Genomic DNA, 57671 nt, shown 5'->3' on the forward strand with positions numbered 1-57671 from the left:
TCGGGACATGGTTCACTCCATCGCCAGGTCGGTATCGCCCAGCCACAGGTACAGATCGGGATTTTCGTCGTACAGCACGCTGTTGTCTTCCATCGAGGCCAGCACCGGTGCCGGCACGGCGGGCGACAGGGGGCTGTGGCCGCTGAACTGCAGGCCGATCCCCAGCGCCACCACCAGAGAACAGGCGCTGGCCAGCCACCAGCGCCAGCGCCCGTGACGGGCTGCGCTGGCGCCGTGGCGGGCCTGGCGCAACTGTGCCAGCGTGGCCGGCGACAGCGCCTGCAGCGACTGCGCGTGCAGGTTGCGCAGCATGTCATCGGAGGGCAGGGAGCGGTTCACGGGTGGGTCTCCAGGTAGTCCTGCAGCGCCTGGCGGGCGCGTGCCAGATGGGTTTTTACCGCGCCTTCGCTGCAGCCCATGGCGCGGGCAGTGGTGGCTCCGTCCAGGTCCTGCAGCACCCGCAGGGTGAAGGCCTCGCGCTGGCGTGCGGGCAGGGTACGCAGGGCCTGCACCAGTTGCTGGTACTGCTGGCGCTGTTCGTGCGCCTGCGCCGGGTCCGGGCCGGGGTCGGCCCAGTCGATCCCGCCTCCGTCGGCGTCCTGGTTGTCGCGCCAGAACGGCAGGCGGAAACGGCGCCGGCGCTGCAGGTCGATCACGCGGCGGCGCAGGATGCTCCAGAACAGGGGCGCCCATTCGGCCGCCGGCTTGTCGGCGTAGTCCAGCATGCGCATCAGCGCGTCCTGAACCGCGTCCATGGCGTCTTCGCGCTGGCGCAGGCCGGCCTCGGCGAAACGGAACGCGCGCGGGCCGACGCTGGCCAGGAACGCCTCCAGCGATGCTGGCAGGGCATCGGTGTCGGCGCTCGGGGGGACGGGGCTGCTCACCAGCACAGGGTACGGTTCCTCGCTCGGGGTCACCATCGACAACGCGTGAGCGTCACCGCGGTTGACGCCGGGTGCGCGCCGGGTTCAGCCCGTGGTTATGATGGGCCGACGAAGACAGAGCGGGAGCGTTGCCAGTGAGTGACGGGTTCGTAGCGCTGTACATCTTCATGCTGGCGGCCATCGCCGGCCACGTGATCATTTCGCGGGTGCCGGTGATCCTGCATACCCCGCTGATGTCGGGTTCCAACTTCATCCACGGCATCGTGCTGATCGGCGCGATGGTGGTGCTGGGGCACGCGCAGACGCCGCTGGAAAAGGCGCTGGGCTTCCTTGCCGTGGTGCTCGGTGCCGGCAATGCCGCCGGTGGCTACGTGGTCACCGCGCGCATGCTGGAGATGTTCAAGCCGAGCGCGCCCAAGGGCGGCAGGGACGAACCGAAGGAGCCACAGGCTTGAACATCAGCACCGTCGAACTGCTCGACTGGCTGGTCAAGGCCAGCTACCTCGTCGCCGCCACGCTGTTCCTGCTGGGCCTGCAGCGCATGGCTTCGCCGCTGACCGCGCGCAGCGGCATCCGCTGGGCCGGGCTGGGCATGCTGCTGGCCACGGTGGCGACCTTCTTCCTGCCTGAACTGCACAACGTGCCGCTGATCCTGGTGGCACTGCTGCTGGGCGCGGGCCTGGCCTGGTGGTCGGCCGGCAAGGTGGCCATCACCGACATGCCGCAGATGGTGGCGTTGTACAACGGCATGGGCGGTGGTTCGGCCGCGGCGATCGGTGCGGTGGAGCTGCTGCGCTATGCCTTCCTTGCCAACCGCGATACCCGCCATTGGAGCGAGCAGGCGCTGGCCGATCTGGCCGCGCGCCAGCCGTCGGGCATGGTGCTGCTGCTGGCGGTGGTCGGCGCGGCGATCGGTGCGGTCTCGCTTTCCGGTTCGGTGATCGCCTGGGCCAAACTGGACGGACGACTGGACAAGCGCGTGACCTGGCCCGGCCAGCAGGTGATGAACCTGATGGTGGCACTGGCAGTGGCGGTGCTGGCGATCATCGCGGCCAGCACGCTCAACACCTCGGCAATCGTCGCCTTCTTCGTGCTGGCGCTGGCACTGGGCGTGCTGATGACGTTGCCGATCGGTGGCGCCGACATGCCGGTGGTGATCTCGCTGTACAACGCATTCACCGGCCTGGCGGTGTCCTTCGAAGGTTATGTGCTCGGCAATGAGGCGCTGATCATCGCCGGCATGATGGTCGGCGCGGCGGGCATCCTGCTGACCCGGTTGATGGCCAAGGCGATGAACCGGCCGATCCGTAACGTGCTGTTCTCCAACTTCGGCGGCGGTGCCGGAGGCGAGGCACAGGCGATCACCGGCGCGCAGAAGCCCATCGAAGCGTCGGACGTCGCGGCGATGATGGCCTTTGCCGAGCGCGTGGTGATCGTGCCCGGCTACGGCATGGCGGTGGCACAGGCCCAGCACAAGATCTGGGAACTGGCGCAGCGGCTGGGCCAGCGTGGCGTGAAAGTGAAGTTCGCGATCCACCCGGTGGCCGGGCGCATGCCCGGGCACATGAACGTGCTGCTGGCCGAGGCCGGCGTGCCCTACGATCTGATCGCCGACATGGACGACATCAACCCCGAGTTCGCCAATACCGACGTGGTGCTGGTGATCGGTGCCAACGACGTGGTCAATCCGGTGGCGCGGACCGACCCGGCCAGCCCGATCTACGGCATGCCGGTGCTGGACGTGGTCAACGCGCGCAACGTGGTGGTGATCAAGCGTGGCAAGGGCACCGGTTTTGCGGGCATCGAGAATGCGCTGTTCTACGCCGACAACACCCGCATGCTCTATGGCGACGGCGCCGAAGCGGCGGCCTCGCTGGTGAGCGAACTGAAGGCGCTCGACGGCGGGCATTGAGGACGGGGGGCGGATCCCTTTCCGAAGGAAAGGGCTCTGACCCCTTTGCCGGCCAGCGGCCGGCACTACCGAATCCACGGATCTCTACGCGCTCAGCGCGCCAGCCAGGCACCTACGGCCACGGCCACGGCCAGCCACAGCCATTCCACCGCGCCATTGGCCAGGCTGATCAGGGTCCAGGCCAGGTGCGGGCCCATCCGCGTGGTGGCATCCCACAGGTCCAGGCCGATCGAGCCGCCCATCCAGGCGCTGGCGATGGCCCAGTTGGCCACGGCGGCCACCAGCAGGGTGCCGAGCACGACCAGGGCGACGCGCAGCCGGCCTGGGCCCAGCGTGCCCAGGCGCAGCATGAACACCAGTTCCAGGGCGGCCAGCACCGCCATCCAGCCGACCTGCCGGCCGGTCATCAGCGCCAGGACCATCCAGGCGAGGGGAGCGACAAACAGGCCCAGCAGCAGCATGAGGGGCCAGAGCCAGGTCACGGTCCTGGCACGCGCGGCATTGGAGGACATCGAAGCTCCCAGAAGATCACCCACAGGATACTGTGGTTTGCCGCAGTGCACCGGCGGTGCGGGGGCGGCTGGGCTAGAATGCCGTCTTGCGTGGCCTCGGCCACGGCCCCATATCGGTCCCCATGTATTCCCGTAGCAGCGAACCTGTCCACTTCGAACGCGATTGCGAGGCCGTGATGGTCCCGCAGGGCGATACCGTGACCCTGCCTGCCGGCAGCTATGGGTACATCACCCAGGCGCTGGGCGGCAGTTATTCGGTGTTCGTCGAGGGCAACCTGTTCCGCATCGCCGGCAAGGACGGCGATGCCATCGGCAAGGAGGCACCGGCGCCGCTCGAGCTGCCGGCCGACGCCACCGATGAACAGGTGGAGCAGCTGGTGTGGCAGCAGCTGCGCACCTGCTTCGATCCGGAAATTCCGGTCAACATCGTGGAACTGGGCCTGGTCTATGAAGTCGAGATCAAGCACCTGGATGAGGGCAAGCGCGAGATCGACGTGAAGATGACCCTGACCGCCCCGGGCTGCGGCATGGGCGAGATCCTGGTCGACGACGTGCGCAGCAAGCTTGAAATGATCCCGACGGTGGCCGAGGCCGACGTCGACCTGGTGTTCGACCCGCCGTGGAACCAGCACATGATGTCCGAGGCGGCCCGGCTAGAGACCGGCATGCTTTGACCCAGGGCCCGCAGTGACGCGGGCCCGGCACTACCCGCAACCAGAACAGGAATCCTCCGGTGTCCCAGTCCATCCCCAGCTTCGCCGTCACCCGTTCGGACCACCCGCGCAGCGCTGAAGAGCGCGCCAAGATCCTGGAGAAGCCGGGCTTCGGCCTGCACTTCACCGATCACATGGTGGAAGTGCGCTGGGACAAGGATGCCGGCTGGCACAATGCCAATGTGCGCGCCTACGGCCCGCTGCAGCTGGACCCGGCCGCCGCCGTGCTGCATTACGGCCAGGAAATCTTCGAAGGCATCAAGGCCTACCGCCACGCCGACGGTTCGATCTGGACCTTCCGCCCGGATGCCAACGGCCGTCGCCTGCAGCGTTCGGCGCAGCGCCTGGCGTTGCCGGAACTGCCGGTGGAGATCTTCGTCGAATCGCTGAAGCAGCTGATCGCCGTCGACAGTGACTGGGTGCCTTCGGCCGATGAGTCGAGCCTGTATTTCCGTCCGTTCATGATCGGCGACGAGGCCTTCCTCGGCGTGCGCGGCGCGCACAAGGCCGGCTACTACGTCATCGCCAGCCCGGCCGGCCCGTACTTCGCCAAGGGCGTTGCCCCGGTGTCGATCTGGCTGTCCACCGAGTACGCGCGTGCGGCCAAGGGCGGCACCGGTGCTGCCAAGTGCGGTGGCAACTACGCCGCCTCGCTGCTCCCGCAGCAGAAGGCGCAGGCGCAGGGCTGCTCGCAGGTACTGTTCCTCGACCCGGTCGAAGGCAAGTACCTGGAAGAACTGGGCGGCATGAACGTGTTCCTGGTCTACAAGGACGGCACGCTGGTCACCCCGGAACTGTCGGGCAGCATCCTCGAGGGCATCACCCGCGAGAGCATCCTGCAGCTGGCCCGCGACCGTGGCATGAAGGTCGAAGAGCGCAAGGTCAGCATCGACGAGTGGAAGGACGGCGTCGCCTCCGGTGCGATCAGCGAAGTGTTTGCCTGTGGCACCGCCGCGGTGGTCACCCCGATCGGCCAGCTGAAGGGCGAGGGCTTCTCGGTGGGCGACATCAACGCGCCGGCCGGCGAAGTCACCATGTCGCTGCGCAAGGAACTGACCGATATCCAGTATGGCCGCCTGCCGGACCGCCACAACTGGCTGGTCAAGCTGGGCTGATCGCCCACATCGAATCGTAGAGCCGAGCCCGCGCCCGGCTGCGCTTCTGGAAAGCCCGTCCCCGCGACGGGCTTTCTGCGTTTCGGGCCAAGGGGTCAGATCCCTTTCCGCGTGAAAAGGCATCTGACCCCGGATCGGTGGACGCCGATGTCGGCAAAGTCATTCCAGGACACGTGACGACCCAGTCAGGTCTGTGCAGAACACGAGAAAGTTCCTTCACCTTCACAAACCCTCGACCCGAAAAGTCTCAGAACGAACATTTCATCTTGCTGAAAAGACGCTGAAAATCTTGTGGTGTCCGGTTTCGGCCATTAGCGTCATCTGCACGGCGGATCGTTAGGGGGATCCGCTGACTCGCCGGACTTCGAACCTCGCCAACGCAAGCCAGCCCAGGGTTCGGGCCGGTGCTTCTGCCGATTCCGGCATTCACACCACAAGAAAGGGAAATACGATGTCCCAGGTAACGCAACCGCGTGTGCGTCGAGTGTGGGTGGTCCTTGGTGCGTCCGTTCTGTCATCGCTGCTGCTGGCCACGCCTGCGCTGGCCGGTGACGTCCAGCTCAGCGGCCTGCAGTCCGCGCCGACGCACCAGCGCTTCATCGTGAAGTACCGCGACGGTAGTGCGCCAGTGGCCAACACCACCGCACTGGCCTCTTCGCTGAAGAGTGCCGCCGCCGGCCTGGCCAGCAGCCAGGGCCGCGCGCTGGGCCTGCAGGAGGTCCGCAAGCTGGCCGTTGGCCCGACCCTGGTCAGGACCGATCGGCCGCTTGACCAGGCCGAATCCGAGCTGCTGATGCGCAAGCTCGCCGCCGACCCGAACGTGGAATACGTCGAAGTCGACCAGATCATGCGTGCGACGCTGACCCCGAATGACACCCGCTTCAGCGAGCAGTGGGGCTTCGGTACCTCCAACGCGTCGATCAACGTGCAGCCGGCCTGGGACAAGGCTACCGGCACCGGCGTGGTGGTGGCCGTGATCGATACCGGCATCACCAACCATCCCGATCTCAACGCCAACATCCTGCCTGGCTATGACTTCATCAGCGATGCCGCGATGGCGCGCGATGGCGGTGGCCGCGACAACAACCCGAATGACGAGGGCGACTGGTACGGCGCCAACGAGTGCGGCTCGGGCATCCCGGCCTCCAACTCCAGCTGGCACGGTACCCACGTCGCCGGCACTGTGGCGGCGGTGACCAACAACAGCACCGGCGTGGCCGGTACTGCGTTCAATGCCAAGGTCGTCCCGGTGCGCGTGCTGGGCAAGTGCGGCGGTTACACCTCCGACATCGCCGACGCGATCGTGTGGGCCTCTGGCGGCACCGTCAGTGGCGTGCCGGCCAACGCCAATCCGGCCGAAGTCATCAACATGTCGCTGGGTGGTGGCGGCAGCTGCTCCACCACCTACCAGAACGCCATCAACGGCGCGGTCAGCCGTGGCACCACCGTGGTGGTCGCCGCCGGCAACAGCAACACCAACGTGTCCTCGTCGGTGCCGGCCAACTGCCCGAACGTGATTGCCGTGGCGGCCACAACCTCGGCCGGTGCGCGTGCCAGCTTCTCCAACTACGGCACCGGCATCGACATCTCAGCACCGGGCCAGAGCATCCTGTCCACCCTCAACACCGGCACCACCACGCCTGGCAGCGCCAGCTACGCGTCGTACAACGGCACCTCGATGGCGGCGCCGCACGTGGCCGGCGTGGTTGCGCTGATGCAGTCGGTCGCGCCAAGCCCGCTGAGCCCGGCGCAGGTCGAAAGCATCATCAAGAGCACTGCACGCCCGCTGCCGGGCGCCTGCTCGGGTGGCTGCGGCGCCGGCATCGTCGACGCCAACGCGGCCGTGGCTGCGGCGATCAACGGCGGTGGCAACCCGAACCCGGGTGGCAACGTGCTGCAGAACAACGTGCCGGTGACCGGCCTGGGCGCCGCAACCGGTGCCGAGCTGAACTACACCGTCGCCGTTCCGGCCGGTAGCAGCCAGCTGCGCGTGACGATCAGTGGCGGCAGCGGCGATGCCGACCTGTACGTGCGCCAGGGCAGTGCCCCGACCGATACCAGCTACACCTGCCGTCCGTACCTGAGTGGCAACAGCGAGACCTGCACCATCAACAGCCCTGCCGCCGGCACATGGTATGTGCGGGTGAAGGCCTACAGCACCTTCTCGGGCGTGACCCTCAACGCCCAGTACTGAGCCCAAGTCCCTCTCCAAGGGCACGCCCTGGCTTCGGCCGGGGCGTTTTCGCTTCTGCAGAGCCGAGTCCATGCTCGGCTGCTCCGGCTGCCGACCGTTGTGCCACGCTGGCACGCGGTTGCCGAGCATGGCCCGGCACTACAAGGACAGTGCTCTGGCAGGTGCCGACCTTGGTCGGCACGCGGTTCCTCAGACCGACTCGAAGCGGTTCGCAGCCACGTTCTTGCGCACGTGCTGCGGGTCGAAGATCCGCCCGTTCATCGCGATGTACACGCCGCTCGGCAGCGACTGCACCGCACCGATCGCACAGCCGATGTTGAACTCGGCATCCGAGCCGCGGAAGCGTGCCGGGCTCAGTGCGCCGGTCATCACGATGGTCTTGTCGGGGATTGTCGCCAGCACCTTGCCGGTGTGCACCATCGAGTCGGTGCCGTGGGTCACCAGGACGTGCCGGGTCGGCTGCGCGGCGATGGTGGCGCGGATCAGTTCGCGGTCCTCATCGTTGATGTGCAGCGAATCCTTGCGCAGGATCGGAATCACGTTGAAGCGGAACGTCACGCCCAGCTCGCGCAGGATCATGCCGATCTGCGGATCGCCGATCTGGTAGTCCGACTTGTCGTCGAAGTAGATCTTGTCGATCGTGCCACCGGTGGTGACGACCAGGAGCTCTTCCATCATGTGCATGCGCGAAACCAGGACAGGTACTGCGGCGCGGGGCCAGGAATGCAGATGATACGACCCAGCGGGCGCAGCGTCAGCGTTGCTTGCCGAAGCGGGCGCGCAGGCCGGGCAGGCTGGCGCTGAAGATCACCAGGAGGGCCAGCGCGATCTCGATCAGCGCCAGCCAGCGCGTTTCCGGGTGGCTCCAGGCGCTCATCACGCCGTGGCTGAACCAGCCCAGCGCCAGTACCGAGGCCCAGAATCCGGCCTTGCGCCAGCCCAGGCGCACGGCGATGGCCAGCGCCAGCGGCGGCGCGGTGAACACCAGCTGGGTCGCCAGCCAGTGCTTGTCATTGATGAACCAGCCCGCGAACAGCGCGGCCAGCCCCATCAGGGCCAGCAGCAGGACCGTGCGCGGCGCGGCGCTCATCGGGCCAACCGCTGCGCGATGCCGGCCACCCGGCGCCCCAGCGCGCGCGCCAGCACGGCTTCGTCGTCGGTCGGCTGCGGGTCGTCGGCGGCACCGGCGACGTGGCTGGCGCCATAGGGTGTGCCGCCACTGGTGGTATGGCTCAGCGCCGGTTCGGTGAACGGGATGCCGACGATCACGCAGCCATGGTGCAGCAGCGGCACCTGCATCGACAGCAGGGTCGATTCCTGGCCGCCATGCATGGATGCGGTGGACGTGAACACGCCAGCCGGCTTGCCGGACAGGGTGCCATTGACCCATTCGGCGCCCAGCCCATCCAGGAAATGCTTCACCGGCGCGGCCATGTTGCCGAAGCGGGTCGGGCTGCCGAGCAGCAGGCCCTGGCATTCGACCAGGTCCTGCACGCTTACATAGGGGGCGCCATCTTCGGGTACCGGCGGCTGCGCGGTCTGGGTCACTGCGGCCACCGGCGGCACCGTGCGCAGGCGCGCGGTCATGCCCGGCACTTCGCCGATGCCCCGCGCGATCTGGCGCGCCAGCCGTGCCACCGAACCGCCCCGGCTGTAATACAGCACCAGAATCTCGCCCATCGTGCCCGCTTCTCCTCGTCGTGTGGCCACCAGTATGGCTATCCTGCGAGCATTCCGCATCGGGTACCCTTCCACCGATGGAACCTTTGGATACGCTCAACCTGTGGATGGAGCGCGCGCGGGATCGCGCACGGGCCATCAGTTTCGGCCGCTTCCTGTGGCATCGCTTCCTCGACGACCGCCTGTTCCAGGCAGCGGCGGCGCTGGCGTACACCACGGTGTTCGCGCTGGTGCCGCTGGCCATCGTGGTATTCGGCGTGCTCTCGGCCTTTCCCGTTTTCGACCGCTGGAGCGATCAGCTCAGCGACTACGTGTTCTCCAACTTCGTGCCCTCCGCGGCGCGCGCGGCCGAGGGTTACCTGCGGCAGTTTTCGGCCAGTGCCGGCCAGCTGACCGCCGCCGGCTTCATCGCACTGGTCGCCTCACTGCTGATCACGCTCAACAGCGTGGAAGAGACCTTCAACCAGATCTGGCGGGTCGGCTCGAGCCGGCCCAAGCTGACCCGCTTCCTGGTCTACTGGACCGTGCTGACCCTGGGCGCGATGCTTGCCGCCGCATCGCTGGCAGTATCGGCGAGGGTGTTCGCGATGCCGTTGTTCGGTACCCAGGAGGGCCGTTGGTTGGCCGAACTGGCGCTGCGGCTGGCACCGATCCTGATCGAGTTCGTCTGCATCACGCTGATGTTCCGCGTGGTACCGCACCACACGGTGAAATGGCGGCATGCCGTGCCCGGCGCGATCCTGGCGGCGGTCATCCTTGAACTGGTGAAGTGGGGCATCGGCGCGTATCTGGGCAGCTTCCAGTCCTATCAGAAGCTGTATGGCACGGTCGCCTTCGTGCCGATCCTGCTGCTGTGGATCTACCTGTGCTGGGTGGCGGTGCTGCTGGGTGCGTCGCTGGCCTCCTCGATGGCCGCCTTCCGCTACCAGCCGGTCGAGCTGCGCCTGCCGCAGGGGTACGAGTTCTATGGGCTGCTGCGCCTGCTTGGCCGCTTCCAGCATGCACGGGCCAAGGGCAAAGGCCTGGCCGATGACGAGATCCTGCGGCTGGAGCCGATGCTGACCGATTCACTGCTGCAGGACCTGATCTGCAACCTGCAGGAGATCGACCTGCTGCGCCGCGATGAGCGCGGCGAGTGGCTGCTGTCGCGCGACCTGGACCAGGTCAGCCTGGCCGATCTTTACGAATGCACCCAGCTGCGCATCCCGGTAGCCGAGCAGCACCTCCCGTACCGCGACGACAGCCTGGGCCGTGCCGCCTTGGCGGCGCTGGATGACCTGCGACTGCCCCTGCGCGAACGCCTGAAGCGCAAGGTCAGTGATATCTATACCGACTCTGGAGACACCCCATGACCCGCAAGACGTCGTTGCCGCTGCTGCTCCCGTTGACCCTGCTGCTGGCCCTGGCGGCCTGCAAACCGGCCCAGGAGCCGGCACCGGCCAGCAGCCAGCCACCGGCGCAGGCACCGACGCCGAGCACGCCGGCACCGGTCGAGGAAACCCCGGCCGAGCGCACCACCGCCGAGTTCCCGACGCTGAAGATGAAGGCGGTGGATGGCAGCGACTACGACCTGGCCGCGCATCGCGGCAAGTGGGTGGTGGTGAACTTCTGGGCCACTTGGTGCGCGCCGTGCCGCAAGGAAATGCCCGAGCTGTCGGCCCTGCATGCGATGCGTAGCAACATCGAAGTGGTCGGCTTGGCTTACGAGGACATCGAAGTGCCGGAGATGCAGTCGTTCCTGGCCAAGCATCCGGTGACCTATCCGATCGTGATCGTGGACCCGTTCGATCCGCCGGCCGACTTCGCCACGCCGCGTGGCCTGCCGCTGACGCATCTGCTGGACCCGCAGGGCAAGCTGGCGCACACGTTCCTTGGCCCGGTGACCGCAGCCGACATCGAAAAGCAGATCGCGGCTGCCAAGTAGTGGGTTTGTCGGCAGGGCCTGCGGCCCTGCACCCGCTACGAGCCAAGGCAACAGCAAGAGCAACAGCCGAAGCAACGGCGGGTCTCCTGAGGGATGGCGGGGTGGGTCCGGTTGCGGGGGCCGCTGCAAGTACGTCCATGTAAGCTCGGTCGCCGCATCCATGCGGCTCACGCCCCCGCAACCGGACCCACCCCGCCTTCGACAGTTCGCCGCGATCTGTCGGAATGCATGGCCTGCTCTCGGTGGGTGTCGACCCTGGTCGACACGTAGATCCACGCCATGCGTGGATGCTCTTCGTTCAATTGTCGAAATATTCGATTTCAATGGAGATTCATCCACGCATGGCGTGGATCTACCTCCGTCACCGGAAATCCGTCGGGGATGGGGTGGTGTGGGTTGGCAGGACCGTTGGCGCCATGGATGGCGCCATCGAGCCCCCATGGATGGGTTTACGGCGTGTCCTGCCAACCCACACCACCCCAGCCAACAAGCAAAACTCCCAGAGCCGGCTGTTGCCGTTGCTCTGGCTTCGGCAGGTGCAGGGCCGCAAGCCCTGCCGACCAACCCTATCCCTCGACCGGGAAATCCTCGATCGGCTTCAGCACATCGTAGTGCTCGCGATGCAGCTTGCCCTTCAGCTTCGGCAGCTCCGGCAACGGTGCGTCCACCCGCGTGTCCGGCAACCGGTCCAGCAGGTTGCGCACCAGCGTCAGCCGCCCCAGTCGCTGGTCGTTGAAGTCCACCAGCGTCCACGGCGCCGCCTCGCGATGCGTCGCGCGCAGCATCGCCTCGCGTGCCTCGGTGTACGCGCTGTACTTGCTGCGCGATTTCAGGTCGACCGGTGAGAGCTTCCAGCCCTTCAGCGGATCGAGATGGCGTTCGGCGAAGCGTTTTTCCTGTTGCTCCTGGTCCACGCACAACCAGTACTTGAACAGCAGGATGCCGTCGTCCACCAGCAGCTGTTCGAACACCGGCGCCTGGCGCAGGAACTGCTGGTATTCGGTTTCGCTGCAATAACCCATCACCCGTTCAACACCGGCACGGTTGTACCAGCTGCGGTCCATCAGCACGATCTCGCCGGCGGCGGGAAGATGCGCGGCGTAACGCTGGAAGTACCACTGCGTGGCTTCACGGTCGGTGGGCTTGGGCAGCGCCACCACCCGGCATTGGCGCGGGTTGAGATGCTGGCTGATGGCCTGGATCGCGCCGCCCTTGCCAGCTGTATCGCGGCCTTCGAACAGCACCAGCAGGCGTTGCCCGCTGTACTGCACCCAGCGCGCCATTGCGGTCAGTTCCAGCTGCAGCGGCAGCAGCAGTTCGTCGTAGTCCTTGCGCTTGAGCTTGGCCATCGTCACACCACGCGGGGAGGAAGCCGGAGCGTAACGCAGGGGTTGCTCAGGGGGTGTCGACGCCCTGCCAGCCCTGCTCGCCCGCCAGCGTCTGCAGCAGGGCGGAAAGGTCATGGGCAAAACCGGCCATGTCGAACACACCACTGTCTTCGCGTGCCTGCGCCAGTTCGGCACGCAACGCTGCCAGCGCCACCGGGTCGTTGCCCAGCGCGCTGGCGGTGGCGATGAACGCCGCATCGTCGGCAACGTTCATCCGCGAAAGACCCAGATGATGGTTGAGGCTGCCGGCCACGCGCGCGGCGAAGGTATCGCCCGGGCAGGTCAGCACCGGGCAGCCGGCCCACAGCGCATCGGAGGCGGTGGTGTGCGCGTTGTACGGATGGGTGTCGAGGAACAGGTCGGCCAGGTGATAGCGGGCCAGGTACTGCGGATGCGGCAGCTTGGCCATGAACACCAGGCGCGCCGGATCCAGGCCGGCGGCCTGCGCGGCCGCACGCAGGCGCGCATCGGCCTTGCCGGGCCCGGACAGCAGCCACAGCACGCTGCCGGGCACGGCCTGCAGCACTGCGAAGGCGCGGCCCATGCTGCGCGGGTTGAGCTTGTAGCTGTTGTTGAAGCAGCAGAACACCACGCCGTGTTCGGGCAGCCCGCACTCGGCGCGGGACGGTGCCGGTTCCAGTACGCGGGTGTTGTCCGAGGGCTGGAAGGCACGTGGCAGGCGCAGGACGCGTTCGCTGAAGTGACGTTCCAGCGATGCCGGCAGCACGAATTCGTCGGCGACCACGGCATCCAGCCAGCGCGCACCCGATGTGCCGGGGTAGGCCAGCCAGTTCAGCTGCAACGGGGCCGGGCGCATGGCCAGCACTTCGGGCGTGCCGCCGCCCCCCCAGCCGCGCAGGTCGAACAGCAGGTCGATGCCCTGTGCACGTATGCGGGCCGCGATATCGGCATGCCGCAGTGCGGCCACCTCATGCAGCCGGGTGGCGGCCTGCAGGCGTTCGCGGATGCGGCTGCCATCGGCGCGGTTCAGCGCGAACAGGTGCAGCTGCAGCGCCGGGTCATGGCGCAGGTGTTCGAGCAGGGCCACGGTCAGCAGCCCGGTGGGATGCGCGCCGAAGCCATTGGAGAGGAAGCCGACGCGCAACGCGCCGTGCTCGCGAACCTTCACTGCAGGAAGGGGGCGCACCGCCGACGCAACGACCGCCGCGCGTGCGCGCGCACAGGCCAACTGCTCCGCAGCGCTTACGTCTTCACTGAGGAAGGCGAAAGGTTCCACTGCACCCTGCCCGGAAGCGAGCGCGGCACGTACCTGCGCAGCCAGCGTGTCCACGTCCTGCCAGTCACACAGGCGGCGCTGCCAGGCCAGGCGCTGGGCCGCGATGTAGGGTTCGCCCGGCATCAGCGCGTGCGCGCGGCGATAGGCCGCTGCTGCGCCTTCGGCATCATCGGCATCTTCCAGCGCATGCCCCAGCCACAGCGCGATGCCCGGGTGCTGCGGGGCCAATGCCGAGGCCTGGCCGAGCAGCTTCGCCGCGTCGGTGTGCGCGCCGGCCATCCACGCCACGCGGCCCAGCCGCGCCAGCGCTTCGGGGTGGTTCGGGCGCAGTTGCAGGGCGTGTCGTGCGGCCTGCTCGCCGGCAGCGATGTCGCCGGCTTCCAGTTCCAGGTCGGCCAGCATCACCCAGGCGACGAAGTCGCCGGGCTGGCGTGCGATCGCCTGCTGCAGGTGCTGCCGCTGCTGCCAGGCCGTCATCGTGCTCAGCCCGCCGACAGCTGGGCCAGGGCGTCGACCTGGTGTTCGTGGCTGAGCCGCTGCAGCAGTGGGTCGAGGTCACCGGCCAGGATGTTGGGCAGGTCGTACAACGTCAGGCCTTCCACGCGGTGGTCGGTGATCCGGCCCTGCGGGAAGTTGTAGGTGCGGATGCGCTGGCTGCGATCGCCGCTGCCGACCTGCAGGCGCCGCGACTCGGCCTGTGCCGCGTCCTGGCGCTGGCGCTCGGCATCGAGCAGCTGCGCCTTCAGGCGCTTCATCGCCTTGTCGCGGTTGGCGTGCTGGCTGCGCTCGGTCTGGCACTCCACCACCACGCCGGTTGGCACATGAGTGATGCGGATCGCGGACTCGGTCTTGTTGACGTGCTGGCCACCGGCGCCGGACGAGCGGAACGTATCCACCTTCAGGTCGGCCGGATTGATGACGATGTCATCGACTTCGTCGGCCTCGGGAATGATCGCCACGGTGGCGGCCGAGGTATGGATGCGGCCCTGCGATTCGGTGGCCGGCACGCGCTGCACGCGGTGCGTGCCCGATTCGAACTTCAGGCGCGAGAACGCTCCCCGGCCGACCACACGTGCCACCACTTCCTTGTAGCCGCCATGCTCGCCGGGGTTGTCCGATTCGATCTCGACCTTCCAGCCCTGGCGCTCGGCATAGCGGGCGTACATGCGGAACAGGTCGCCGGCGAAGATCGCGGCTTCGTCGCCGCCGGTGCCGGCGCGTACTTCAAGGAACAGGTTGCCTTCGTCGCGCGGATCGCGCGGCACCAGCAACAGGGCCAGTTCCTGTTCCAGCTCCTGCAGGCGCGCCTGGGCGGCGGCGATTTCCTCGTCGGCCAGCTCGCGCAGGTCGGGGTCGGTGCGCATGCCTTCGGCGGCGGCCAGGTCGGCCTTGGCACGGGCTTCATCGGCGAGCGCGGCAGCGACCGGCTCCAGTTGGGCGAATTCGCGCGAAAGGTCGCGGAAACGGGTGTTGTCGGCGACCACATCGGGTTCGGCGAGCAGGCGTTCCAGTTCTTCGCGGCGCTCGGCCAGCGCTTCCAGCTTACGGCGCAGGGTCGGCGTCATCGGGTCTCACGGGTGGGTGGCGGTAGCCCGGCGTGGCCGGGAACAGGCGCTCGGCGGCGCGGGTCAGGTCGGCATCGCCACTCAGCGCGGCGGCGCGCAGTGCGGCGGTCGGCGGGTGCAGCAGGCGGTTGGTCAGGCCGTGGGCCAGCAGTTCCAGCACTTCGTCGGCGGGCTTGCCGTTGGCCAGCTGCTGGCGTGCGCGCTCCAGCAACTCGGCGCGGGTGGCCTCGCCGAACGCACGCAGCTGCCGCAAAGGCGCCTGATGGGCACTGGCCTGCTGGGTCTCGACGTAACGCGATACCTGCAGGTCGATGATCGCCTCGGCTTCGGCGGCGGCCTCGCGGCGGCCACGACGGTTGTCTTCCACCGCGCGTTCCAGATCATCGACGGTGTAGAGGAAGGCATCGTTGAGCGTGCCGACCTCGGCTTCGATGTCGCGCGGAACGGCCAGGTCGAACAGCAGCATCGGCTTGTGCCGGCGTGCACGCAGGGCCTTGGCCACCATCTCGCGATGGATCACCGGCTCGCGCGCGGCGGTGGCCGAGAACACCACGTCGGCCTCGCCCAGGTGGCGGTCCAGTTCGGTCAGCGGCAGGGCCACGCCGCCATGGCGGCTGGCCAGTTCCTGCGCGTGGGCCAGGGTGCGGTTGGCGATCAGCAGCCGCCGCACCTTGCCTTCGCTCAGGTGCCGTGCAGCCAGCTCGATGGTCTCGCCGGCCCCGACCAGCAGCACGGTGGAGTCGTCCAGCCGGGCGAACGCGTTCTGCGCCAGGCGCACCGCGGCCGACGCCACCGATACCGGGTTGGCACCGACCTGGGTATCGGTGCGCGCCCGCTTGGCCACCGAGAAGGTCTGCTGGAACAGGCGGTCCAGGCGCTGGCCGAGCAGGCCATGGTCGCGCGCGGTCGACCAGGCGTCCTTCACCTGGCCGAGGATCTGCGGTTCGCCCAGCACCATCGAGTCCAGCCCGGTGGCGACCCGGAACAGGTGGCGCACGGCCTCGGCATCGGCATGCTGGTACAGATAGCCCTGCAGGTCGCCGGCCTGGCTGCGCAGCCACTGGTCCAGCGCCTGTGCCGACTCGGCCACGGCGTACAGCTCGGTGCGGTTGCAGGTCGACAGCAGGACCGCCTCGGCGATCTGCGGGGTATCGCGCAGCGAGCCCAGCGCACGCGGCAACGCCTCACCGGCGAAGGCCGCGCGCTCGCGCAGCTCTACCGGTGCGGTCTGGTGATTCAGTCCGAGCACCCACAGGGTCATTGTTCAGTTGCTTGCGATAAGCTGCTGGCCATTGGACGACATTTTAAGGCCCCGATGCCGACGATGCCCGCATTGATTCGCATCCCCAGTGTTCTGCTGCTGTCCCTGGCCTGCGCCCAGGCCCTGGCGGCGGTGCCGGCCAGGGCCCCCGTGCGGGCCGCGGCCACCGGGGAACTGGCGCTGGAGCCGGTGATGGCCGGTGAGTTCGCCCTGCAGGCCGGCAAGCTGGCCGAGGCCGCGCGCTGGTACCTGCAGGCCGCGCAGCAGACCGACGGCGACGCTGGCCTGGCCGAGCGCGCGACCCGTATCTCCATGCTTGCCAATGATGACGCCAGCGCCGCCAAGGGCCTGGCCCTGTGGCAGCAGCGCGCCCCGCGTTCGTTGACCATGCGCAGCGCCGCCGGTGCGCTGGCCATGCGCCAGGGCGATGTGAAGGCCGCCCGCACTGAACTGCAGGCGCTGCTGGCCGACCCCGACGAGCGCGGCTGGAAGTTCGCCCTGGCCGCGCTGATCGGCGGTGGCCGCGACCCGGCGGTGCCGGCGCAGGTGCTCGGCGAGCTGGTCGATGCCAATGCGATTCCGCCGAAGATCGAGGCCTGGCAGGAGTTCGGCCGCCTCGCCCTGCGCATGGACAAGCCCGACCTGGCGCGGCGCATGATCGATGAAGTGGTCAGGCGCTTCCCCGAAGAACCGCGCGTAGCGTTGCTGCGTGCCAGCCAGCTGCAGCAGGCCGGCGAGACCGACAAGGCCTTGTCGCTGCTGCACGACGTCGAGCCGAAGACACGGCAGGACCCCGAGCTGCGCAATGCGGTGGCCATCGCCTACGACAGCCTGGGGCAACCGGCTGCGGCCGAGCGCGTACTGGCATTCGGCCCGCAGGATGTGCAGACCTGGGGCATGCGCGCTTCACTGTTGGCCAAGCAGGGCGACAAGGCGGCGCTGTCCAACCTCTACAACGAACTGTCGCGGCAGGCGGCCAAGCCGGACCCCGCGCAGCGCCTGTTGCTGGGCAAGATCGCCGAATACCTGAAGCGCTATCCCGAGGCGGTGCAGTGGTACCACAGTGTGCCCGGCGGTGATGAGCTGAGCGAGGCGCGCCTGCGTGCGGCCAACGCCCAGGCCCTGGCCGGACGGCTGCCGCAGGCACTGGATGAGGTGCACGCGATCCAGTCCGACGCGGTGGTCGATGATGATGTGCGCCGTGACGCGTATCTGCTGGAGGCCGAGCTACGCCAGCGCGGCGATGACAGTGCTGGCGAGCTGGATGCGCTGGCCCGCGGCCTGGCCGCCTACCCGGATGACAATGGCCTGCTGTACGCCCGCGCGCTCACCTGGGAGCGTCGTGACGATATTCCGCGCGCCGAGGCCGACCTGCGCAAGATCCTGGTGACCGACCCGGAAAACGTGCCGGCCCTGAATGCCTTGGGCTACACCCTGGCTGACCGTACCGGGCGCCTGCAGGAGGCGCTGGAGCTGATCGACCGCGCCCGCGTCGCCGAGCCGGACAACGCCGCCATCGTCGACAGCTATGGCTGGGTGCTGTATCGCCTGGGCCGCAAGGACGAAGCGCTGGTGCAGCTGCGCCGGGCCTGGACCCTGGCCAAGGACCCGGAGATCGCCGCCCATGTCGGCGAGGTGCTGTGGGTGCTGGGCAAGCATGACGAGGCCCGCCACTTCTTCGACGAAGCGGCCAAGCTCGACCCTGAAAACCGCGCGCTGCTGCGCGCCCGCGAGAAATTCAATCCATGAGTGTTTCCCTGATCCGGCCGCTGCTGTTGGCGGCTGCGACCCTGGCGGTGACCGCCTGTACCAGCGTGGGCACGCAGAAGACCCCGCCACCGGCGGTGGTCGAGACGGTCTCGGCCGAAGCGGCGCAGGCCGAAGCGGCGCGCGTGGCCGCCCTGCATGCACAGCCGGACTGGGCCTTCCAGGGCCGGGTCGCGGTCAGCAAGGGCAAGGACGGCGGCAGCGGTCGCATCGACTGGAAGCAGCAAGGCCGCCGCTACGTGGTGGAGTTGAGCGCGCCGGTGACCCGGCAGAGCTGGAAGCTGACCGGTGACACCCATTCCGAAGCTGGCCGCCTGGAAGGACTGGCAGGCGGTCCGCGCGACGGCGAGGACGCCCAGCAGCTGTTGCTGGAAGCGACCGGCTGGGACATTCCGGTCAACCAGTTGCCGGAGTGGATCCGTGGCCTGGTGGCCGGCGACGCCGCCGGCCCCGAGACGGTCGAACGCGACGGCGAAGGCCGGCCCCGCCGCATGCAGCAGATGGGCTGGCAGGTACAGTACCTGGACTGGTACCCGGCCGACGCCGGACGGCCGGCGCTGCCGCGCCGGATCGAGGCCAGCAACGGTGACGCCAAGGTGCGCCTGCTGGTGGACGAGTGGGGGCAGGGCACGCCATGAGCGGGGCAGTCGACGACGCGGGCTGGTCCTGGTGGCCGGCCCCGGCCAAGCTGAACCTGTTCCTGCACATTACCGGCCGCCGGGCCGACGGCTACCACGAACTGCAGACCGTGTTCCGCCTGCTGGACTGGGGGGACCGCATCGGCCTGCGCCTGCGTGAAGACGGCCAGGTGCGCCGGCAGGGCGAGGGCCTGGCCGGCGTGGCCGAGGCCGATGATCTGGCGGTGCGCGCCGCGCGTCTGCTTCAGGAAGCGGCGAAGGTTGCGCAAGGTGCTGACATCATCGTCGAAAAGCACGTTCCTGCCGGTGGTGGATTTGGCGGCGGTTCGTCCGACGCGGCCACCGTACTGGTGGTACTGAACCGGCTCTGGCATGCCGGCCTGGATGAAGATGCCCTGGCCGCGCTGGGCCTGCGCCTGGGCGCCGACGTGCCGGTGTTCGTGCGCGGCCGCAACGCCTGGGCCGAAGGGGTGGGCGAGCGCCTGCAGCCGATCACGCTGGCGCCGGCCTGGTATGTGGTGGTTGAACCGGGCGTTCATGTTCCCACGCCGGCCCTGTTTGCAGACCCGGATTTGACGCGCGACAGCCCAGTGGCGAAAATAGAGGACTTCGCTTCCGGGACCCTGGTCGGGAACGCGTTCGAGCCGGTGCTGCGCCGCCGTGAGCCTGCCGTCGAGGCAGCGCTTGCCGCGTTGAGCGACATCGGCACGGCGCGGCTGACCGGTTCGGGAAGTGGTTGTTTCGTCGAATTCGCGTCGCAGTCTGCTGCAGAGCAGGGACGGTCGAAATTGCCGAAGGAGTTGCGGGCAAGGGTGGCAGCGGGCGTTGCGCGTTCGCCACTGCTGGATGCACTCGAGCAACACTGATTTATCAATGCAGGGGCGTCGCCAAGAGGCCCAAGGCACCAGGTTTTGATCCTGGCATTCGTAGGTTCGAATCCTACCGCCCCTGCCAATAGCGGCTGTGTCCGCGCCTTCCAGCGCATCGCCCGCGCGGGACGTGGAAACAACCGCGGTGTTGTCAGCAGCAAGGGTCCATCCGGGTCCTTGCCGCCCCCGGATCCCCGCCACTCGTCCCCGCCCGAGACAATCATGATGCAAGAGTCCCCGAACCTGCTGGTCTTTTCCGGCAACGCCAACAAACGTCTGGCGCAGAACATCTGCAAGGAACTGGGGGTTCGCCCGGGCAAGGCGCTGGTCTCGCACTTCTCCGATGGTGAAGTGCAGGTGGAGATCGAAGAGAACGTCCGCAAGCAGGACGTGTTCGTGATCCAGCCGACCTGCGCGCCGAGCGCGGAAAACCTGATGGAGCTGCTGGTGCTGATCGACGCGCTCAAGCGCGCATCGGTGGCCAGCGTGACCGCCGTGGTGCCGTACTTCGGCTACTCGCGCCAGGATCGCCGCATGCGCTCCTCGCGCGTGCCGATCACCGCCAAGCTGGCGGCCAAGATGTTCAGCACCGCGGGCGCTGATCGCGTGCTGACCGTCGACCTGCACGCCGACCAGATCCAGGGCTTCTTCGATATTCCGGTGGACAACGTGTATGCGTCCCCGCTGCTGCTGGCCGACATCTGGCGCGCCTACGGCACCGAGAACCTGATCGTCGTCTCGCCGGACGTGGGCGGCGTGGTCCGCGCCCGTGCGGTGGCCAAGCGCCTGGATGACGCCGACCTGGCGATCATCGACAAGCGCCGCCCGCGCGCCAACGTCTCCACCGTGATGAACATCATCGGCGACGTCGAAGGCAAGACCTGCGTCATGGTCGATGACATCGTCGATACCGCCGGCACCCTGTGCGCCGCTGCCGCTGCCCTGAAGGCGCGCGGTGCGCTCAAGGTCGCCGCCTACTGCACCCACGCGGTGCTGTCGGGCCCGGCGGTGGACAACATCACCAATTCCCAGCTCGACGAACTGGTGGTGACCGACACCATCCCGCTGAAGGACGCCGCGCGGGTGTGCAGCAAGATCCGCCAGCTGAGCGTGGCGGAAATGCTGGCCGAAACGATGCGCCGCATCGCCTTCGGCGAGTCGGTCAGCTCGCTGTACGTCGACTGAGTTTTTCGTCCCTGCCGGCAACGGCGGGGACATACCCCGGGTGCTTCTGGTCGCGGAAGCATCTTCAACCGCCACGCCAAAAGGCGAGGCAACAACCTGAGTAGTCGAAAATGTCGAAGACCCATGAAATCAAGGTCACCAAGCGTGAACTGCAGCGTAAGGGTGCGAGCCGCCGCCTGCGTCACGCCGGTGTGATCCCGGCCATCGTGTACGGCGGCAACGCCGAGCCGGTCGCCATCAGCCTGGACCACAACGAAATCTGGCTGGCCCAGCAGAACGAGTGGTTCTATGCCTCGATCCTGGACCTGAACCTGGATGGCCAGGTGCAGAAGGTCCTGCTGCGTGACATGCAGCGCCACCCGTACAAGCAGCTGATCATGCACCTGGACTTCCAGCGCGTGAACGAGAACGAAGCCCTGACCGCTTCGGTCCCGCTGCACTTCGTCAACGAAGACACCTCGCCGGCCGGCAAGGCTGCCGACGTCGTGGTCACCCACGAACTGAAGGAAGTGACCATCACCTGCCTGCCGAAGGACCTGCCGGAGTCGATCGAAGTCGACCTGGGCGAGCTGAAGGCCGGTGACGTGGTGTACCTGTCCGACATCAAGCTGCCGAAGGGCGTGGAAATCCCGGCGCTGGCGCTGGGCAAGGACCACGACGACGCCATCGTCACCGCCAAGGCCGGCAAGGCCGACGCGGCTGACGAAGAAGCGGCTGCCGCCGAGTAATACCGTTACGGTGCCTGCCTCCGGGCAGGCACCGTACTGGAAGGAACCATGGCAGGACTGCGACTGATCGTCGGTCTGGGCAACCCAGGATCGGAACACGCCCGGACCCGGCACAATGCCGGGTTTCATTTCGTTGAGGCCCTGGCGGAAAAAGCTGGTGCGCGATGGAATGTGGACAGCAAGCTGTTCGGCGAGACCGCCAAGGTCGAGATCGCCGGGCAGACGGTGTGGCTGCTCAAGCCCGCCACCTTCATGAACCTCAGCGGCAAGTCGGTCACCGCCGCCCAGCGGTTCTGGAAGATCGAGCCGGAGGAAACCCTGCTGGCCCACGACGAACTGGACCTGCCGCCCGGCGCGGCACGGCTGAAGTTCGACGGTGGCCACGGCGGCCAGAACGGCCTGCGCGACACCATCCGCCTGCTCGGCCACGGCAAGTTCCATCGCCTGCGCGTGGGCATCGGCCATCCCGGCCACAAGGACCGCGTGGTGGGTTGGGTGCTGGGGCGCCCGTCGAAGGACGACGACGTGCTGATTGCACGCGCCATCGATGATGCGATCGACGTGATGCCGCTGGCGGTGCAGGGCGATTTCAACGAAGCGATGAAGCGGCTGCACACCCCGAAGTAGCCGGTAGGTACCGACCGTTGGTCGGTACGGAACCAACCAATCCGGTAGGTACCGACCGTTGGTCGGTACGGAGAATGATTGGAAAAGCAGCGCCCAGGTCGCTGTTTCCCCAATCACTTTCACCCCAGAGAGCTGTCACCCATGGGTATCAAATGCGGCATCGTCGGCCTGCCCAACGTCGGCAAGTCGACCCTGTTCAATGCGCTGACCAAGGCGGGTATCGCCGCGGCGAACTTCCCGTTCTGCACCATCGAGCCGAACGTCGGCATCGTGCCGGTACCGGATCCGCGCCTGAACGAGCTGGCGGGCATCATCAACCCGCAGAAGGTCATCCCGACCGCGGTCGAGTTCGTCGACATCGCCGGCCTGGTAGCCGGCGCCGCCAGCGGTGAAGGCCTGGGCAACAAGTTCCTGGCACACATCCGCGAAGTCGATGCGATCACTCACGTGGTGCGCTGCTTCGAGCACGGCGACATCGTGCACGTGGCCGGCAAGGTCGATCCGATCTCGGACATCGAAACCATCGATACCGAACTGGCGCTGGCCGACCTGGACAGCGTCGAGAAGGCACTGAACCGTGCCGAGCGTGCGGCCAAGGGCGGCGACAAGGATGCAGCGGCGCGCAAGCCGGTGCTGGCCAAGCTGCAGGCGGCGCTGTCGGAGGGCAAGGCCGGCCGCTCGGCCGGCCTGGACGAGGAAGAGAAGGCGCTGGTGCGCGACCTGTTCCTGCTCACCCTGAAGCCGGTGATGTACATCGCCAACGTGCTGGAAGACGGTTTCGAGAACAACCCGCACCTGGAAGCCGTGCGCGCGCATGCCGCCGCAGAAGGCGCGCAGGTGGTACCGGTGTCGGCCGCGATCGAAGAAGAGCTGTCCCAGCTCGACGACGAAGACCGCGATACCTTCCTGGCCGACCTGGGCCTGAGCGAGCCGGGCTTGAACCGCGTGATCAACGCGGCCTACAGCCTGCTCGGCCTGCAGACCTACTTCACCGCTGGCGTGAAGGAAGTCCGTGCGTGGACCGTGCGCAAGGGCGCCACTGCCCCGCAGGCCGCCGCGGTCATCCACACCGACTTCGAGAAGGGCTTCATCCGCGCCGAAACCATCGCGTATGACGACTTCATCAAGTACAAGGGCGAAGCCGGCGCCAAGGAAGCAGGTCGCCTGCGCCTGGAAGGCAAGGAATACCGCGTGCAGGAAGGCGATATCCTGCACTTCCGCTTCAACGTCTGATCCGGCGGCAACGGATCGACCCCGGACGCCCCGCCCTGTGCGGGGCGTTCGCGTTTCCGGCGATGGACAAAAAATCACCACACTGCGAAACGCTTGCGGCGTGACCTTCGCCGGCACTTGTCCACAGCAAACTCCCATCGCTTTCCACGCCACATGTGGAAAACCGCACAGCTCCCCTGTAGAGCCGAGCCTACGCTCGGCTCAGGGGGGTATCAGCAGAGCGTGGGCTCGGCTCTGCCAGGTTGCCTGTGCAATATGGACAAATTTTCACCACGCTTCGAAACGCCTGCGGTGCAATGCTCGCACCCACTTGTCCACACCAAATCCCAACCACTCTCCACGGCGGATGTGGAAAACCGCGCATGGGCGTGGACAAAAGAACGCCACTCCCTGAAACGCTTGGTGCGTGGAGCTCACCGCCACTTGTCCACACCAAACTCCCACCGCTTTCCACGCGGCATGTGGAAAAAGCGCCCGGCACTCCCTTGCCGGGCACTTCCCGCATCACCAGGTGTACGACACGCCCAGCTGGGCACCGACGTCGCGGAAGCCCATGCCGCCGCTCTGCCGGCTCAGTTCGCCCCAGCCGCGCCAGCCGCCGGACAGATCCACCTGTACACCGGCCTTGGCCTCGTAGATGTCGCGCGGCAACTGCCGCTGCAGCCGTTCACCGTCCATCGCCAGGCCCGCGCCATTGCCGCCGGACCACCAGTTCACTGCCACGTACGGATGCACCTGGCCCTGCGCCGCGCTCAACCCACGGCTGTACAGGCGCAGGCCGAGGCGAGTGCTGGTCTCGTCACCACCGCGGTCCTCGACCACCGTGCCGTTGGCCTCGACCACGCGGTCGCTGTCATAGCGGCTGTGCACCACCTGCAGTTGCGGTTGCAGGTAGATGCCGCGCTGCGCGGTGCGCCGCAGGGGCAGCACATAGCCAGCTTCGGCCGATGCACTCCAGTTGCGGGCGTCATAACGTTCCTTCTGCAGTCCATCGCCCTGCACGCTGTTGCGGAAGCGGCCGTACTGCAGCCAACCATCCACATAGGCGCCGCCTTGCATGCGTGCATCCTGCAGCCAGGTGGCATAGGCACCCACACTGGTGCCGGTGACCACGCCACGCGCGGTGTAGCCGGTCACCTGCGAGCGGCTGTCACTGCGCGCGCGGCCGTGGCCGAGCATCGCACCTGCCTGCAGTTCGCCCGCGCCGCCCACCTCGAAGCGACGGCCGACGCCGACCAGCACGCTGCTGATCTGCCCATCGACCTGGACCTGGCGATTGCGGTCGTGGCTGTCGGGCTGCGCGCTGCGAAGGTGCATCCAGGCCACGGCATCGCTGCTGGCGCCGGCCTCGGCGGCGGGGTCACCGGCGCGGTCGTGCAGGCTGTGCCGGAACATGCCCAGCGCGGCGTTGCGGTTGGCCAGGTAAGCCGCCGGTTCCGGGCGTTCCACCTGCGGGCGCGGCGGGTCGATCGGCGGTTCCGGCGGCAACGGCGGGTCGACCGGTGGTTCCGGCGGTGACGGCGGGTCGACCGGCGGTTCCGGTGGCTGCGGCGGATCAATCGGCGGTTCCGGCGGCTCCGGCGGATCGACGGGTGGCACGTATTCCGAACGCAGGTACCAGTTGCCATCATCCGGGGTCGACACGCCGCCCTTGAACAGGAAGTAGTCGTAGGCACCGGCGACCGCGCGTCCCTGCAGGCTGAACTGTGCATCGGACTGGCCGCCAACGGTGATCAGGCGGATACCCTCCTGCGTCAGTGCACCGGCACCGCCGGCATTGCGCACGCTCACGCTGGCAGTGCCGCTGCTGTTGCCATTGATGACCAGCTGGTCGCCCAGCGAAGTGTCGTCACCCAGTGCACGGTTGAAGATCCACTGGCCCCCGTTGCCCACATAGTCGCCGCTGACAGTGACGGTCTTGAAGCCGCTTGCCCCCGGGGTATCGAAGGCGATGGTGCCGGCGTGTTCGAGCGCGCCGACGCTGGAACTGGCACGCACGTTCCACTGGCTGCTGCCATCCAGCGCAAGCTGTGCGACTTGGTAGCCGGAGTCGTTGCGCAGAGCACCGCTGAACGTGGTGCCGTTGCCCAGCACCATGCGTACGTCAGCCGTTGCGCTGTCGACCACCACGTCACCGCGCAGCGTGCTGGCGTCGGCGCTGAAGTCGATGCGGCTGGTCGCCACGCTGCTGCCATCGGTGAACACCGTGTCGCTGACGCGCAGCAGGCGCCCGCTGCCGTCGCCTGCGGTCACATCGCTGCCATTGACGGTCAACGCATGGTTGCTGCCCTGCAGCCAGAACGCGGCGCCGCTGGCGGTCTCGATGTGGCTGTCATTGAAGGTGGCGCGGTTCCAGTACGGGCCGAACGCAGTCAGGTAGGAGCGGTAGCCGCCGCTGTTGCTGCCGGTCATGCGGATGTCCAGGCGGTCGGCCTGGGTCAACCGCGCGGTGTTCATGTGCACGATGCCGAACACGTTCTCGCCGTCGCCGCGGATCGCAACGGTGTCGAGCAGCGCGGTGGCGGTGGAGCCACCGATGAACACGCCGCCACCCCCGTTGCCGCGCACGTCGATCACGCTTCCGGTGGCTTCAATGCGACTGGCGGTGCTGCCGGTGGAACCGGTCACGCGTACGCCATAGGTCGCATCGCCGTGCGTGGTGATCCGGCCGCCCTGCACGGTGGCGACCCCGCCAGCGATCTCAACGCCGTAGCCGTAGGTGTCGGTCCAGGTGTCGATGGTGCTGTCGGTCAGCTGCAGGCGCGACTCATCGCTGGCCAGCCAGAATCCGGAGTAGCCGTCGCGGACATCGAACGCGGCATCGCGGGCGGTCAGCTGGCCCCAGCTGTTGATGTTCACGCCATAGCCACCGACTGTGTAGAAGCTGCCGCCGTTGATCACCGCGCTGGAATAGGTCTTGCTGATGCGGCTGCCGAGCAGGCGCATGCTGCCGCCCACCGAGTGCGCTTCCACGTTCTCCAGCAGCACGCTGCCGCCACTGTCGATATCGAACCAGCCGCCGTCCATGTAGGTGTCGTACAGCTCGGCACGGCTGCCCGCGCCATCAACGGCAACGCCCGCGAGGATGCCGCCGGGGGCGAGAGTGATGCGGCTGTTGCGGATCGTCAGCAGGCCGGCGCTGTCGGCGCGCAGGCGGGCACCACTGTCGGCACTCATCTGCAGATTGTCCAGGTGCGCTTCACTGCCCTTGCCGGAGGCACCAATCAGGGTGCCGACGCCGCCGGTCATCGCGATGCGGCCGCCGGTGTAGTGGACAACGCCACCGTTGTAGGCCTGTACGACGCCGAATCCGCTGCCGTTGCGCGTGGCATCGATGTCGACATCGCGCGCATCGATCACACTGCCGGCACCATTGGCATACAGTGCGTAGAAGCCAACACCGGTGGCCGGTGCGATCGACAGCGTCGCCCCGCGCAGTTGTACCTGGCCGCCATTGGCGGCAGACACGGCGCTGCCATTACCAGTCACGTTGATGCGGCTGCCGTCGATCAGTGCGCTGCTGCCAGCGCCGGTGACGGTCAGTGCGAAGCTGCCCGAGCCATGGGTGAGGACATCATCGGCACCGAGCTGCAGGCTGTTGCCATCGCTGACCTGCAGGGGCCCGGTCAGATCGGCGGCGTGGACCGGCAGTGCCGCCCACAGGGCGGTTGCCAGCAGGCTGGGAAGGAGGGAAGCAGGCGCGAGGCGCGCGCGCCCGGACGCACGGCGGCGCCGAGGGGGGGAGGCATACATGCTGTTGGACTTCCTGTGGCAGGGCGCAGCAGGGCTGCGCGGACTGGCGCGGCAGGGCCGCGTCGCTGCGGAAGCCACACGCGATGGCAGCTGCAGGCGCCACCGGGCTTCCGTCCCCCACGGCGACGCGGTTGCTGCCGGCAGGCGCACCATGGCGGGATGCGTCCAGCCTAGAAATCGGCACTGTCCTATGGAATCAGGCGTTTCCTAAAGCCGTCGCAGGCCCTCGTACGGGGCCTGCAGGATTCAGCCTGGAGTGGGCCTCAGGCGAACAACGAGGCCTGCAGGCAGTACTCGATCAGTGCCTGGTCACTGTCCACGCCGAGCTTGCGCATCGCACTGATCTTCTGCGTGCTGACCGTCTTGGCGCTGCGCTGCAGCTGGCGTGCGATGTCGCCCACGCTCATGCCGCCGGTAAACAGCCGGATCACTTCCAGCTCGCGCGGCGACAGGCGCGCACGGACCGCATCGGCGTCGGCTGGTTCGCTCGCCGCGACCGGCAGCAGGCCCGGCGGCCGGTAGACGCGGTCGGCCAGCACCACGCGCAGGGCCTGTACCAGGCTGCCCAATCCATGGCTCTTGAGCACGACGCCGCCCGCACCGGCGGCATACATCGCTGCAACCAACGACGGATTGGACACCATCGTCAGCACCAGCAGGCGCGTCTCCGGGAAGCTGCGGCGCAGGAACGAGATCAGCTTGATGCCGTCACCGAAGCGGTCGCCCCCCGGCATGCTGTAGTCGGTGATCACGACCTGTGGCCGGGTCCGGGTCATCAATTCGATCAGCGTCGCCGGGTCGGCCGCTTCGCCCACCACGTCCAGGTCAAGTTCCCCGGCCAATACGTCGCGGATGCCGGCAAGCACGATCGGGTGGTCGTCAGCGATGAGGATCCGTGTGGTCATGGCGGGGTCGGGTCGTCAGGTGGGGGAGGGGAGGCCGCATCAAGCAGCGGCTGCAACAGCTGTTCGAGGCGTCGCTGGAAGCGGGCAAGCGACGCCGCCTGGGTGGCCAGGTCATCGCCGCCAGCAAGGCTGTGCTCGATCTGCAGGCCGCTGTGCACCAGCGTGGGTGCGCCCACGATGACCAGTGCGCCACGGATGCGATGCAGTACCTGCACCACGCGCGCGGGATCGGCGCTGGCAATCGACTGGCGCAGGCTGTGCAGGTCAGCCTGCATGGTCTGCACGAACAACGCCTGCATCTTCGCGGGAACCTGCAGCGGGAGATCATCATCGCGCGTATCGGTGGATTCCGGTCCTTGCGGTGGCGCGGCAACCGTTGCATCGCCCCGGGTGATCTGGATCAGCAGGCGTTGCAGCGCTTCCAGCGTGATCGGCTTGACCAGCACGCCCTGCATGCCCGATTCCTGGCAGCGCTGGCGTTCGGCCGGGTCGGCGTTGGCAGTGGCACCGTGGATCGGCACGCGGGCACCACGCACCCGCAAGGCACGGGCCAGGCCATAGCCATCCAGCCCCGGCATGTTCAGGTCGGTCAGCACCAGCGCGAACTCGTCCTGCTGCCAGTAGCCCAGCGCTTCATTGCCGTCGCTGGCGACCACGGCGCGGCAGCCGAGCTGTTCCAGCTGGTCGCGCAGGATCGCCTGGTTGATCGGGTTGTCCTCGGCCACCAGCACCTGCAGGCCGAAACGGCGCGTCGCCGGCAGGCGCCCTTCGGTGCTGGCCGCCAGTGGCTGGCCACTGGCGGCAGCCAATGCGAGCACGATCGCGTCAAACCGGTGCAGGCCAACCTGCCAGGCGCCATCGATCTGCCGTGGCCGGACGCCGCCTTCGCGGCAGGCAACCACACGCGGTCCATCCACCCACTCGGGCAACGCGTCGTCCAGGACGAGGTCGAGCAGCACGGTGGACGACGGCAAGCCCGCCGCGCCTTCATCGCGGTACACGCTGGCCAGTGCACCGCGCTGCTGCAGGCGCTCGCACAGCGATTGGACCAGCTCGCGCACACCGCCGCGCACCTGTACCTGCAGGCCCGCAGGCAACTGCGGCGCAGGAGATTGCTGCGGATCGGACGGCGCCGTGGGCAGCGGCAGTTCGACGCTGAAGCTGCTGCCCAGGCCGCTCTCGCTGACCACGCGCAGCTGGCCTTCCATCAACGCCACAAGATGCGCGCAGATGGAAAGGCCCAGGCCGGTGCCGCGCATCGCATCGGTGCCCGGGTTGGCCTGGAAGAACGGCTCGAACAGGTGTGCCTGGTGCTCGCTGGCAATGCCGATGCCGGTATCGGCGACCTGCCACTGCAGCCAGCAGCGCTGCTCTTGCCAGCGTGCCGAGACGCGCACCACCACGCGTCCGCTGTCGGTGAACTTCAGCGCGTTGCTGATCAGGTTGTTGAGTATCTGGCGGATCCGTGCCGCATCACCGCACACCACGGGCGGCACGTCGGCATCGATGCAGGCGTAGAACTGCAGCTCCTTGCTGGCGGCCGCGGCAGCATACGAGTCGAGCGCATCCTCGGTCAGATGCACTGGATCGAACGGGCTGGGTTCCAGGCTCAGTTGCCCGGCCTCGGCCTTGCTGACATCGAGGATGTCGCTGATCAGTTGCATCAGCGTCGAGGACGAACGCTGGATCGTCCCCAGGTAGTCCCGCTGACGCGCATCCAGTGGCGTGAGCCCGAGCAGTTCGAGGGTGCCGAGCACGCCGTATAGCGGCGTGCGGATCTCATGGCTCATGGTGGCCAGGAACTGGCTCTTGGCCCGGTTGGCCTGGTCGGCGGCACGGCGCGCCTGCTGCAGTACCTGCTCGGCTTCGTGCTGGCTGCTGAGATCGATGAACAGGCACAGCACCGCCGGCTCGCCGCGGTAGCGCGCCGGCGTCGCCGTCACCAGCAGGTGGCGGCCTTCGGGCGTGGTGTAGGCCAGCCCATCGCCGAGCGTGGTGCCCCCAGCGGCGAGCACGCTGCGCCGCCAGGGGCCGTGCCAGCCTCCAGTATGATGGTCTTCACCCAGCCAGCGGCGGGCGAGGGTGTTGTCCAGCAGCACATTGCCATCGGTACGGCGCAGCAGGCACAGCCCGATCGGCGCGTTGTCCAGGATCGTGCGGCTGAAGGCTTCGCTTTCCAGCAGCCGCGCGTGGTTGCTGCGCAGCGGCTCGATGACCGAACGCCGATACGCGCGCAGCACCAGCGTGCCACCCAGTGCCAGCAGCAGGGCCACCACCGTCGCACCGAGCAGCGGCCCCTGCGGGTGCTGGAATACCTGCCGCCAGCTGACGTGGTAGACCGCCAGCCAGCCGCGCTCGCTGCGCATGCGGAACTGCAGGCCTCCCAGGCCTGCCTGCCAGGAGGTGCCAGCGTTGCTGGCATCTGCAGCATCGCCCAGCAGGCGCTGGCCATCGGCATCGAACAGCGACAGCCGTTGGAACACCGGAACACCCAGCACCTGCCGGTAGTCATCGACGCGTGCCGGATCGAGCAGGCACGCCAGCGCGGCCTGCGAATCCTTGCCGTCCTCCCCCCACAGGCGCGCATCCTGCGGGGCGTGGGCGATGGCGAGCAGCCAGGTCTGCCGGTCGCGCCACGGCACGCTTACCCAGGCGATGCCGCCGCGCTGCAGCGTGGGCCGCGTACCCAGTGCGCGGTGGATGTCGGTGATCGCCGGGCGCAGGTGATGCGGGCTGTTCTGGCTCGCATCGGTACCGACGATCTGTACCGGTGCCAGCAGCCCGCGTGTGCCCTGGCCATCGACCAGCAGGCATTGCGGTGGTGGGTAGCGCGAAGCGGACCAGAACGTACCGTAGAAGCGCAGGAACCGGTCGCCCAGCTCGGTCGGTGGCGAACGACCGGTCCCCTCGTTCCCGATCACCGCGAAGTTGGTGTACAACGGACCGCGTTGCAGTTCCACGCTGGCATCGGCAACCGGCTGCCCTCGTACGCCGACATCATGCAGCCGCCACTGGCGCAGGAAGCGCTCCTGCTCGCGCAACGTGCCGTCCAGGCGGCGGAAGTGGTACTCGATCTTGCTGCGCTCTTCGTTCAACAGCTGCGAGCCGGCCGACAGCAACAGTCCGGCCTGCAGGGTCGCCAGCACCACCACGCCGATCAACAGGGCATGGACGCGGAGCGAGCGGCGAGCGAGTCGGCGTACAGGAGCGGCCTCGGCCGGCATGGCAGGTCTCAGGGCAGGGGGCGGACATCGGCACCGGTGGCGGCGCAACGTCCGCCGCTACTGCACAGACAGGATCGTCAATGCCGCTTGATGATTTTGTGAAGCCGTCGTGGAGTCCGCGTCAGCGCAGGGCAGCCTGCGGTCTTGCGTCCAGTTGCGGTGCTTCTTCGTCCAGCAAGCGGGTGAACGCGTCGGACGGCAGCGCCTGCGAGATCAGGAACCCCTGCACCTGGCTGCACCCCAGCTGCCGCAGGGCGGCCAGGTCGGCATCACTTTCCACGCCTTCGGCCACGATGGTCAGGCCCAGCTGGTTGGCCAGTGCGATCACCGTCGACAGGGTCAGGTGCAGGGCCGGGTCACGGGCGCAGCCACTGACCAGCGCGCGGTCGATCTTGACCTCGGTGAAGGGGGTATTGACCAGGTTGTGGACCGAGCTCAGGCCCTGCCCGAAATCATCCTGGGCCAAGCCGAAGCCCTTCATGCGCAGCCGGCAGGCACCGGCATAGAAGTCGCTGACGTGCCGCGTGGTGCTGTTCTCCATCAGTTCGAAGCACAACTCGCCGGGCGTCCCGCCGTGGGCCAGGGTCAGCGCCAGCAGCTCATCGGGCAGGTCCGACTGCTCCAGCAGATGAGGCGGCAGGTTGATCGACACCGGTACCCGGAAGCCCTGCTTGCGCCAACGCGCCTGTGCGCTGATGCTGGCCTTGAGCATCATCCGCAGCAGGTCGCCCTCCAGCCCGTAGCGGCAGATCGCCGGCAGGAAGCTGCCGGCGGCCAGCGTGCCCAGCTGCGGGTGGCGCCAGCGCACCAGTGCTTCGGCCGCCACCACCCGTCCGGACTGCAGTGACTTCTTGGGTTGGAACCACGCCGTCAGGCTGCCATCGGCCATCGCCTGGCGCAGCTGCGACGCATCCGGTTCGGGGACTGCCGCTGCCGCGAGTGAGGGGGCCTTGTCGGTGGCCGGGCGCGCCTGCGCCAGCGCCTCGAACAGCGCGTCCACGTCGGCGGCCGCCACCGGCTTGGGCAGCAGGCCGATCACATCCAGCCCCAGCGATTCGGCCATCAGCCGTGCCGAGGTCATCATCCGCCGCGGGGCCGCGCTGACCACGGCAAGGCGCGGCGGGCGTGGTTGCGCCGCCAGTGCCTGGATGAACTGGATGCCGTCCTGCCCGGGCATCAGCAGGTCACTGACCACCAGGTCGTAGGGCTGGCAGGCACACAGTGCGATGGCGGCATCCACGTCTTCGCAGGCATCGACCTGGACACCGGCGCGGCTGCCGAACAGATTGGCCAGGAAACCACGTTGGAAGGGCTGGTCTTCCAGGATCAGGACGCGCTGGGTCATGCGGGGTCTCCTTGGCGCAGGGTGGTGAGCGCCTTGCGCAGGCGGGCGATGTCGACGGGTTTGCTGAGGTAGCCCTGCATGCCACTGGCCAGGCAGCGCTCGCGCTCTTCGGCGGTGGCATTGGCGGTGGCGCCGATCACCGGTACCGGGTTGCCGTCATCGCGCAGCTGGCGGGCCAGCGCGTGGCCGTCCATGCGCGGCATGTTGATGTCGGTCACCACCAGATCGAAGCACTGCTCACGGCACCGCTGCAACGCTTCCATGCCATCCTGTGCCAGCTCCACGTCGCAGCCGAGGGTGCGCAGCTGCTCGGCCAGGATCACCCGGTTGATCGGGTTGTCCTCGACGGCCAGCACACGCAGGCCCAGAGGCATCGGTGGTGCCGTACGCGTGGCCACCGGCTGCGCTGCACGCTGCTGCTGCACGCTGGCCAGCGCTTTGCCGATCGCGGTCATGCTGTGCTGGGTCACCACCAGGCTGCCATCACCGGCAGTGATCGGCTGGTCACCGCCCTCGATCGATGCCACCACGCGCGGGCCCGACCAGGCCAGCGGCATCCCGGCTTCGCCATCCATCAGGATCGCACCGTCATGGTCCAGCAACGCCGGGTCACCAAGCAGGGGCTGCGCGTTGGCGCCCCAGCGACACAGCCAGCCACAGGCACTGTCGACCAGCTCGCGGTCGCGGCCGCGCACCAGGATCGGTGGTTCCGGCAGCAGTGTGGGGCCATCCTCGGCAGCGGCCAGCACCGGCAACGGCAGGCGGACGCTGAAGCTGCTGCCCAGCCCGGGTTCGCTCACCACCTGCAGCTCGCCGCTCATCAGGCGTACCAGGCGGTCGCTGATGGACAGGCCCAGGCCGGTGCCCTGCGCGCTGGCTGCGCCGCGGACCTGGCGGAACGGTTCGAACAACCGCGCCTGTTCCTCCGCAGCGATGCCCACGCCGGTATCGGTCACCTGCCATGCCAGCACGCTCGATTCACCTTCGCGCTGCACCTGGCGCACGCGCAATACCACCCGACCATGCTCGGTGAACTTGATCGCGTTGCTGAGCAGGTTGCCCAGCACCTGGCGGATGCGGTCGGCATCACCGAGCACCCGTGTCGGCAGGCGCGGATCGGTACAGACCAGGATCTGCAGGCCCTTGCAGGTGGCCGACGCGGCGAAGCTGCGCAGCACGCTCTCGGTCAGCTCGCGCGGCGAGAACGCCGTCGGCTCCAGGCTGAGCTGTCCTGACTCGATCTTGGAAACATCCAGCACATCGCTGATCAACTGCAGCAGGACCGACGAGGAACTCTCGATGGTGCGCAGGTACTGCGACTGCCGGGCGTCCAGCGAGGTGTGCCCCAGCAGCTCCAGCGTGCCCAGCACGCCATACAGCGGGGTGCGGATCTCATGGCTCATGGTGGCCAGGAACGCGCTCTTGGCCTGGTTGGCCGCATCGGCGGCCTGGCGTGCCGACGACAGTGCGGCCTGTGCCTGGCGGTGCCGGGAAATATCATGGAAGACGCATAGCAGCACGTCATCGCCCTGGTAGCGGCAGGCCGCGTGCAGCACTTGCAGCTGGCGCCCATCGCGGGCGGTGAATTCAAGTCCACGCCCGCGTTCGCCGGCATGTCCGCGCCATGGTGCCTGCCAGTCGCTGTGTTCGCCTTCTTCGCCGAGCCAGTCGCGCAGCAGCTGGTTGGAGAGCAGCAGCGCGCGGTCGCTGCGGCGCAGGACGCAGATGCCGACCGGCGCCATGTCGATCACCGTCGAACTGAAGTCCAGGTTCTCCAGCAGGCGGCGGTGCTGCTGCAGGGCCGGCTGGATCAGCTGGAGGTCAACGCGATGCCGTAGCAGGCGCAGCGCAACACCGGCCAGCAGCAGCAACAGCACGCAGACCAGCAGGGGCACGGCCAGGTCGCCCAGCAGCAGCGGCGGCGGCAGGTGGTAGACCAACCGCCAGCCGTCATTGCCGACACTTTTCACCAGCGCTACGCCGCGCGGCAGGCCGCCGCTCCACAACGTGCCGAAGCTGTCGTCCTGGCGCTCCCGCAGGGTCTTCCAGCCCGCACCATCCAGCCGCGGTGCCTGGCTGGACAATGCAGGCTGCCCCGCACGGTCGAGCAGCGCGTAACCGCCAATGCCCTGGCCATCGATCATGCTCGCCGCCGCCGCGCCATCGAGCAGCAGCACCAGCCACTGCGCCGGTTGGGGGCCCGCCTGTACCGGCTGCGCCAGCGCAACGCCACTGTCACCCGGCCGCAGCCAGTACACCGGGTCTGCACCCTCGAGGCTGCCGCTGCGTGCCTGCAGCGCACGCAGCGATGGCAGGTGCACCAGGTCGACGTCGACCTCGCCGCCGGCCAGCCAGTGCGCGCCGCGTGCATCGATCAGCAGCAGGTGCGTCTGCAGTGCCTGCAGCGTGTGCTCGGCGCGCGCTGACAGCAGCAGCCGCTGGCCCGGCTGGCCACCGGGACCATCCAGCGGCAGCTGGCGCACGCCCTCGCTGTCTGCGGCCGGTGCATCCGGGTTGCCGGCCAGCACCGAATCACCCAGGTAGCGCAGCAGGGCTTCGCGCTGGTCGAAATAGATCTGTGCCTTGTAGGCCGCTGCATTCATCTCGCGGCGATGGGTCGAGATGTCTTCGGTGAATGCCGTGAGCAGGTAAAACCCGGCCGCGGCGGCCAGGCAGATGAAGACGCAGACGGTCAGGCAGCGCAGCAACACCGACGCGGTGGTCGATGGCACGGCCTGCTGCAGCGAAGGGCGGGGAAAGCGGAACATGCAACGATGCTAGGGAGCGGCGCTGATGGCGCGGAATCAGCTGTTTCCTAAAATCCCCCGCTGGCCGGTCAGGCCGGAGCCTGCGCGTGGGTACCGTTCAGGCGGCGGAAAAGAGAACCCCCGCCGAAGCGGGGGTCTCCTGTATCGGCGCTGCCAGGCACTTACAGTGCGCTGCCACCGAACTTGTGGGTGTACTGCAGGTTGATCGTGCGGCCGACGCTGTCGAACCAGGACACGTCGTAGTACGGGTAAGCGGTGTAGGTACGGTCCTTCGGCGGCATCTTGTTGAACACGTTGACCACCGACAGCGACAGGCGCGAGTGGTCGTCGACGCGGTACTGCAGCGAGGCGTTGTAGCGATAGGTCGCCTTCACGTACGGGCTGTCGCCGCTGTCCCAGTCGAACACCTGGTCGTAGCTGTCCGAGGTCGGCAGCTTGCCCAGGCGCGAGCCGTACACCGTTGCCGACCACGCATCCTTCTCCCAGGTCACGCTCAGGCTGGTCTTGGTGCGCGGAATGTCGAAGCCACTGTTGACCGCGAACTGGTCTTCGGTGCGGTCGCCGGGGTAGCGCTGGAAATCATGCTTCTTCACCCAGGTGTGCGTGCCGTTGAAGATGAAATCGCCGATGCCCGTCTGCAGGCGATAACGCAGGCCGGCGTCGATGCCGGAGGTGGATTCGCGGGCGACGTTGATCGGCTCCACGCGCACGCCATACAGGCGTCCGTCGTTGCTGCGGGTGATGCGGGCGAGCGCGTCCACGCAGGTCGGCGAATTGATGTCGGCGCTGCCCAGGCGGCAGTTTGCTTCGTTGGCCAGGAGCGTGCGCACGTCCATGTCCTGCACCTGGTTGCGCATATCGATGTCAAACCAGTCCACCGACAGGTCCAGGCCGATCGCCGGTGACCAGACAAAGCCGGCGCTCCACGAGGTGCTGGTTTCCGGGTCGAGCTGGCGGTTGCCGGTGCGGCTGCGGATCAGGTTGCGCTCGTAATCGGAACAGTCGCTGGCCTCCTCGAGGCGGCAGGTGTACAGATCCTCGGCGCTGGTCTCGTCGTTGCCCGGTCCGGCAAACACATAGTGCAGGTCCGGTGCACGGAATGCGGTGCCGTAGGAGCCGCGCACCAGCAGGGTATCGATCGGGCGCCATTCCAGGCCGCCGCTCCAGGTCGCCTTGCCGATGCTGTGTCCGGAATAGCGGTACTGGTCGTAGCGGCCCGCCACGCTCAGGTTGACCGTGTCGTGCAGCGGCATGCGCAGCTCCGCAGCCGTCGCCCAGCGGTTGCGCGAACCCTTGCCGTCCGAATCCTTCCAGCTGTAGTAGTAGTACCCGGTCGCCAGCGGATCGGGGTTCAGAGAATAGGCCTGCTGGCCCACTTCCACGGTCGCGGCAAACCCGGCATCGCCACCGGGCAGTGCGAACAGTGCTGCGTTGGTCAGGGTGAAGGCGGCGGTTTCCGTGCGCGACTTCGGAGTGTAGGTGGTACGCGCGGCGATCGAGTCGTACTCGGCGCGGGTCAGTGGACGGTACAGGCGTGACGGATCGGCGTTGTAGACCGGGAAACCGTCGTCATCCACGCCCAGCTGCGGGCCGAGGAACAGGTCATTGGCCTTGGCGGCAATGATCTGTGCCCAGCTGATGTGCGACTGGTACTGCGAATGGCTCAACGCCGCTTCGTAATCCCAGTTGCCAATCAGGTTGCCCTTGAAGCCGGTGGTCACGCTGAAGGTCTTCTGAGTGCTGCGCACCATGGCGTTGCGCAGGCCGCCCATTTCCTCGGGCGAGAACTGGCGCTGCCAGAACTCGATCTCGCCAGTGGCTTCATTGTTGAAGTAGCCCGACTCATCACCGTTGGCATCCATGCGGCCCCACTGGGTGACGTCGCGCATCAGCGACATCGTGTGGTAGCCGAGCTGCACGTCGGCGAACCACTGCTGGCCATTGTCGAAGTCGTAGCTCAGCGACGCGTAGCCGTTGGCGCCGCGGCGCTTGCTGAGGATGGTGCCGTAGCCGATCGAGCTGTCGCTGCCGCAGTAGTAGCCGTACTTCGGGCGGTAGGCACGATAGGTGCTGCCCTGGTTCTGGCCGGACAGCGCTTCGCAGGTGGCGGCGCCCGGGTCCAGGTAGTCATCGTTGTAGTCGGTGCGCAGATAGGCACGGCGCGCGATGCGCGAACCCTCGGTGGGGCCATCCCGGGTCGAGTCCTGGATGTCACGGTCATAGGCCCACAGCGGGGTCTGCGACTGCAGCTCGACGCTGTACACGGCGTTGAAGTTGCCACGGCTGAAACCGCTGGCCAGGCTCATGTCGAACGACTCGCCGCCGCCTTCGCTGGTGGTGCCCATGCGCATGTCGATCGTGGTGCCGTCGGCCTTCTTCTTCAGGATGAAGTTGACCACGCCGGCGATCGCGTCCGAGCCGTAGATGGCCGAGGCGCTGCCGGTCAGTACTTCGATGCGCTCGATCATGCCCAGCGGGATGTTGGAGACATCGGTGAAGTTGCTGCGGCCCTTGAACGGCATCGGGAAATCGGCAATACGCCGACCATTGACCAGCACCAGCGTGTGGTTCGGGCCCAGGCCGCGCAGGTCCACCTGCTGGGCGCCCGGCGAGAAGTCGGCGCCACTGGAAGACTGCTGGCTCTGCGTCTCACCGCCGTTCTGGGTCATTGCACGCAGCACGTCCGGCACGCTGGTGAAGCCACTGGAGCGGATCTGCTCGGCATTGATCACCGTGATCGGAGCGGGGCCTTCCACCTGGGCGCGCGGAATGCGCGAGCCGGTGACCTGCACCGCGTCCAGTTGTTGCACCGAAGAGGAAGCCGGTGCCTGGGCCGCCGCGGAAGCAGCCACGCCCATCAACGCCAGCTGGATCGACCACGCCATCGCCTGTCTACGCATGAGGAATTCTCGGAAATGAAGCCGGCCCGCAGAGGAGGGGCCCTGTCCCCCATTCAGACTTCCGGAATGGGCGCGCGCATTTAACGCCTTTTTCATGTCCTTGACTACTGGACCCCTATCTGGCAAAGAGTGAAAACGCTTGCAAGTCGATTTTGTTCAGGGAGATCAAGATGCGACGCCTCGACCGGACCCTGCCTGGCCCCTTCGCCTGGCTGGCGCTGCTGGTGCTGGCCTGGCCATTGGCCACGCCCGCGCAGGACCTGCAGGGCCCCGGCTTCGCCTATTACGAAATCGGCGATCTGGAATCCCCGCGTCCCGGTCCGCGCGCGCCCGCCATGATGCTGATGGGCGGTGGCGAGTGGGTGCCGGAGGCCTTCCAGTGGTGGCTGAAGCAGGCCGGCAATGGCCGTGTGCTGATTCTGCGCGCCTCCGGTGGCGACGAACTGCAGGACCGCCTGTACCGCGAGATCGGCGGCACTACCGCAGTGCAGACCCTGGTCTTCGACAGCCGCCGCGGTGCCGATGATCCGGCGGTGCTGCGCGTGGTCGCGGCGGCCGATGCCATCTTCATTGCCGGCGGCGACCAGTCCCGCTATATCCGCTTCTGGAAGGGCACCGCACTCAACCGTGCACTCAACGCCCATGTGCGCGCCGGCAAGCCGATTGCCGGTACCAGCGCTGGCCTGGCCATCCTCGGCGGCTATGCCTATGGCGCCATGGATGGCGGCAGCATCACCTCGGCCGGTGCGCTGGCCGACCCGATGGGCAGTGCCGTGACCCTGGACAGCGGCTTCCTGCAGATGCCCTACCTGCAGCGCGTGGTCACCGACACCCATTTCGACAAGCGTGACCGGCTCGGTCGCCTGATCGTGTTCGTGGCACGTGCCGCCCAGGACAGCGGCGACCCTGACATCGTCGGCATCGGCGTCGATGAGGACACCGCCCTGTGCGTTGAGCCCGATGGCCGGGCCCAGGTCTACAGCGCAGATGGCGAAGGCAAGGTCTGGGTGGTCAGCCCCGGCCGCGACGCCGACCGCCTGGTGGAGGGCGAGCCGCTGCGCTTCCATGCGGTGCCGGTGACGGTGGTCGCCAGCGGCAGCCGCATGCGGCTGGATGATTTCCAGGCCGAGGCCGATTACCAGGCCGTGGCCGACGTCAGCGACGGCGAGATCGAGTTCACGCTTCGGTAGTACCGGCCGCTGGCCGGCAACCCACCTTCCTGATGCGACCGATGCCGGCCAGCGGCCGGCACTACCGGTGCAATCCTTTCACTACACCTGCTGGAGATGTACCCGATGAAACTGCGCCTGGTGCTGTCCGCGCTGCTGTCCCTGCCGTTGCTTGCCCAGGCCGCCCCGGCCGCCTCGCCGTTGCTGGTCATCCACGGCGGCGCCGGTGTCGAGCGCAAGGACCTGTCGCCGGCTGAAGAGAAGGCTGCGCGCGACGCGTTGCGCGCGGCGCTGCTGAAGGGCCACGCCGAACTGGCGGCCGGTCGCCCGGCGCTTGCAGCCGTCACTGCGGCAATCACCGTGCTGGAGGACGATCCGACCTTCAACGCCGGCAAGGGCGCAGTGTTCACCCATGACGGCCACAACGAACTGGATGCCGCAGTGATGGATGGCGCCACCCTGGCTGCAGGTGCGGTGGCCGGCGTGCAGCGGGTGCGCAACCCGATCCTGCTGGCCCAGGCCGTGATGCAGAAGTCCAGGCACGTGATGATGGTCGGGCAGGGTGCCGAGGCATTCGCGGTGGAGCAGGGCATCGGCCTTGTCGATCCATCCTACTTCCGTACCGACAAGCGCTGGCAGCAACTGCAGCGCGCATTGAAGGAAGAGGCCAGTGGCCAGGCGCACGCCGACCTGGAGACCGCAAGGCACTTCGGCACGGTGGGCGCGGTTGCCCTGGATGCGCAGGGGCAGCTTGCCGCCGGCACCTCCACCGGTGGCATGACCAACAAGCGCTATGGCCGTGTGGGTGATTCGCCGATCATCGGCGCCGGTACCTGGGCCGACGCGGGCTGCGCGGTATCGGGCACCGGCTGGGGCGAGTACTACATCCGGACTGCGGCCGCGCACGAGATCTGTGCGCGCATGCGCTACCAGCGGCAGACGCCGGAGCAGGCCGGCAGGGGCGTGATCAACGAGATGATTCCGAAGATGGGCGGCGACGGCGGCGCGATCGTGCTTGCCGCAGACGGAAAAATGGCCATGCCGTTCAACACCCGGGGCATGTATCGGGGCTGGATCGGCGCCGACGGCGTCCCCCATGTCGCAATTTTCGCCAGCGAGACCCTGCCGGTTCCTGGGCAATAACCTTGCGTATCAATGGGTTTGCGACAACGTGTGAAAAAGATGGAAAAAAGCGTTGACAGCCCCCCGCCTGATCAGCAGAATAAGCGGCTCACCACCACACACCGCAACGCTTCGGCGGCAACGGGTTGGGGTGGTAAGGAGGGATACCCAAGCGGCCAACGGGGGCAGACTGTAAATCTGCTGGCTTACGCCTTCGGTGGTTCGAATCCACCTCCCTCCACCAGTTTCACGTTGTGACATTCCCGGCGCGGGAGTAGTTCAATGGTAGAACCTCAGCCTTCCAAGCTGATGGTGCGGGTTCGATTCCCGTCTCCCGCTCCATTGAATGAACTTTGAATATTATCGAGTTCATGTCATAATGCAAAACTCGGCTCACGTAGCTCAGTCGGTAGAGCACTTCCTTGGTAAGGAAGAGGTCGAAGGTTCGATTCCTTTCGTGAGCACCATCTTAAGCATCACCTCTCAGACGAATTCGAGATAAGCAGCCATGGCCAAGGGTAAGTTCGAGCGCACCAAGCCGCACGTCAACGTCGGCACCATCGGTCACGTCGACCACGGCAAGACCACGCTGACCGCCGCACTGACCAAGATCGGTGCCGAGCGCTTCGGTGGCGAGTTCAAGGACTACTCCTCGATCGACGCCGCGCCGGAAGAAAAGGCGCGTGGCATCACGATCTCGACCGCGCACGTCGAATACGAATCCCCGACCCGTCACTACGCCCACGTTGACTGCCCGGGCCACGCTGACTACGTCAAGAACATGATCACCGGTGCCGCCCAGATGGACGGCGCGATCCTGGTGTGCTCGGCCGCTGACGGCCCGATGCCGCAGACCCGTGAGCACATCCTGCTGTCGCGCCAGGTCGGCGTGCCGTACATCGTCGTGTTCCTGAACAAGGCCGACATGGTGGACGACGCCGAGCTGCTCGAGCTGGTCGAGATGGAAGTGCGCGAGCTGCTGAGCAAGTACGAGTTCCCGGGCGACGACACCCCGATCATCGCCGGTTCGGCCCGTCTGGCGCTGGAAGGCGACCAGAGCGACATCGGCGTGCCGGCCATCCTGAAGCTGGTCGACGCGCTGGACAGCTGGATTCCGGAGCCGGAGCGTGCGATCGACAAGCCGTTCCTGATGCCGGTGGAAGACGTGTTCTCGATCTCGGGCCGCGGCACCGTGGTGACCGGTCGTATCGAGCGCGGCGTGATCAAGGTTGGCGACGAAATCGAAATCGTCGGCATCCGTCCGGTGCAGAAGACCACCGTGACCGGCGTTGAAATGTTCCGCAAGCTGCTGGACCAGGGTCAGGCAGGCGACAACGCTGGCCTGCTGCTGCGCGGCACCAAGCGTGACGACGTCGAGCGTGGCCAGGTGCTGGCCAAGCCGGGCACGATCAAGCCGCACACCAAGTTCGAAGGCGAAGTGTACGTCCTGTCGAAGGACGAGGGCGGCCGCCACACCCCGTTCTTCAACGGCTACCGTCCGCAGTTCTACTTCCGCACCACCGACATCACCGGCGCCGCCAAGCTGCCGGAAGGCGTCGAAATGGTGATGCCGGGTGACAACGTCAAGATGGAAGTCACCCTGATCAACCCGGTGGCCATGGACGAAGGTCTGCGCTTCGCCATCCGCGAAGGCGGCCGTACCGTCGGCGCCGGCGTGGTCTCGAAGATCATCGAGTAAGCCTGCAGTACCGGTGGTTGCATAGCGCCGCCGGTTACGCGAATGGCGGGCCGGGAACCTCGGTCCGCCTTCGCCGTCTAAGGGAAGGCAAGTTTTCAACGTACGCCAGTAGCTCAATTGGCAGAGCAGCGGTCTCCAAAACCGCAGGTTGGGGGTTCGAGTCCCTCCTGGCGTGCCATCTGCCCACCTTATCCAGCGGCCTGGGCCGCTAAAGCAGACACAGCCGGATGAATAGCAAGATCGAACACTCCAAGGACAACTCCGCCAACGGTGGAGATATCGTCAAGTATGTCGCCGCATCGCTGCTGGTGCTGGCCGGTCTGTTCGTCTGGTTCTGGTTCTCCGCGGACTCCGGTCGCGCCGCCCAGCTGGGTGCGTGGGCGGGTCAGTTGCGTGCATTGGCGGTCGTGGTCGGTCTGGTTGGCGGTATCGGCGTGTTCATGCTGACCGGCAAGGGGCGCGACACCCGCGAATTCCTCTCCGAGTCGCGCTTCGAACTGCGCAAGGTGGTCTGGCCGACGCGCCAGGAAGCCGTCCGCATGACCTGGGTCGTGATCGTCGTGGTGCTCATCCTCAGCCTGCTGCTGGGTGGCTTCGACTTCCTGATCCAGAAACTGACTCAGTGGTTCCTGAGCCGCTAAGGAGAATTGCATGAAGCGTTGGTACGTCGTTCACGCCTATTCGGGCTTCGAGAAGTCGGTGGCGCAGGCTCTGCGCGATCGCATCGTCCGTGATGGCATGGAAGAGCGCTTCGGCGACGTCCTGGTCCCGACCGAGGAAGTGGTCGAGATGCGCGCCGGCCAGAAGCGCCGTTCCGAGCGCAAGTTCTTCCCGGGTTACGTGCTGGTCCAGATCGAGACCCACGAGGAAGCCGGCATTCCGCGCATCGACAACGAAAGCTGGCATCTGGTCAAGGAAACCCCGCGGGTCATGGGCTTCATCGGCGGCACCGCTGATCGCCCGCTGCCGATCGCCGATTCCGAGGCCGAGGCCATCCTGAACCGCGTTCAGGAGGGTGTCGAGAAGCCGCGTCCGAAGGTGCTGTTCGAGCCGGGCCAGATGGTCCGCGTCACCGACGGTCCGTTCAACGATTTCAATGGCGTCGTCGAAGAAGTCAACTACGAGAAGAGCCGTCTGCGCGTCTCGGTGCTGATCTTCGGTCGTGCCACTCCGGTCGAGCTCGAGTTCGGCCAGGTCGAAAAGGCCGTCTGACCTGTCCTGTCGAGTCGAGCCATGCTCGACTCCGGGGTCTGGATGGTGCGGTAGTCGGGCATGGCTCGACTCTCCAAAGGGAACCGGGCCTGGCCCGGTTCCGTTCGTTTACCTGCCGCTTCAGGCATGTGAAGAAAAAACCTGTTATAGTGCGCGGCTCCCCGCTGGGGAAGCCAGCAGGACGAGGCCGCCGCAAGGTGGCCTTCAGCATGATTTCAAAACGCGATGCCGGGACGCGTGATTCCCGGTCCGATGGGGAGCCTGTTGTCGAAAGGCGCTAGCACCCGGAGAGCACTCACATGGCAAAGAAAGTTGTCGGTTACATCAAGCTGCAGGTGAAGGCCGGTCAGGCCAACCCCTCGCCGCCGGTCGGTCCTGCGCTGGGTCAGCGTGGCCTGAACATCATGGAATTCTGCAAGGCGTTCAACGCTGCCACGCAGAAGCTCGAGCCGGGTCTGCCGGTTCCGGTGATCATCACGGCCTACTCGGACCGTACGTTCACCTTCATCACCAAGAGCACCCCGGCTACCACCCTGCTGAAGAAGGCCGCTGGCATCTCGTCGGGCTCCAAGCGCCCGAACACCGAGAAGGTCGGCAAGGTCACCCGTAAGCAGCTGGAAGAGATCGCCAAGGCGAAGGAACCGGATCTGACTGCCGCCGACCTGGACGCCGCCGTGCGTACCATCGCTGGCTCTGCCCGTTCCATGGGCCTCGTGGTGGAGGGTTAATAAGATGGCACAGACCAAGCGTGAGAAGGCCATCAAGGCCGCCGTCGTTCCGGGCAAGGCATACGCCTTCGAGGACGCGATCAACATCCTGAAGACCGCCACCAAGGCCAAGTTCGTCGAGTCGATCGACGTCGCCGTGCGCCTGGGCGTCGATGCGAAGAAGTCCGACCAGCAGGTCCGTGGCTCCACCGTGCTGCCGGCCGGTACCGGCAAGTCGGTCCGCGTCGCCGTGTTCGCTCCGGCCGGTGCCAAGGCTGACGAAGCCCTGGCTGCTGGCGCCGACGCCGTCGGTATGGATGACCTGGCCGAGAAGATGCAGGCCGGCGATCTGAACTACGATGTCGTCATCGCGACCCCGGACGCCATGCGCGTCGTCGGTAAGCTGGGCACCGTGCTGGGCCCGCGCGGCCTGATGCCGAACCCGAAGGTCGGCACCGTTTCCCCGAACCCGGGTGAAGCCGTGAAGAACGCCAAGTCGGGTCAGGTCCGTTACCGCACCGACAAGGCCGGCATCATCCACTGCACCATCGGCAAGGCCGACTTCGCCGAAGACGCGCTGAAGTCGAACCTGACCGCGCTGCTGCTGGACCTGATCAAGGCCAAGCCGGCCACCTCGAAGGGCACCTACCTGCAGAAGGTTTCGGTCAGCTCGACGATGGGCCCGGGCGTCACCGTCGACCAGTCGTCGCTGACCCTGAAGTAATTGTTTCAAGCGGTCACGGTGCCCCGGGTGCCGTGACCGTGACATTTGAAGGCATCGCTGGCAGTGCATCGCCCGCGGTAGCCGTCAAAGACCGCAGGCGCGGTCGTGGCAATACCGGCGACGGGCATGGAGGCTCGATCTGGCAAGGAGTCGCCGCCGGAGCAGTCAGGAGCGCTTAATCGATTCCCCGGAATCACCCTGCGTAGATGGTGCCCTTCTGGAGTTTTTCTGGTTCACGCACGTCTGGGTTTCCCAGGTTGGCCCACTCCAGGTCTAGAACGGCCCACCCCCGGAACATCATCCCGATGTTCCCGGCGTCCAGGACGGATGCCGCACAGGACCGCACACGGCAGGAGCCGTAAGCGGAGTTCAATAGGAGGAGTGCAATGGCTCTCAATCTGTCCCAGAAGCAAGAAGTAGTCGCCGAGCTGGCAGACGTCGCCGCCAAGGCCCACTCCTTGATCGCAGCCGAATACGCTGGCACCACGGTCGCCCAGATGACCGCGATGCGCAAGCAGGCTCGTGAAACCGGTGTTTTCTTGAAGGTTGTCAAGAACACCCTGGCTTCGCGCGCCGTTGAAGGCACCGAGTTCGCAGTCGCCCAGGACCAGATGGTTGGTCCGCTGCTGTACGCGTTCTCGCTCGAGGAGCCCGGCGCTGCCGGTCGCCTGATCAAGGAAGCCGCCAAGGGCAACGACAAGCTGAAGGCTAAGGTCGTCGCCATCGGTGGTGAAGTGTTCCCGGCGAGCCACGTCGACGTGCTGGCATCGCTGCCGACCCGCGACCAGGCCCTGGCCATGCTGGCCCGCGTCCTGACCGAGCCGGTCACGATGTTTGCCCGCGCCATCAAGGCCGTTGGCGAGAAGCAGGGGGGTGGCGATGTCGCCGCTGACGCTGCCGAGCCGGCCGCCGAGACCGCCTGAGTTTCGACTTACCGTGGTTCCTGACGGGACCTCAATCCAGAAAATCATCCAAAGGTATTAATCATGTCCCTTACCAACGAACAGATCGTCGACGCCATCGCCGAGAAGTCCCTGATGGAAGTGATGGAGCTGGTCAAGGCCATCGAAGAGAAGTTCGGCGTCTCCGCCGCTGCTCCGGTTGCCGTGGCTGCTGCCGCTGGCCCGGCTGCTGCTGTTGAAGAGCAGACCGAATTCGTCGTCACCCTGAAGACTGCCGGCGAGAAGAAGGTCGAAGTCATCAAGGCCGTCCGCGCCATCACCGGCCTGGGCCTGAAGGAAGCGAAGGACCTGGCCGAAGCCGGCGGCGTCCTGAAGGACAACGCTTCGAAGGAAGAAGCCGAGAAGATGAAGAAGGACCTGGAAGCTGCTGGCGCGACTGTCGAAGTCAAGTAAGCAGTTACCTTGCATCGTCACCGATTCGCGGCGATGCAGCCAAGGCTGGGGGCGTAAGCCCCCGGCCTTTGGTCGTTGTAGCGGTGGTGTAGGGTCGGCTGTTAGTCGACTGCTGTGAAGGAAGTCGACCAACAGTCGGCTCTACTGTTTCAAAAGCAGGAAAAAGCCCAACACGGGCTGCAGTCAAACCCCGGCAGGCCAGCGCCGAGCGCGGCAGCGGGGGAGTGGTAGCAGACGAGTTGGCAGTTGGAAGTAGCGGGAGAAGGCGTGCTGGTGCCGGCAATACCAGCGACTTCCAACTGACAATTTCAAGTTCCCTTCGGATCGTGGGCGCACGATCCGCACAACAAGGTGGAAGACCTCATGACGTCCTATTCGTTCACCGAAAAAAAGCGTATCCGCAAGGATTTCGGCAAGCAGCGCTCGATTCTCGAAGTGCCGTTCCTGCTCGCCATCCAGGTGGATTCCTATCGTGAATTCCTGCAGGAAAACGTCGATCCGGCCAAGCGCACGGACCACGGCCTGCACGCTGCGCTGAAGTCGGTCTTCCCGATCGCCAGCTACAGCGGCAACGCTGCCCTGGAATACGTCGGCTACAAGCTGGGCGAACCGGTCTTCGACGAGCGTGAGTGCCGCCAGCGCGGCATGAGCTACGGCGCCCCGCTGCGCGTGACCGTGCGCCTGGTGATCTACGACCGTGAGTCGTCGACCAAGGCCATCAAGTACGTGAAGGAGCAGGAGGTCTATCTGGGCGAAATCCCGCTGATGACCGAGAACGGCACCTTCATCGTCAACGGCACCGAGCGCGTCATCGTCTCCCAGCTGCACCGCTCGCCGGGCGTGTTCTTCGACCACGACCGTGGCAAGACCCACAGCTCGGGCAAGCTGCTGTACAGCGCCCGCATCATTCCCTACCGCGGCTCCTGGCTGGACTTCGAGTTCGACCCGAAGGACGCGCTGTTCACCCGTATCGACCGCCGCCGCAAGCTGCCGGTGTCGATCCTGCTGCGCGCGCTCGGCTACAGCAACGAAGAGATGCTGGCCGAGTTCTTCGAGATCAACACCTTCCACATCAACCCGGATGAAGGCGTCCAGCTGGAGCTGGTGCCGGAGCGCCTGCGTGGCGAGACCCTGGGCTTCGACCTCGCCGACGGCGACAAGGTCATCGTGGAAGCCGGCAAGCGCATCACCGCGCGTCACATCAAGCAGCTGGAAGCCTCGGGCATTGCCGCCCTGGCCGTGCCGGACGACTACATCGTCGGCCGCATCCTGTCGCACGACGTGGTCGATGCCTCGACCGGCGAACTGCTGGCCCAGGCCAACGACGAGATCACGGACGAGCAGCTGCAGGCCTTCCGCAAGGCCGGTGTGGATGCCGTGGGCACCCTGTGGGTGAACGACCTGGATCGTGGCCCGTACCTGTCCAACACCCTGCGTATCGACCCGACCAAGACCCAGCTGGAAGCCCTGGTCGAGATCTACCGCATGATGCGTCCGGGCGAGCCGCCGACCAAGGATGCCGCGCAGAACCTGTTCCACAACCTGTTCTTCACCTTCGAGCGCTACGACCTGTCCGCGGTCGGCCGCATGAAGTTCAACCGTCGCGTGGGCCGCAAGGAAACCACCGGCGAAGCCGTGCTGTACGACAGCAAGTACTTCGGCGAGCGCAACGACGAAGAGTCCAAGCGCCTGGTCGCTGCCCACGGCGAAAGCTCCGACATCCTGGACGTGATCAAGGTCCTGACCGAGATCCGCAACGGTCGCGGCGTGGTCGACGACATCGATCACCTGGGCAACCGTCGCGTGCGTTCGGTCGGCGAAATGGCCGAGAACGTGTTCCGCGTCGGCCTGGTCCGCGTCGAGCGTGCGGTCAAGGAGCGCCTGTCGATGGCCGAGTCGGAAGGCCTGACCCCGCAGGAACTGATCAACGCCAAGCCGGTCGCCGCTGCCATCAAGGAGTTCTTCGGCTCCTCGCAGCTGTCGCAGTTCATGGACCAGAACAACCCGCTGTCGGAAGTGACGCACAAGCGTCGCGTCTCGGCCCTGGGCCCGGGCGGCCTGACCCGTGAGCGCGCCGGCTTCGAAGTGCGCGACGTGCACCCGACCCATTACGGCCGCGTCTGCACCATCGAAACCCCGGAAGGCCCGAACATCGGCCTGATCAACTCGCTGGCCGTGTACGCCCGCACCAACAAGTACGGTTTCCTCGAGACCCCGTACCGCAAGGTCGTGGACGGCAAGGTCTATGACGAAGTCGAGTTCCTGTCGGCCATTGAAGAGAACGAGTACGTCATTGCGCAGGCCAACGCGCTGACCGACGCCAAGGGCACCCTGACCGAGCAGTTCGTTCCGTGCCGCTTCCAGGGCGAATCGCTGCTGAAGCCGCCGGCGGAAGTCCACTTCATGGACGTTTCGCCGATGCAGACCGTCTCGATCGCGGCCGCGCTGGTTCCGTTCCTGGAGCACGATGACGCGAACCGCGCACTGATGGGCGCCAACATGCAGCGTCAGGCCGTGCCGACCCTGCGTTCGCAGAAGCCGCTGGTCGGCACCGGCATCGAGCGCGCCGTGGCGCGTGACTCGGGTGTGACCGTGAACGCCCGTCGTGGTGGTGAGATCGTGCAGATCGACGCCGCCCGCATCGTGGTCAAGGTCAACGAGGAAGAGATCGTTGGCGCCACCGACGCCGGCGTGGACATCTACAACCTGGTCAAGTACACCCGGTCGAACCAGAACACCTGCATCAACCAGCGTCCGCTGGTCCAGGTGGGTGACGTCATCGCCCGCGGCGACGTGCTGGCCGACGGTCCGTCCACCGACATCGGCGAGCTGGCCCTGGGCCAGAACATGCTGATCGCGTTCATGCCGTGGAACGGCTACAACTTCGAAGACTCCATCCTGCTCTCCGAGCGCGTGGTGGAAGAGGATCGCTACACCACGATCCACATCGAAGAGCTGACCTGCGTCGCGCGTGACACCAAGCTGGGGCCGGAGGAAATCTCCGCCGACATCCCGAACGTCTCCGAGCAGGCGCTGAACCGCCTGGACGAGAGCGGCGTGGTGTACATCGGTGCAGAAGTGCGCGCTGGCGACATCCTGGTCGGCAAGGTCACCCCGAAGGGCGAAAGCCAGCTGACCCCGGAAGAGAAGCTGCTGCGCGCGATCTTCGGCGAGAAGGCTTCGGACGTTAAGGACAGCTCGCTGCGCGTTCCGCCGGGCATGGACGGCACCGTCATCGACGTGCAGGTCTTCACCCGCGACGGCATCGAGAAGGACAAGCGCGCGCGCCAGATCGAAGAGTCCGAAATCAAGCGCGTCAAGAAGGACTTCGATGACCAGTTCCGCATCCTGGAAGCGGCCATCTACATGCGTCTGCGTTCGCAGATCGTGGGCAAGGTGGTCAATGGTGGTGCTGGCCTGAAGAAGGGTGACGTGATCACCGACGCCTTCCTCGACGGCCTGAAGAAGTCTGACTGGTTCGCCCTGCGCATGAAGGACGAGGACGCCTCGGAAGCCATCGAGCGCGCCCAGAAGCAGATCCAGGCGCACGAGAAGGAATTCGAGCGTCGCTTCGCCGACAAGCGCGGCAAGATCACCGCGGGCGACGACCTCGCCCCGGGCGTGCTGAAGATGGTCAAGGTGTTCCTGGCGGTGAAGCGCCGCATCCAGCCGGGTGACAAGATGGCAGGCCGCCACGGCAACAAGGGTGTGGTGTCCAACGTGGTGCCGGTCGAGGACATGCCGTACATGGCCTCGGGCGAGACCGTGGACATCGTGCTGAACCCGCTGGGCGTGCCGTCGCGTATGAACATCGGCCAGATCCTGGAAGTGCACCTGGGCTGGGCCGCCAAGGGTCTGGGTCGCAAGATCCAGGCGATGCTGGAAGCCCAGGCGGCGGTCGCCGACCTGCGCAAGTTCCTGGACGACATCTACAACCACGACGACACCAACGTGGCCAACCGTGTCGACCTGTCGCAGTTCAGCGACGAGGAGCTGCTGCGCCTGGCCCGCAACCTGACCGACGGCGTGCCGATGGCCACCCCGGTGTTCGACGGCGCCACCGAAGCGGAAATCAAGCGCATGCTGGAACTGGCCGACCTGCCGAGCAGTGGCCAGACCCAGCTGTACGACGGCCGCACCGGTGAAGCCTTCGACCGCCATACCACCGTCGGTTACATGCACTACCTGAAGCTGAACCACCTGGTCGACGACAAGATGCACGCCCGTTCGACCGGTCCGTACTCGCTCGTCACCCAGCAGCCGCTGGGCGGCAAGGCGCAGTTCGGCGGCCAGCGCTTCGGTGAAATGGAAGTCTGGGCGCTGGAAGCCTACGGCGCGGCCTACACCCTGCAGGAAATGCTGACGGTGAAGTCCGATGACGTGCAGGGCCGCAACCAGATGTACAAGAACATCGTCGACGGCGAGCACGAGATGGTCGCGGGCATGCCGGAATCCTTCAACGTGCTCGTGAAGGAAATCCGCTCGCTGGCCATCAACATGGAACTGGAAGACAACTGATCCATGCCGGCGCGGCGGTCCGCCGCCGCGCCGCTGGCAGTGAACTGAAAGCCCATCGACACAGCATTCCTCCTTCTGGAGAACACCATGAAAGACCTGCTCAACCTCTTCAACCAGCAGCGCCAGACGCTGGACTTCGACGCGATCAAGATCGCGCTGGCCTCGCCGGACCTGATCCGTTCGTGGTCCTTCGGCGAAGTGAAGAAGCCGGAAACCATCAACTACCGTACCTTCAAGCCGGAACGCGACGGCCTGTTCTGCGCCGCCATCTTCGGCCCGGTGAAGGACTACGAGTGCCTGTGCGGCAAGTACAAGCGCATGAAGCACCGCGGCGTGGTCTGCGAAAAGTGCGGTACCGAAGTGACCCTGGCCAAGGTGCGCCGCGAGCGCATGGGCCACATCGACCTGGCCTCGCCGGTCGCGCACATCTGGTTCCTCAAGTCGCTGCCGTCGCGCATCGGCCTGATGCTGGACATGACCCTGCGCGACATCGAGCGCGTGCTGTACTTCGAAGCGTACGTGGTGACCGAGCCGGGCCTGACCGCCCTGGAGCGCCGCCAGCTGCTGACCGAGGAACAGTACCTGCAGGCGCGCCAGGAACACGGTGACGACTTCGACGCCGCCATGGGCGCCGAGGCCGTCTACGAACTGCTGCGCACGATCGACCTGCAGTCGGAGATGACCCGCCTGCGCGAGGAAATCGCCGCTACCGGTTCGGAAACCAAGCTCAAGCGCCTCACCAAGCGCATCAAGCTGATCGAAGCCTTCCTGGAATCGGGCAACCGTCCGGAATGGATGGTCATGACCGTGCTGCCGGTGCTGCCGCCGGACCTGCGTCCGCTGGTCCCGCTGGATGGCGGCCGCTTCGCGACCTCCGACCTGAACGACCTGTACCGCCGCGTCATCAACCGCAACAACCGCCTGCGCCGCCTGCTCGAACTGAGCGCGCCGGACATCATCGTGCGCAATGAAAAGCGCATGCTGCAGGAATCGGTCGATGCACTGCTGGACAACGGCCGCCGCGGTCGTGCCATCACCGGCACCAACAAGCGCCCGCTGAAGTCGCTGGCCGACATGATCAAGGGCAAGCAGGGCCGCTTCCGCCAGAACCTGCTCGGCAAGCGCGTCGACTACTCGGGCCGTTCGGTCATCGTGGTCGGCCCGTACCTGCGCCTGCACCAGTGCGGCCTGCCGAAGAAGATGGCGCTTGAGCTGTTCAAGCCGTTCGTCTTCGCCAAGCTGCAGCGTCGTGGCCTGGCCACCACCATCAAGGCTGCCAAGAAGCTGGTCGAGCGCGAAGAAGCCGAAGTCTGGGACATCCTGGAAGAGGTCATCCGCGAGCATCCGGTGATGCTGAACCGTGCGCCGACCCTGCACCGCCTGGGCATCCAGGCGTTCGAGCCGGTACTGATCGAGGGCAAGGCCATCCAGCTGCACCCGCTGGTCTGCACCGCGTTCAACGCCGACTTCGACGGTGACCAGATGGCCGTCCACGTGCCGCTCTCGCTGGAAGCCCAGCTGGAAGCGCGTGCGCTGATGATGTCGACCAACAACATCCTGTCGCCGGCCAACGGCGAGCCGATCATCGTGCCGTCGCAGGACGTCGTGCTGGGTCTGTACTACATGACCCGCTCGCTGGAGAACAAGAAGGGCGAGGGCATGGCCTTCGCCAACATCGCCGAAGTCAAGCGCGCCTACGACAACCGCGTGGTGGAACTGCACGCCAAGGTCAAGGTCCGCATCACCGAGGTGGTGACCGACGAAGACGGCAACAAGCAGAACAAGACCTCGATCGTGGACACCACGATCGGTCGCGCCCTGCTGGCTGAAATCCTGCCGGAAGGCCTGCCGTTCGCGCTGGCCAATGTCGAGCTGACCAAGAAGAACATCAGCCGCCTGATCAACTCCAGCTACCGTCAGCTCGGCCTGAAGGACACGGTCGTGTTCGCCGACAAGTTGATGTACACCGGTTTCGCGTATGCGACCCGCGCCGGCGTCTCGATCGGCATCGACGACATGCTGATCCCGGACGAGAAGAAGGGCATCCTCACCGAGGCCGAAGCCGAAGTGCTGGAAATCCAGGAGCAGTACCAGTCGGGCCTGGTCACCGCCGGCGAGCGCTACAACAAGGTGGTCGACATCTGGTCGCGCACCAACGAGCGCATCGCCAAGGCGATGATGGACACCATCGGTACCGAGAAGGTCGTCAATGCCAAGGGCGAGACCATCGACCAGAAGTCGATGAACTCGCTGTACATCATGGCCGACTCCGGTGCGCGTGGTTCGCAGGCGCAGATCCGTCAGCTGGCCGGCATGCGTGGCCTGATGGCCCGCCCGGACGGCTCGATCATCGAGACGCCCATCAAGGCGAACTTCCGCGAAGGCCTGAACGTGCAGGAGTACTTCAACTCCACCCACGGTGCCCGTAAGGGTCTGGCCGATACCGCGCTGAAGACCGCGAACTCGGGTTACCTGACCCGTCGCCTGGTCGACGTGGCGCAGGACGTGGTGATCACCGAAGTGGATTGCGGTACCACCGAAGGCCTGATCATGACCCCGATCGTGGAAGGCGGCGACGTGGTCGAGCCGCTGAAGGATCGCGTGCTGGGCCGCGTGGTTGCCGAGGACGTGTTCCTGCCGGGCAACGACGAAGATCCGATCGTCACCCGCAACACCCTGCTGGACGAAGCCTGGGTTGCCAAGCTGGAAGATGCCGGCGTGCAGACCATCAAGGTCCGCTCGACCATCTCCTGTGAATCGGCCTTCGGTGTCTGCTCGCGCTGCTACGGCCGCGACCTGGCCCGTGGCCACCTGGTCAACATCGGTGAAGCGGTCGGCGTCATCGCCGCCCAGTCCATCGGTGAGCCGGGTACCCAGCTGACCATGCGTACGTTCCACATCGGTGGTGCGGCGTCGCGAGCTGCTGCGGTCGACAACATCACCGTCAAGACCACCGGCTCGGTCAAGTTCAGCAACCTCAAGTCGGTCGAGCACGCCAACGGCTCGCTGGTGGCGGTGTCGCGCTCGGGCGAAATCTCGGTGCTCGATGCGCACGGCCGTGAGCGTGAGCGTTACAAGCTGCCGTACGGTGCGACCATCACGTCCAAGGACGGTGATGCGATCAAGGCGGGCCAGACCGTGGCCAACTGGGATCCGCATAACCACCCGATCGTGTCGGAAGTGGCCGGCTTCATCCGCTTCATCGACTTCGTCGACGGCGTCACCGTCATCGAGAAGACCGACGAGCTGACCGGCCTGGCCTCGCGCGAAATCACCGATCCGAAGCGTCGTGGTACCCAGGCCAAGGACCTGCGCCCGATCGTGCGCATCGTCGACGCCAAGGGCAACGACCTGTCGATCCCGGGCACCGACCTGCCGGCGCAGTACCTGCTGCCGCCGCGTTCGATCGTCAACCTGCAGGACGGCGCCCCGGTGGGCGTGGGCGACGTTGTCGCCAAGATCCCGCAGGAAGCGTCGAAGACCCGCGACATCACCGGTGGTCTGCCGCGCGTGGCCGACCTGTTCGAAGCGCGCAAGCCGAAGGATCCGGCGGTGCTGGCCGAGCGTTCGGGCATCATCAGCTTCGGCAAGGACACCAAGGGCAAGCAGCGCCTGATCATCAAGGACACTGATGGTTCGGAGCACGAAGAGCTGATCCCGAAGTACCGCCAGGTCATCGTGTTCGAAGGCGAGCATGTCACCAAGGGTGAAACCATCGTGGACGGCGAGCCGAGCCCGCAGGACATCCTGCGCCTGCTGGGTGTCGAGCCGCTGGCTGCCTACCTGGTCAAGGAAATCCAGGACGTGTACCGCCTGCAGGGCGTGAAGATCAACGACAAGCACATCGAGGTGATCACCCGCCAGATGCTGCGCAAGGTCGAGATCACCGACCAGGGCAGCAGCAAGTTCCTGAACGGCGAACAGGTGGAGCGCCAGCGCGTTATCGAGGAGAATGCGCGCCTGTCGACCCGCAACGAACTGCCGGCGCGCTTCGATCCGGTCCTGCTGGGTATCACCAAGGCCTCGCTGGCGACCGAATCGTTCATCTCGGCGGCCTCCTTCCAGGAGACCACCCGAGTGCTGACCGAGGCTGCCGTCCGCGGTACCAAGGACAACCTGCGTGGCCTGAAGGAAAACGTCATCGTCGGCCGCCTGATTCCGGCCGGTACCGGCCTGTCCTACCACAGCAGCCGCCGTCGCGGCGCTTCCGGTCTCACCGACTCGGAAATGCAGACCCTGGCCGGCACCCCGGCTGCGGTCGAGTCCCCGGTGGTTGAAGCCGAAGCTGAACAGGCCTCGGGCGAAGAATGAGGTATCCGGTCCGGCCGCAAGGCCGGACCACCCCATCGGTCCATCGATGGGATTGGGAAAGGGCAGGGGAGGTCGTCCGTGATCGACCCGGCCAATCTGAACGGGGTACATGGAGGCCCCCCAGTAACGTCCCGGGATCAGGGACGGGCTTGACAGGAGGCGTTTGACTGCTTTCCTTGCAGGTTGCTACAATCGTCTGTCTCAGCAGGCCAAAATTTCGGCCTGCTTTAACATTTCCGCATCTCTGGCCGGATTTTCCGGCCACCAATCAGAAGAACCTACTGATGGCGACGATCAACCAGCTGGTCCGCAAGCCGCGGCAAGCGACCACCTACAAGAGTGCCTCGCCGGCGCTCGACAAGTGCCCGCAGCGCCGTGGCGTCTGCACCCGTGTCTACACCACCACTCCGAAGAAGCCGAACTCGGCTCTGCGCAAGGTTGCCAAGGTCCGCCTGACCAACCAGGAAGAAGTGATTTCCTACATCGGTGGTGAAGGCCACAACCTGCAGGAGCACTCCGTGGTCCTGATCCGCGGCGGTCGCGTCAAGGACCTGCCGGGTGTGCGTTACCACACCGTTCGTGGCTCGCTCGACGCCGCCGGCGTTGCCAAGCGTCGCCAGGCCCGTTCCAAGTACGGCGCCAAGCGTCCGAAGGCATAAGGAGAGAGCACTATGTCGCGTAAGGGTAATACTCCGCAGCGTTCCGTCCTGCCCGATCCGAAGCACGGAAGCGAAACCATCGCCCGCTTCATCAACATGGTCATGCAGAGCGGCAAGAAGTCCGTCGCCGAAAAGATCGTGTACGGCGCCATGGACGTGATCACCGAGAAGAACAGCAGCGCCAACGCCATTGAACTGGTGCAGAAGGCTCTGGACAACGTCGCTCCGGCGGTCGAAGTCAAGTCGCGCCGCGTCGGTGGTGCCACCTACCAGGTGCCGGTCGAAGTGCGTTCGTCGCGCAAGATGGCCCTGGCCATGCGCTGGTTGATCGACTCCGCGCGCAAGCGTGGTGAGAACACCATGCCGAAGAAGCTGGCTGCTGAACTGATCGACGCCTCGGAAAACCGCGGCGGCGCCATCAAGAAGCGCGAAGAAACCCACCGCATGGCCGAAGCCAACAAGGCATTCGCCCACTACCGCTGGTGAGTTTGACGGCCTTGTAAAACAGGCAGGGCAGCACCACTTCGGTGCGTGCTGCCTCGCGGTCCCAGAAGGACTGCGCCAATCCGAAGGCCGCCGAAAGGCGGCGTTCGGCCATCCGAAATCCAAGAAATCTGAGAGGCTCCCGTGGCCCGTTCCACTCCCATCGAGCGTTACCGTAACTTCGGCATCATGGCTCACATCGATGCCGGCAAGACCACCACGTCCGAGCGCATCCTGTTCTACACCGGCAAGAGCCACAAGATCGGTGAAGTGCACGACGGCGCCGCCACCATGGACTGGATGGAGCAGGAGCAGGAGCGTGGCATCACGATCCAGTCCGCTGCCACCACCGCGTTCTGGAAGGGCATGGACAAGTCCCTGCCGGAGCACCGCTTCAACATCATCGACACCCCCGGGCACGTCGACTTCACCATCGAAGTGGAGCGTTCGCTGCGCGTGCTCGACGGTGCCGTCTTCGTCCTGTGTGCCGTCGGTGGCGTGCAGCCGCAGTCGGAAACCGTGTGGCGCCAGGCCAACAAGTACCACGTGCCGCGCATCGCGTTCGTCAACAAGATGGACCGTACCGGTGCCAACTTCCAGAAGGTCGTCGGCCAGCTGAAGGCCAAGCTGGGTGCGGTTGCCGTGCCGATGCAGCTGCCGATCGGCGCTGAAGACAACTTCAAGGGCGTCGTCGACCTGCTGAAGATGAAGGCCATCCACTGGGATGAAGCTTCGCAGGGCATGAAGTTCGAATACAGCGACATCCCGGCCGAACTGCAGGGCCCGGCTGAAGAGGCTCGCCAGTTCATGGTCGAGACCGCTGCCGAAGCCAGTGAAGAGCTGATGGAAAAGTACCTGGGCGGCGAAGAGCTGGCCGAGGCTGAAATCATCAACGCCCTGCGTACCCGCACCCTGGCCACCGAGATCGTGCCGATGTACTGCGGCTCGGCCTTCAAGAACAAGGGCGTGCAGGCCATGCTGGACGGCGTGATCCAGCTGCTGCCGTCGCCGGTCGACGTGCCGGACGTGAAGGGCGTGGACGTTGACGACGACACCGTCGAAATGACCCGCAAGTCGGACGACAAGGCTCCGTTCTCGTCGCTGGCCTTCAAGATCATCACCGACCCGTTCGTCGGCGCGCTGACCTTCTTCCGTGTCTACTCGGGCACCCTGAACGGTGGCGACACCGTGCTGAACTCGGTGAAGGGCAAGAAGGAGCGCATCGGCCGCATCCTGCAGATGCACTCGAACAACCGCGAGGAAATCAAGGAAGTTCTGGCCGGTGACATCGCCGCTGCCGTGGGCCTGAAGGACACCACCACCGGTGACACCCTGTGCGCCGTGGACGCCCCGATCATCCTGGAGCGCATGACGTTCCCGGAGCC

Annotated in this window: 45 protein-coding genes and 5 tRNA genes (2 of these 50 cut by a window edge); 33 read left to right on the top strand and 17 right to left on the bottom strand. The window is 66.4% G+C overall.

What is annotated here, in order from left to right; translation table 11 throughout:
• The 3 genes in view from ACSYHF_RS03735 to ACSYHF_RS03745 are tightly spaced (at most 3 nt apart) and all read right to left on the bottom strand, a layout consistent with a single transcriptional unit that may run on beyond the window.
• Positions 1-9, bottom strand: the 5' end (the start) of a protein-coding gene (locus ACSYHF_RS03735; protein ID WP_053500492.1) for a DUF3106 domain-containing protein. The gene continues 453 nt to the left of window position 1, outside the view; 9 of the gene's 462 nt are visible here — the first part of the coding sequence; the start codon lies at positions 7-9; its stop codon lies off the left edge, out of view.
• 3 nt (positions 10-12) lie between these two features.
• A complete protein-coding gene (locus ACSYHF_RS03740; protein WP_005415380.1) occupies positions 13-339 on the bottom strand; it encodes a hypothetical protein in 327 nt (108 codons plus the stop codon).
• The gene (locus tag ACSYHF_RS03745; RefSeq protein WP_080104281.1) at positions 336-920 is read right to left on the bottom strand and encodes an RNA polymerase sigma factor; all 585 of its coding nucleotides are present in this window, start codon (positions 918-920) and stop codon (positions 336-338) included. Before ACSYHF_RS03745 ends, ACSYHF_RS03740 begins: the two co-directional genes overlap by 4 nt.
• A 98-nt stretch (positions 921-1018) precedes the next feature.
• Between ACSYHF_RS03745 and ACSYHF_RS03750 the strand changes: the two genes are divergently transcribed.
• Both ACSYHF_RS03750 and ACSYHF_RS03755 read left to right on the top strand, forming a co-directional pair.
• Entirely contained in the window at positions 1019-1339 is a 321-nt protein-coding gene (locus tag ACSYHF_RS03750; protein WP_005415382.1) for an NAD(P) transhydrogenase subunit alpha, read from the top strand.
• Positions 1336-2796, top strand: a complete 1461-nt coding sequence (locus tag ACSYHF_RS03755; RefSeq protein WP_095379298.1) for an NAD(P)(+) transhydrogenase (Re/Si-specific) subunit beta — start codon at positions 1336-1338, stop codon at positions 2794-2796. The genes ACSYHF_RS03750 and ACSYHF_RS03755 overlap by 4 nt, the downstream gene beginning before the upstream one ends.
• Before the next feature lie 92 nt (positions 2797-2888).
• Here the strand turns inward: ACSYHF_RS03755 and ACSYHF_RS03760 are convergent, their stop codons facing one another.
• Positions 2889-3308, bottom strand: coding sequence for a membrane protein (locus ACSYHF_RS03760; protein WP_032953950.1), 420 nt, complete (start codon positions 3306-3308; stop codon positions 2889-2891).
• Between the two features lie 122 nt (positions 3309-3430).
• Between ACSYHF_RS03760 and sufT the strand changes: the two genes are divergently transcribed.
• The 3 genes from sufT (at position 3431) to ACSYHF_RS03775 (ending at position 7330) form a co-directional block, all read left to right on the top strand.
• Positions 3431-3982, top strand: a complete 552-nt coding sequence (gene sufT / locus ACSYHF_RS03765) for a putative Fe-S cluster assembly protein SufT (protein WP_005415385.1) — start codon at positions 3431-3433, stop codon at positions 3980-3982.
• A gap of 59 nt (positions 3983-4041) precedes the next feature.
• Positions 4042-5136, top strand: coding sequence for a branched-chain amino acid aminotransferase (locus tag ACSYHF_RS03770; RefSeq protein WP_005412326.1), 1095 nt, complete (start codon positions 4042-4044; stop codon positions 5134-5136).
• Positions 5137-5587: 451 nt separating this feature from the next.
• The gene (locus ACSYHF_RS03775) at positions 5588-7330 is read left to right on the top strand and encodes a S8 family peptidase (protein ID WP_053501047.1); all 1743 of its coding nucleotides are present in this window, start codon (positions 5588-5590) and stop codon (positions 7328-7330) included.
• A 189-nt stretch (positions 7331-7519) separates the two neighbouring features.
• On the opposite strand, the gene ACSYHF_RS03780 is transcribed toward ACSYHF_RS03775, so the two are convergent.
• The 3 genes from ACSYHF_RS03780 to wrbA form a co-directional block, all read right to left on the bottom strand.
• The gene (locus ACSYHF_RS03780) at positions 7520-8005 is read right to left on the bottom strand and encodes an asparaginase domain-containing protein (protein ID WP_053501049.1); all 486 of its coding nucleotides are present in this window, start codon (positions 8003-8005) and stop codon (positions 7520-7522) included.
• 79 nt (positions 8006-8084) lie between these two features.
• Positions 8085-8420, bottom strand: a complete 336-nt coding sequence (locus ACSYHF_RS03785) for a DUF2069 domain-containing protein (protein ID WP_005415388.1) — start codon at positions 8418-8420, stop codon at positions 8085-8087.
• The gene (gene wrbA, locus ACSYHF_RS03790) at positions 8417-9010 is read right to left on the bottom strand and encodes an NAD(P)H:quinone oxidoreductase (RefSeq protein ID WP_053501045.1); all 594 of its coding nucleotides are present in this window, start codon (positions 9008-9010) and stop codon (positions 8417-8419) included. Before wrbA ends, ACSYHF_RS03785 begins: the two co-directional genes overlap by 4 nt.
• Before the next feature lie 77 nt (positions 9011-9087).
• On the opposite strand from wrbA, the gene ACSYHF_RS03795 reads away from it, so the two are divergent.
• Together ACSYHF_RS03795 and ACSYHF_RS03800 are read left to right on the top strand one after the other, a co-directional pair.
• Positions 9088-10362: a YihY family inner membrane protein gene (locus tag ACSYHF_RS03795; RefSeq protein WP_005415390.1), complete on the top strand. Its 1275-nt coding sequence runs from the start codon at positions 9088-9090 to the stop codon at positions 10360-10362.
• Positions 10359-10934, top strand: coding sequence for a TlpA family protein disulfide reductase (locus ACSYHF_RS03800; RefSeq protein WP_053501043.1), 576 nt, complete (start codon positions 10359-10361; stop codon positions 10932-10934). The genes ACSYHF_RS03795 and ACSYHF_RS03800 overlap by 4 nt, the downstream gene beginning before the upstream one ends.
• Before the next feature lie 566 nt (positions 10935-11500).
• On the opposite strand, the gene ppk2 is transcribed toward ACSYHF_RS03800, so the two are convergent.
• The 4 genes from ppk2 to hemA are packed head-to-tail and all read right to left on the bottom strand — an operon-like array spanning position 11501 to position 16385.
• Entirely contained in the window at positions 11501-12283 is a 783-nt protein-coding gene (ppk2, locus tag ACSYHF_RS03805; protein WP_049439764.1) for a polyphosphate kinase 2, read from the bottom strand.
• Between the two features lie 46 nt (positions 12284-12329).
• Positions 12330-14036, bottom strand: a complete 1707-nt coding sequence (locus tag ACSYHF_RS03810) for an O-linked N-acetylglucosamine transferase, SPINDLY family protein (RefSeq protein WP_447576094.1) — start codon at positions 14034-14036, stop codon at positions 12330-12332.
• Positions 14037-14041: 5 nt separating this feature from the next.
• Entirely contained in the window at positions 14042-15124 is a 1083-nt protein-coding gene (prfA, locus tag ACSYHF_RS03815; RefSeq protein WP_188247890.1) for a peptide chain release factor 1, read from the bottom strand.
• Entirely contained in the window at positions 15102-16385 is a 1284-nt protein-coding gene (gene hemA, locus ACSYHF_RS03820; RefSeq protein WP_005415395.1) for a glutamyl-tRNA reductase, read from the bottom strand. The genes prfA and hemA overlap by 23 nt, the downstream gene beginning before the upstream one ends.
• Positions 16386-16448: 63 nt before the next feature.
• On the opposite strand from hemA, the gene ACSYHF_RS03825 reads away from it, so the two are divergent.
• From ACSYHF_RS03825 to ychF, 8 genes are all read left to right on the top strand, one after another.
• The gene (locus ACSYHF_RS03825; RefSeq protein ID WP_181452197.1) at positions 16449-18134 is read left to right on the top strand and encodes a tetratricopeptide repeat protein; all 1686 of its coding nucleotides are present in this window, start codon (positions 16449-16451) and stop codon (positions 18132-18134) included.
• A complete protein-coding gene (gene lolB / locus ACSYHF_RS03830; RefSeq protein ID WP_065178968.1) occupies positions 18131-18790 on the top strand; it encodes a lipoprotein insertase outer membrane protein LolB in 660 nt (219 codons plus the stop codon). Before ACSYHF_RS03825 ends, lolB begins: the two co-directional genes overlap by 4 nt.
• Positions 18787-19656, top strand: coding sequence for a 4-(cytidine 5'-diphospho)-2-C-methyl-D-erythritol kinase (ispE, locus tag ACSYHF_RS03835; protein ID WP_065196902.1), 870 nt, complete (start codon positions 18787-18789; stop codon positions 19654-19656). Before lolB ends, ispE begins: the two co-directional genes overlap by 4 nt.
• An 11-nt stretch (positions 19657-19667) precedes the next feature.
• Positions 19668-19744: transfer RNA gene (locus ACSYHF_RS03840), tRNA-Gln, on the top strand.
• Positions 19745-19884: 140 nt separating this feature from the next.
• Entirely contained in the window at positions 19885-20844 is a 960-nt protein-coding gene (locus tag ACSYHF_RS03845; RefSeq protein ID WP_005415400.1) for a ribose-phosphate diphosphokinase, read from the top strand.
• A gap of 110 nt (positions 20845-20954) precedes the next feature.
• Positions 20955-21572, top strand: a complete 618-nt coding sequence (locus tag ACSYHF_RS03850) for a 50S ribosomal protein L25/general stress protein Ctc (protein WP_005415401.1) — start codon at positions 20955-20957, stop codon at positions 21570-21572.
• Positions 21573-21620: 48 nt separating this feature from the next.
• Positions 21621-22199: an aminoacyl-tRNA hydrolase gene (gene pth / locus ACSYHF_RS03855; protein ID WP_065178965.1), complete on the top strand. Its 579-nt coding sequence runs from the start codon at positions 21621-21623 to the stop codon at positions 22197-22199.
• Between the two features lie 141 nt (positions 22200-22340).
• Entirely contained in the window at positions 22341-23432 is a 1092-nt protein-coding gene (ychF, locus tag ACSYHF_RS03860; RefSeq protein WP_005415403.1) for a redox-regulated ATPase YchF, read from the top strand.
• Between the two features lie 504 nt (positions 23433-23936).
• On the opposite strand, the gene ACSYHF_RS03865 is transcribed toward ychF, so the two are convergent.
• From ACSYHF_RS03865 to ACSYHF_RS03890, 6 genes are all read right to left on the bottom strand, one after another.
• Entirely contained in the window at positions 23937-27185 is a 3249-nt protein-coding gene (locus ACSYHF_RS03865) for an autotransporter family protein (protein WP_447576095.1), read from the bottom strand.
• 263 nt (positions 27186-27448) lie between these two features.
• Positions 27449-28090, bottom strand: a complete 642-nt coding sequence (locus ACSYHF_RS03870; RefSeq protein ID WP_049416983.1) for a response regulator — start codon at positions 28088-28090, stop codon at positions 27449-27451.
• Positions 28087-31314 (bottom strand): hybrid sensor histidine kinase/response regulator, encoded by a 3228-nt coding sequence (locus ACSYHF_RS03875; protein WP_329916066.1) that lies wholly within the window; start codon positions 31312-31314, stop codon positions 28087-28089. Before ACSYHF_RS03875 ends, ACSYHF_RS03870 begins: the two co-directional genes overlap by 4 nt.
• Positions 31315-31435: 121 nt before the next feature.
• Complete coding sequence (locus tag ACSYHF_RS03880) at positions 31436-32659, bottom strand: EAL domain-containing response regulator (protein WP_447576096.1); 1224 nt, start codon at positions 32657-32659, stop codon at positions 31436-31438.
• Positions 32656-35427 (bottom strand): response regulator, encoded by a 2772-nt coding sequence (locus tag ACSYHF_RS03885; protein ID WP_447576097.1) that lies wholly within the window; start codon positions 35425-35427, stop codon positions 32656-32658. Before ACSYHF_RS03885 ends, ACSYHF_RS03880 begins: the two co-directional genes overlap by 4 nt.
• A 161-nt stretch (positions 35428-35588) precedes the next feature.
• Positions 35589-38327, bottom strand: a complete 2739-nt coding sequence (locus tag ACSYHF_RS03890; RefSeq protein ID WP_188247894.1) for a TonB-dependent receptor plug domain-containing protein — start codon at positions 38325-38327, stop codon at positions 35589-35591.
• Between the two features lie 170 nt (positions 38328-38497).
• Between ACSYHF_RS03890 and ACSYHF_RS03895 the strand changes: the two genes are divergently transcribed.
• From ACSYHF_RS03895 to fusA, 18 genes are all read left to right on the top strand, one after another.
• Positions 38498-39517 (top strand): cyanophycinase, encoded by a 1020-nt coding sequence (locus ACSYHF_RS03895; protein ID WP_053499349.1) that lies wholly within the window; start codon positions 38498-38500, stop codon positions 39515-39517.
• Between the two features lie 105 nt (positions 39518-39622).
• Complete coding sequence (locus ACSYHF_RS03900) at positions 39623-40639, top strand: isoaspartyl peptidase/L-asparaginase family protein (protein ID WP_005415406.1); 1017 nt, start codon at positions 39623-39625, stop codon at positions 40637-40639.
• Between the two features lie 137 nt (positions 40640-40776).
• Positions 40777-40862 (top strand) — tRNA-Tyr (locus ACSYHF_RS03905).
• A gap of 24 nt (positions 40863-40886) precedes the next feature.
• Positions 40887-40960: transfer RNA gene (locus ACSYHF_RS03910), tRNA-Gly, on the top strand.
• Between the two features lie 49 nt (positions 40961-41009).
• Positions 41010-41085, top strand: a tRNA-Thr gene (locus ACSYHF_RS03915).
• 41 nt (positions 41086-41126) lie between these two features.
• Positions 41127-42317, top strand: a complete 1191-nt coding sequence (tuf, locus tag ACSYHF_RS03920; RefSeq protein ID WP_065178958.1) for an elongation factor Tu — start codon at positions 41127-41129, stop codon at positions 42315-42317.
• Between the two features lie 102 nt (positions 42318-42419).
• A tRNA-Trp gene (locus ACSYHF_RS03925) sits at positions 42420-42495 on the top strand.
• A gap of 49 nt (positions 42496-42544) precedes the next feature.
• Entirely contained in the window at positions 42545-42958 is a 414-nt protein-coding gene (gene secE, locus ACSYHF_RS03930; protein ID WP_004145202.1) for a preprotein translocase subunit SecE, read from the top strand.
• A gap of 10 nt (positions 42959-42968) precedes the next feature.
• Positions 42969-43529, top strand: a complete 561-nt coding sequence (gene nusG / locus ACSYHF_RS03935; RefSeq protein ID WP_004154362.1) for a transcription termination/antitermination protein NusG — start codon at positions 42969-42971, stop codon at positions 43527-43529.
• Between the two features lie 299 nt (positions 43530-43828).
• Positions 43829-44257: a 50S ribosomal protein L11 gene (gene rplK / locus ACSYHF_RS03940; RefSeq protein WP_004145248.1), complete on the top strand. Its 429-nt coding sequence runs from the start codon at positions 43829-43831 to the stop codon at positions 44255-44257.
• 4 nt (positions 44258-44261) lie between these two features.
• Complete coding sequence (rplA, locus tag ACSYHF_RS03945) at positions 44262-44960, top strand: 50S ribosomal protein L1 (RefSeq protein ID WP_005415407.1); 699 nt, start codon at positions 44262-44264, stop codon at positions 44958-44960.
• Between the two features lie 386 nt (positions 44961-45346).
• A complete protein-coding gene (gene rplJ / locus ACSYHF_RS03950; RefSeq protein WP_005408203.1) occupies positions 45347-45883 on the top strand; it encodes a 50S ribosomal protein L10 in 537 nt (178 codons plus the stop codon).
• Between the two features lie 63 nt (positions 45884-45946).
• Positions 45947-46315 (top strand): 50S ribosomal protein L7/L12, encoded by a 369-nt coding sequence (rplL, locus tag ACSYHF_RS03955; RefSeq protein WP_005415408.1) that lies wholly within the window; start codon positions 45947-45949, stop codon positions 46313-46315.
• Positions 46316-46678: 363 nt separating this feature from the next.
• Positions 46679-50833, top strand: a complete 4155-nt coding sequence (rpoB, locus tag ACSYHF_RS03960) for a DNA-directed RNA polymerase subunit beta (RefSeq protein WP_005415409.1) — start codon at positions 46679-46681, stop codon at positions 50831-50833.
• 87 nt (positions 50834-50920) lie between these two features.
• Entirely contained in the window at positions 50921-55144 is a 4224-nt protein-coding gene (gene rpoC, locus ACSYHF_RS03965) for a DNA-directed RNA polymerase subunit beta' (protein ID WP_061480645.1), read from the top strand.
• A gap of 284 nt (positions 55145-55428) precedes the next feature.
• Positions 55429-55803 (top strand): 30S ribosomal protein S12, encoded by a 375-nt coding sequence (gene rpsL, locus ACSYHF_RS03970; protein ID WP_004145320.1) that lies wholly within the window; start codon positions 55429-55431, stop codon positions 55801-55803.
• 12 nt (positions 55804-55815) lie between these two features.
• Entirely contained in the window at positions 55816-56289 is a 474-nt protein-coding gene (rpsG, locus tag ACSYHF_RS03975) for a 30S ribosomal protein S7 (protein ID WP_004145321.1), read from the top strand.
• A gap of 141 nt (positions 56290-56430) precedes the next feature.
• On the top strand, positions 56431-57671 hold the 5' portion of the coding sequence (gene fusA / locus ACSYHF_RS03980) for an elongation factor G (protein WP_049414677.1). Its footprint extends 901 nt past the window's final position; 1241 of the gene's 2142 nt are visible here — the first part of the coding sequence; its start codon is at positions 56431-56433; its stop codon lies off the right edge, out of view.

Source organism: Stenotrophomonas maltophilia group sp. P373 (genome assembly GCF_053295075.1).

Coding starts and splice junctions, on each gene's coding strand:
- ACSYHF_RS03870 (WP_049416983.1), bottom strand. CDS start 28,090: ATGACCACACGGATCCTCATCGCTGACGACCACCCGATCGTGCTTGCC.
- ACSYHF_RS03900 (WP_005415406.1), top strand. CDS start 39,623: ATGAAACTGCGCCTGGTGCTGTCCGCGCTGCTGTCCCTGCCGTTGCTT.
- rpsL (WP_004145320.1), top strand. CDS start 55,429: ATGGCGACGATCAACCAGCTGGTCCGCAAGCCGCGGCAAGCGACCACC.
- ACSYHF_RS03875 (WP_329916066.1), bottom strand. CDS start 31,314: ATGCCGGCCGAGGCCGCTCCTGTACGCCGACTCGCTCGCCGCTCGCTC.
- rpoB (WP_005415409.1), top strand. CDS start 46,679: ATGACGTCCTATTCGTTCACCGAAAAAAAGCGTATCCGCAAGGATTTC.
- ACSYHF_RS03880 (WP_447576096.1), bottom strand. CDS start 32,659: ATGACCCAGCGCGTCCTGATCCTGGAAGACCAGCCCTTCCAACGTGGT.
- ACSYHF_RS03845 (WP_005415400.1), top strand. CDS start 19,885: ATGCAAGAGTCCCCGAACCTGCTGGTCTTTTCCGGCAACGCCAACAAA.
- ispE (WP_065196902.1), top strand. CDS start 18,787: ATGAGCGGGGCAGTCGACGACGCGGGCTGGTCCTGGTGGCCGGCCCCG.
- ACSYHF_RS03895 (WP_053499349.1), top strand. CDS start 38,498: ATGCGACGCCTCGACCGGACCCTGCCTGGCCCCTTCGCCTGGCTGGCG.
- rplJ (WP_005408203.1), top strand. CDS start 45,347: ATGGCTCTCAATCTGTCCCAGAAGCAAGAAGTAGTCGCCGAGCTGGCA.
- ACSYHF_RS03865 (WP_447576095.1), bottom strand. CDS start 27,185: ATGTATGCCTCCCCCCCTCGGCGCCGCCGTGCGTCCGGGCGCGCGCGC.
- ACSYHF_RS03780 (WP_053501049.1), bottom strand. CDS start 8,005: ATGGAAGAGCTCCTGGTCGTCACCACCGGTGGCACGATCGACAAGATC.
- rpsG (WP_004145321.1), top strand. CDS start 55,816: ATGTCGCGTAAGGGTAATACTCCGCAGCGTTCCGTCCTGCCCGATCCG.
- ACSYHF_RS03890 (WP_188247894.1), bottom strand. CDS start 38,327: ATGCGTAGACAGGCGATGGCGTGGTCGATCCAGCTGGCGTTGATGGGC.
- ACSYHF_RS03825 (WP_181452197.1), top strand. CDS start 16,449: ATGCCCGCATTGATTCGCATCCCCAGTGTTCTGCTGCTGTCCCTGGCC.
- ACSYHF_RS03800 (WP_053501043.1), top strand. CDS start 10,359: ATGACCCGCAAGACGTCGTTGCCGCTGCTGCTCCCGTTGACCCTGCTG.
- rplA (WP_005415407.1), top strand. CDS start 44,262: ATGGCACAGACCAAGCGTGAGAAGGCCATCAAGGCCGCCGTCGTTCCG.
- tuf (WP_065178958.1), top strand. CDS start 41,127: ATGGCCAAGGGTAAGTTCGAGCGCACCAAGCCGCACGTCAACGTCGGC.
- ACSYHF_RS03810 (WP_447576094.1), bottom strand. CDS start 14,036: ATGACGGCCTGGCAGCAGCGGCAGCACCTGCAGCAGGCGATCGCACGC.
- ACSYHF_RS03850 (WP_005415401.1), top strand. CDS start 20,955: ATGTCGAAGACCCATGAAATCAAGGTCACCAAGCGTGAACTGCAGCGT.
- nusG (WP_004154362.1), top strand. CDS start 42,969: ATGAAGCGTTGGTACGTCGTTCACGCCTATTCGGGCTTCGAGAAGTCG.
- wrbA (WP_053501045.1), bottom strand. CDS start 9,010: ATGGGCGAGATTCTGGTGCTGTATTACAGCCGGGGCGGTTCGGTGGCA.
- ACSYHF_RS03775 (WP_053501047.1), top strand. CDS start 5,588: ATGTCCCAGGTAACGCAACCGCGTGTGCGTCGAGTGTGGGTGGTCCTT.
- rplL (WP_005415408.1), top strand. CDS start 45,947: ATGTCCCTTACCAACGAACAGATCGTCGACGCCATCGCCGAGAAGTCC.
- ACSYHF_RS03760 (WP_032953950.1), bottom strand. CDS start 3,308: ATGTCCTCCAATGCCGCGCGTGCCAGGACCGTGACCTGGCTCTGGCCC.
- ACSYHF_RS03745 (WP_080104281.1), bottom strand. CDS start 920: ATGGTGACCCCGAGCGAGGAACCGTACCCTGTGCTGGTGAGCAGCCCC.
- pth (WP_065178965.1), top strand. CDS start 21,621: ATGGCAGGACTGCGACTGATCGTCGGTCTGGGCAACCCAGGATCGGAA.
- ppk2 (WP_049439764.1), bottom strand. CDS start 12,283: ATGGCCAAGCTCAAGCGCAAGGACTACGACGAACTGCTGCTGCCGCTG.
- hemA (WP_005415395.1), bottom strand. CDS start 16,385: ATGACCCTGTGGGTGCTCGGACTGAATCACCAGACCGCACCGGTAGAG.
- ychF (WP_005415403.1), top strand. CDS start 22,341: ATGGGTATCAAATGCGGCATCGTCGGCCTGCCCAACGTCGGCAAGTCG.
- lolB (WP_065178968.1), top strand. CDS start 18,131: ATGAGTGTTTCCCTGATCCGGCCGCTGCTGTTGGCGGCTGCGACCCTG.
- ACSYHF_RS03795 (WP_005415390.1), top strand. CDS start 9,088: ATGGAACCTTTGGATACGCTCAACCTGTGGATGGAGCGCGCGCGGGAT.
- sufT (WP_005415385.1), top strand. CDS start 3,431: ATGTATTCCCGTAGCAGCGAACCTGTCCACTTCGAACGCGATTGCGAG.
- ACSYHF_RS03785 (WP_005415388.1), bottom strand. CDS start 8,420: ATGAGCGCCGCGCCGCGCACGGTCCTGCTGCTGGCCCTGATGGGGCTG.
- rpoC (WP_061480645.1), top strand. CDS start 50,921: ATGAAAGACCTGCTCAACCTCTTCAACCAGCAGCGCCAGACGCTGGAC.
- secE (WP_004145202.1), top strand. CDS start 42,545: ATGAATAGCAAGATCGAACACTCCAAGGACAACTCCGCCAACGGTGGA.
- prfA (WP_188247890.1), bottom strand. CDS start 15,124: ATGACGCCGACCCTGCGCCGTAAGCTGGAAGCGCTGGCCGAGCGCCGC.
- ACSYHF_RS03885 (WP_447576097.1), bottom strand. CDS start 35,427: ATGTTCCGCTTTCCCCGCCCTTCGCTGCAGCAGGCCGTGCCATCGACC.
- rplK (WP_004145248.1), top strand. CDS start 43,829: ATGGCAAAGAAAGTTGTCGGTTACATCAAGCTGCAGGTGAAGGCCGGT.